This window comes from Nocardiopsis sediminis (genome assembly GCF_042650565.1).
Lineage (GTDB): Bacteria > Actinomycetota > Actinomycetes > Streptosporangiales > Streptosporangiaceae > Nocardiopsis_B > Nocardiopsis_B sediminis.
Genome location: NZ_JBHSBH010000004.1, coordinates 563,074 through 619,307 on the forward strand (window position 1 = coordinate 563,074; position 56,234 = coordinate 619,307).

Consider the following 56,234-nt stretch of genomic DNA (forward strand, 5'->3'; position numbering starts at 1 on the left):
ATCGCGCCGGGCCCCCTCCCGGAGGTCATGCGGCCTCCGCGCGCAGGTAGCGGAGCACGGCGATGTCGCCGATGGCGCGCGTCTCCACCAGGCGGAGCGGGGCGCCGGGGCCGTTGGCGAACGCGCCGGGGCCGGTGAACCGGGGGGCGCCGGGCTCGCCGACGAAGAACGGGGCGATGGCCAGGCGCAGCTCGTCGGCCAGTCCCGCGGTCAGGAAGAGCGTGTGCACGTGCGTGCCGCCCTCGACCAGGAGGCGCCGGACCCCGCGCAGCGCGAGGTCGGCCAGGATGCGCTCGGGGCGGGGCGGGTCGCCCGCGTCGGCCACCTCGGCGTCGGCCCGGGCCGCCAGGCGGGCGCGGGCCTTCTCCAGCGCGGCGCCGCCGGTGTAGACGACCTTCCCGGCGTCGCCGGTGGTGAAGAACCGGGCATCGGGGTCGAGGTCGCCGCTCGCGCTGAGCACCACCTTGAGCAGGTCGCCGGTGCGTCCCTGGGCGATGCGCCGGCGGCGGCGCTCCTCGGGGTGCACGAGCAGCCGCGGATCGTCGCTGCGCAGGGTGCCCGCCCCGATGAGGATGGCGTCGCAGTCGGCGCGCAGCGCGTGGACCTCGTCGAAGTCGGCGTCGTTCGACAGCCGCAGGCGGTCGGGCCCGGTGTCGTCGATACAGCCGTCGAGCGACATCGCACAGCTCAGAATGGTGTAGGGCCGGTCCATGCCCGCCACCCTAGCGCTGCGGCCCGCCACGCGGACCGTCGCTCGCGGGCGTGCGGGCCCAGGCGGGGCGACACGCGCGATTGGTATGTCACGCACCCGACTAGCCCAGTGCGATCGCGCATGTACTGACCCGGCTATCCGGCCCCGCGTCCACCATCGTGCCACATGTGCGGCGTTGCGCCCGGTTTCGGACCCATACGCCGGATCGGCGTCGGCGGGCGTGCCTTGATCCGGCCGGTGCCGGCGTGTGATCCTGGCGGGACCCCGCGTGCAGGGGCGTCGGCACGTCCCGCGATCCCGTGAGGAGTGGCACCGTGCGCCTGGTCTACGTGCTCGACACCGGCGACCTGCAACGGGCGGGGGAGTTCTGGTCGGCGGCGCTCGGCTTCGAGCCCGTCGAGGTGCCGGGCCGGCCCTACCTGGAGCTGAAGGACCCGCAGGGGCGCTGGCCGGACCTGCTCCTCCAAGAGGTGCCCGAGCCGAAGAGCGGCAAGAACCGGATGCACCTCGACATGGTGGTCCCTGACCTGCACGCCGAGCTCCCCCGCCTCCTGGAGCTGGGAGCGACCCGGCGCGAGGGACCCGTCGAGGAGGACCACCACCGCCTGGTCATCATGGCCGACCCGGAGGGCAACGAGTTCTGCCTCATCGACCACCTCGTCTCCGGCTGAAGCCCTCACCGCCGCAGAAGCGGGGCGCTGCGGGGGCCGGCCGGCTCGGGAGCCGGCTTTTCCACAGCCGCGGAATCCGCCCTGCCGCCCGGCCGCCCCGGCTCCTACCGTGGGTCACATGTTCCTCACCGCAGCCGCGACCGGCCACCCCTTACAGCCGATCGACCGCAACCACGTGCACCACCGCGTGGCCCGCCTCGTCGGAGGCGGCCAGGTCGATCTCGGCGCTGATGCCCCAGTCGTGGTCGTCGTCGGGGTCGTCGAAGGCCTGGCGGACCTCCCATACGCCCTGCCGCTCCTCGATGTGCAGCATCTTGGGTCCGCGCGCGTCGGGGCCGATCCCCAGCTCGTCGTGCTCGGCGAAGTACTCCGCCATCGCCTCCGACCACGCCTCGGCGTCCCAGCCGTCCTCGGCGTCGAGCGCGCCCAGGTCCGCGTAGCGGCCCAGCGCGGCCAGCTCCACGCGGCGGAACATCTCGTTGCGCACCAGCACCCGGAACGCACGCTGGTTGGCGGTGACCGGCTTGGGGCGGTCCTCGATCTGCTCGGCGCTCGCGGTGTCCTGCGTCGGGTTGGTCAGCTCCTCCCACTCGTCGAGCAGGCTGGAGTCCACCTGGCGCACAAGCTCGCCCAGCCATTCGGCCAGGTCGCGCAGTTCCTCGGTCTTGGCGTCCTCGGGCACGGTCTGGCTCAGCGCCTTGTAGGCGCCCGCCAGGTAGCGCAGCACCAGGCCCTCCGACCGTGCCAGCTCGTAGAAGCCCACATAGTCGGTGAACGTCATCGCCCGCTCGAACAGGTCCCGGGCCACCGACTTCGGGCGCAGCGGATGGTCGCCCACCCACGGGTGGCCGCGCCGGTAGACCTCGTATGCGTGGTCGAGCAGGTCCACCATCGGCTTGGGGTAGTCGATCTCCTCCAGCCGCTCCATCCGCTCCTCGTACTCGATGCCGTCGGCCTTCATCTCGGCCACGGCCTCGCCCCGCGCCTTGTTCAGCTGCGCACCGAGGATCTGCCGGGGGTCGTCGAGCGTCGACTCCACCACGGTCAGCACGTCCAGCGGGTAGGTGGGCGAGTTCCGGTCGAGCAGTTCGAGGGCGGCCAGCGCGAACGTCGACAGCGGCTGGTTCAGCGCGAAGTCGGGCTGGAGGTCGACCGTCAGGCGCGCGGTGCGGCCGTTGGCGTCGGGCTCGGGCAGCCGCTCCACGATCCCGCCGTCGATCAGGGAACGGTAGATCGCGATCGCCTCGCGGATGTGCCGCCGCTGGGTGGGCCGGTCGTCGTGGTTGTCGGTGAGCAGGTGGCGCATCGCCGCGAAACAGTCTCCGGGGCGGGCGATCACGCTGAGCAGCATCGCGTTGCTCACCCGGAACCGCGACGTCAGCGGCTCGGGTTCGGCGGCGATCAGCTTCTCGAAGGTCGCCTGGTCCCAGCCCACGAAACCCTCGGGGGCCTTCTTGCGCACCACCTTGCGGCGCTTCTTGGGGTCGTCGCCCGCCTTGGCCAACGCCTTCTCGTTCTCCACGACGTGCTCGGGCGCCTGCACCACCACGTTGCCCACCGTGTCGAACCCGGCGCGGCCGGCCCGCCCCGCGATCTGGTGGAACTCCCGCGCCTTCAATCGCCGCACGCGCACGCCGTCGTACTTGCTCAGCGCCGTGAACAGCACCGTGCGGATCGGCACGTTCACGCCCACCCCCAGGGTGTCGGTGCCGCAGATGACCTTCAGCAGGCCCGCCTGCGCCAGCCGCTCCACCAGGCGCCGGTACTTGGGCAGCATGCCCGCGTGGTGCACACCGATCCCGTGCCGCACATAGCGCGAGAGGTTGCGGCCGAACTTGGTCGTGAACCGGAAATTCCCGATCTCGGCGGCGATCGCGTCCTTCTCCGCGCGCGTGCACATGTTGATGCTGGTGAGCGACTGCGCCCGCTCCACCGCCTGCGCCTGGGTGAAGTGGACGATGTACACGGGCGACTCGTGCGTGGTGAGCAGCTCCTCCAGCGTCTCGTGCAGCGGGGTCTTCCGGTAGGAGTAGAACAGCGGCACCGGTCGCTCGGCGGAGCTGACCACCGCGGTCTGGCGCCCGGTGCGCCGGGTGAGGTCGTCCTCGAACCGGGTGACATCGCCCAGCGTGGCCGACATCAGCAGGAACTGCACCCGCGGCAGCTCCAGCAGCGGCACCTGCCACGCCCAGCCGCGGTCGGCCTCGCCGTAGAAATGGAACTCGTCCATGACCACCGTGCCGATATCGGCGTCGGCGCCGTCGCGCAAGGCGATGTTGGCCAGCACCTCGGCCGTGCAGCAGACGATGGGGGCGTCGGCGTTGACACTGGCGTCGCCGGTCATCATGCCGACGTTGTCGGTGCCGAACATCGCGCACAGGTCGAAGAACTTCTCCGACACCAGCGCCTTGATCGGGGCGGTGTAGAACGCGCACTCGTCCCGGGCCAGCGCCGCGAACAGCGCGCCCGCCGCCACGAGGCTCTTGCCCGAACCGGTGGGGGTGCTCAGGATGACGTTGGACCCCGACACCACCTCGATCAGGGCCTCCTCCTGGTGCGGATAGAGGGTGAGGCCCCGCTCCTCGGCCCACGAAGCGAACGCCTCGAAGAGGGAATCGGGTTCGGGTCGGGCCGGAAGCTGATCGATGAGACTCACACAACCCATAGTGCCCGGTCCGCGGCAGTGACCCGAACACGGAAGGGGACGCACCCCCGTGCGGAGTGCGTCCCCGATGCCCGTTGCGAAGGGCTCCCGCCGTGCCCGGGCGGGCGGCGGGACCGCTGCGGACCGCCGCCTAGATCAGGCCGAGCTTGCGGACCGTGTCGCGCTCCTCCGACAGCTCCTGCACGGAGGCGTCGATGCGCTTGCGGGAGAACGCGTCGATCTCCAGCCCCTGCACGATCTCCCAGGAGCCGTTGCGCGAGACCACCGGGAAGGACGAGATCAGGCCCTCGGGCACCCCGTAGGAGCCGTCGGAGGGGATGGCCGCCGAGGTCCAGTCGCCCTCGGGGGTGCCGTTGACCCAGTCGTAGACGTGGTCGATCGCGGCGTTGGCGGCCGACGCGGCCGACGACGCGCCCCGCGCCTCGATGATCGCCGCGCCGCGCTTGGCCACGGTCGGGATGAAGTCGTCGCGCAGCCACGCGTCGTCGTTCACGGCCGCGGCGCCGGAGGTCCCGTTGACCTCGGCGTGGAAGATGTCGGGGTACTGGGTGGCCGAGTGGTTGCCCCAGATCGTCAGCTTCTTGATGTCGGTGATCGACACGCCGAGCTTCTGCGCGAGCTGCGTGAGCGCGCGGTTGTGGTCCAGGCGGGTCATGGCGGTGAAGCGCTCCGCCGGGACATCGGGGGCGTGCGCCTGCGCGATGAGCGCGTTGGTGTTGGCGGGGTTGCCCACCACGAGCACGCGGATGTCGTCGGCGGCGCCGGCGTTGATCGCCTCGCCCTGGGGCTTGAAGATGCCGCCGTTGGCCTCCAGCAGGTCGCCGCGCTCCATCCCCTTGCTGCGCGGGCGGGCGCCGACCAGCAGCGCGACGTTGGTGCCGTCGAACGCCTGACGGGCGTCATCGAAGATGTCGATGCCCTGCAACAGCGGGAACGCGCAGTCGTCGAGCTCCATGGCGGTGCCCTCGGCGGCCTTCACTGCCGGCGGGATTTCGAGCAGCCGCAGCTTGACGGGCGTGTCGGCACCCAGCAGCTGGCCGGAGGCGATCCGGAACAGCAGCGCGTAGCCGATCTGACCGGCCGCGCCGGTTACGGTGACGTTGACGGGTGCTTGGGCCATGACCTTCTTCTCCTGATGACGTGTGTGCGACCGGCGATGCCCTCCCCGGCCTGCGGATCCACCGCCCCCGCCCGTGGCGGTCCCGACCACCCAGGGACGACGCGCCCACAGAAACAGGCGGCGATGCCGCGAACACCCACCCTAGTCGGGCCCTTCCCGGCCCCCACGAGCGGCACCCGTCCACGCTGCGACGGAACGCCCGTTCAGCGCCATTGCGGTCCCGACGTGCCCACCGCCCCCGGTTTTCCGGCCCATGTCAGAAGGCCCCGCCCTGTTAGGATGTCCCATCCCGGCGCCACACCTAGGCCGGGAAACCGCTAGCGCACCCCCCGGGTGTCACGCAGCGGGCCGGTAGCTCAGCTGGTCAGAGCAGGGGACTCATAATCCCTGGGTCGCGGGTTCGAGCCCCGCCCGGCCTACCCACCTTGAACACGAAAAAAGCGCCGCCGACCTGTAAGATAGGCCGACGGCGCTTCGTCGTGTCATGGGGCTGGCTGCGGCTGCGACCGGCCTTCCACGGGTGGCCGTGTCGAATACGTGCTGCAATTCCGACGTACCCCTCGGCCCGAGAGGGGGTCGTGGGCCGTCACGACGATGTGAAGGAGAAGGTGCCGTACGTTCCCGTCTCCATCGCGAAGGTCTCGACACCGCCGGACCCCTGCGCCTGGCAGGTCACATCGGTGTCGCCGTCCGGGGCGACTAGCAGGTACTCCTCCATGTCGCACAGCACCGCCTCGGTGTCGGCGTACCACCGCAGCGCGTCCTCCGCGATGTCGCGGGAGATCGGCTGCTGCTCGGCCCGGGGTTCGAAGGAGAAGACGAACTCGCTCCCGCTGATGTCGACGCTCCAGGGGACCTCAAGGCCCTGGTAGGTCACCGTGCAGGTGATGGTCTCCTGTGCGGCGGCGTCGGTCTCGGGGCACTCCGCTGTCGCGGCGGGGTCGGCGGCCTGCGCGAAGGTGGTCGTCTCGGCCAGCAGCTCGTATTCGATCTGCTCGGTCGGCGACGCGCCGGCGGCCGGCTCCGGCGGGAGTTCGCTCTCGTCGAACCTGGGCGCCGACGAGGGGATCGGGCCGGTGCGGAAGTCCCCGGTGTCCGCGGCGGCCTCGGCCGGTGCCTCCTCCGCAGTGGTCGGTGCCGGTGCCTCGTCGGGCACCTCGGCGGATGGGGCACCGCCACAGCCGGCCAGGGCGCCGACGGCAAGCAGGCCGGCGATCGTGCCCGTGAGGTTCTGCTGGACGCGGGTCGGTCTCATCGATCTCTCTTCTTCTTCGGTGCGTGTGCCGAAGCCGGGTATCCGCACGTCCCGGGTCCGGGGCGCGCGTCGGCGGATCGGTCTCCGGCCTGGGGCGGAAGGACTCCGGGCTCCCCTGGACGGGATCAAGGGAATCCGCCCGTCCGCTTCCGGACGGCCCCAGAGCGGGCATGCCGAGGTGCGGCGCGGCATGACGGGGAGGGCGGGTTCTTCACCCGCAATGAGCATGGCAAAGCGCGCAGCCGATGTCGTTATCCGGGAGCGCACAGGTCTTAACATGACGTGCACATTCGTCCTTGCCGCGTCCGTACCCCCGTCGCCCCGGGGCGCCCGGCGGGCTCGAACGGGACCGGAATGCCCGTAGGCACTTGCTACGACCTCCGGCAACGCGGACAATCGCAATCCGGCTCCTGCCCCAGGGGACACCCCCGCCCCGGCAGGCGCAGTGCGGCCAGTGGTCAGCCGTGGATCCCGCGAACGGGTGGCGAGCGGTCAGGGCGGTCGGGGCGCCGCCGCTCGTGCGGAAACGCGAGCATGCCGGAGGAGCAGAGGAAAGTGGTCGTTTCAACGTTCGACTGCGAGGATTTCCCGCGGGAGGAGCGGTTCGACCGGTGGCGGAATTGGACGGCCGACACGTATGCGGCGATGAGCATACGCAGCGACCATTCCGCGGACTTCGAATTCCATCAGAGTCACCTGGCGCTCGGACCGGTGGTGGTATGGCCGACAGAGGTGCCCACCATGGAGCTGAACTGGACATCGGCGCAGGCGCGCGCCTTGGATTCCGACGTCTACCACATAGGGCTGGTCAGGCGGGGCACGTGCACCACTGACTGGGGAGACCGGCAGACCATTCACCTTCCCGGCCAATTGCAGTTCAATGGAAGTTCCCGTCCATTCGCGACGCGATACGCCCACGACGGTGGCTTGTACAAGAGCATCGGGATCAAAGTGCCGCACAGCGCGATCTCGCTGCCGCAGACACTCGTCGCCAGGGCCATGGCGGCGGAGATCTCCTACCGGGAGGGTGTGGGCGCCGTGCTGGACGGCTTCGTCACCCACCTCGCCGCCACCGCCGGCTCACTCACCCCGGCCGACGCCGCGCGTCTCGGCGGCGTCCTGGCCGACCTCGTCTCGGCCGTGCTCGCCCACGCCCTGGAAGCGGATACCGCGCTGCTCCCCGAGGCCCGCCGGCGCAGCCTCCTCCTGCGTGCCCAGCGGTTCCTCCTGGACAACCTCCACGACCCCGATCTGGGGCCCCACGATGCCGCCGCGCACCTGCACATCTCAGTGCGCCACCTGCACCAGCTGTTCCAGCCCACCGGCACCACCGCCGCCGCCTGGATCCGCGCCCGGCGGCTCGAACGTGCCCACCGCGACCTCGCCGATCCCGCCCTTGCCGGCCTGCCCATCGGCGCGATCGCGCGCCGCTGGGGCTACGCCCACCACACCGCCTTCAGCCGCGCGTTCCGCGCCGCCCACGGAATCTCGCCTACCGACCACCGCCACGAGAGCCGGCCCCGGTCCTCCTGACGGCCCGGCGCCCGGGATGCGCTTCGTCGTGTCATCCGGCCGGCCACGGCTGCGACCGGCCTTCCACGGCGGGTTCTGAGGGGGTTCGTCCGGGCTGCGGCGACGCAGGAGAGGGGCGATCACGGAATGCTCCCGTCTTGTCGCAGGTCACGGCGGTATTGCTCTTATGAGCAAAAATCCCCCCATCTGTTGCGCCTTTGTGAAATCCAGATCTACGGTGCGTAACACGCATCACATCTGGAGGCCAACATGCGTCGTTCACGCATCCTGGGCATCATGGCGGTGGCGACCGCCACGGTCACCCTCTCCGCTTGTTCGCTGTCCATGACCCCGGGTGGGGCTTCCGGCGGTGGCGGCGATTCCGATGGGCCCGTCGTCATCGGGTTCAGCCAGGCCACGCAGCAGTCCCCCTTCTACGTCCAGCTCCGTGAGGGCGCCGAGCGGGCGGCCGCGGACGAGGGCGCCGAGCTGTACTTCGCCGACGCCGGCGGTGACGTCACCAAGCAGAACGATGACGTCCAGGACCTGATCACCCGCCAGGTCGACATCCTGCTCATCAACCCCGTCGACCCCGAGGGCGTCGAGGCCGCCATCGCCTCCGCCGAGTCCGCCGGGATCCCGGTCGTCACCGTCGACCGGCCGGTGCCCGAGGGCGCCGACGCCCACGTCGGCCGCGACAACGAGGCCATGGGCGCCCTGGTCGGCGAGCGGCTGGCCGAGGAGCTCGGCGACGAGGGCGGCACCGTCATCGAGATCAAGGGCGACGCGGGCGGCGCCGTGGCGCGCGATCGCAGCGCCGGGTTCCACGAGGCTGTGGCCGCCAACGACGCCGTCGAGATCGTCGAGGGCCCCTACAGCGACTACATCCGCTCCAACGCGGTCACCGCCATGCAGGACCTCATCCAGACCAACCCCGACGTCCGCGCCGTCTACGCGCACAACGACGACATGGCCCTGGGCGCCCTCCAGGTCCTGCGCGAGAACGGCCGTGACGACGTCCTCGTCACCGGCGTCGACGGCCTGATGGAGGCGGTGCAGGAGATCGCCGACGGCGGACCGTACCTGGCCACTGCCCTCAACGACCCCATCGAGCTGGGCCGCGTCGCGGTCGGCACCTCCCTGGGGGTGCTGGACGGCGAGGTCCCCGGCGAGCCGGTCGACGCCGGGACCACCCTCGTGGACCCCGATAACGCGGCCGACTACGTCGGCGACACCACCTTCGCGCTCGACGGCGACGCGTAAGACGGCCGCCGGCAACGAGCGGCACCGACTGCGATCGCGGCCCCGGGCCTCCCGGGGCCGCCACCGAGAGGAAGAACCACCGCCATGTCAGAGACCATGCAGGCCGCCGTTCTCCACGGCCCCGGGGACATCAGGGTCGAGCAGGTCCCCGTCCCCCGCCCGGGCCCGAACGAGGCGCTGGTCCGCGTCGCCGCCTGCGGCGTCTGCGGCTCCGACATCCCCCGCATGCTCCGCCCCGGTGGCGCCTACCACCTGCCCCTCATCTGCGGCCACGAGTTCGCCGGGCACGTCGTCGCCTTGGGAGAGGATCTCGCGGCATCGGGCGCGGTCGCCGAGGGCGACCTGGTCACGGTGCCGCCGCTGCTGCCCTGCCGGGCCTGCGGCCCCTGCGCCCAGGGCAACTTCAGCCTCTGCGAGGACTACGACTACTTCGGCAGCCGCCGCGCCGGAGCCTACGCCCAGTACGCCACGGTCCCCGCCGGGAACCTCCTGGTCGTACCCCGGGACCTGGACCCCCGCGCCGCCGCGATGCTCGACCCGGCCGCCATCGCCCTGCACGCCGTGTGGCGCACCAAGCTGCGCGCGGGCCACCGGGTCGCCGTCGTCGGGGCCGGGCCCATCGGGCTCTTCGCCATCCAGTGGGCGGCGCTCTCCGGGGCGTCGGAGATCCTGTCCATCGACGTCAGCGAGGAGAAGGCGGCCATGGCCCGCCAGGCCGGGGCCACCCACACCGCGACCTCCCCCGAGGAGGCGCGCGAACACGCGGGGGACGGCTACGACGTCGTCGTCGAGTCGGCCGGGGCCCCTGCGACCGTCGAGCAGGCCGTTTCTCTGGCGGCCCGCCTCGGGCACGCGGTGTTCATCGGCATCCCGCACGACCCCGTGGTGCTGCCCAAGGCGACCTTCAGCTCCTTCCTGCGGCGCGAGGTCACCCTGCACGGGGCGTGGAACTCCTTCTCCGCCCCCTTCCCCGGCGACGAGTGGCGCCACGCCGCCCGCGCCATGGCGGAGGGCCGCCTGGAGTGGAAGTTCATGATCACCCACGAACTCGGCCTGGACGAGCTTCCCGGCACCATGCACCGGCTGGGAGACCGGTCGGTCTTCAGCTCCAAGGTGCTCTTCCTGCCGAACGGGGACTGACATGACGGCACTGCTGGCGATCGACCTGGGGACGGAGAGCGCGCGGGTCGCCGTCTACGCGGACGACGGCACCGCCCTCGGGCACGGCGAGAGCGGCTACCCCACGCACTACCCCCGGCCGGGCTGGGCCGAGCAGGACCCGCGCGACTGGTGGCGGTCGGTGGTGAGCGCGGTCGGCCAGGCGCTGGAGGAGGCGGGCCGCCCGCAGGTGGCGGGCGTCGCCGTCGCCACCACCGCCTCAACGGTCGCCGTGCTCGACGACGAGGGCGCGCCGCTGCGCCCTGCCCTGCTGTGGATGGACACCCGGGCCAGCGAGGAGTCGGCGCGCACAGCGGAGGTCGACCACCCGGTGCTGCGCTACTCCGGCGGCTCCGACGCGGTCGAGTGGCTCGTCCCCAAGGCCATGTGGCTGGCCGCCAACGAACCGGAGACCTACCGCCGCGCCGCGCGGATCGTCGAGGCGGTCGACTACCTCGTGTGGCGGCTGACCGGCCGGTGGGCGGGCTCGCAGATGAACGCCGTCTGCAAGTGGAACCACGACCCCCGTGGCGCGGGGTTCCCCGCCGACCTCTACGCCCGGTTCGGGGTCCCGGACCTGCGGGGGAAGCTGCCCGACACGGTCGTCCCCGTCGGCGACCCGATCGGGGAGATGACCGCGGCCGCACGCGGGGAACTCGGGGTGCAGGGCCCCGCCCTCGTGTGCTCCGGCGGCATCGACGCCCACCTGTCGCTCCTAGCGGTCGGCGGTGCCCGCAACGGACGCGTGTCCGTGGTGTCCGGCACCTCCACCGCCTTCATCACCGAGGTGGACGAACCCGTCTTCCCACCGACCATCTGGGGCCCCTACCCGGACGCCCTGGACCGCGGCGCCTGGCTCATCGAGGGCGGCCAGGTCGCCTCCGGATCCGTCCTGACCTGGACCGGAGAGCACCTGCTCGGCCTGCGCCGCGCCGACCTCCCGGCCCTCTTCGACGAGGCGGCGGCACTGCCGCCCGCCGACCACGGACTCCTCGTCCTCGACTACTTCATGGGCAATCGCACGCCGTTGCGCGACCCGCGGCTGCGCGGCGCCGTCCTGGGGCTGACGCTGGGCACCACGCCCGCGCAGGTCTACCGGGCGGCAGTGGAAGGGGTGGCCTACGGGACCCGCCGGGTCCTGGAGTCCTTCGTCGAGGGCGGGGTGCCCGTGGACGAGGTCTTCGTCTCCGGGGGGATCCGCCACAACCCGCTGTGGCTCCGGACCACCGCGGATGTCCTGGGCCGCCCGCTGCACCTGGTCTCCGGGGACAACCTCACCCTGCGGGCGTGCTCCGTCATCGCGGCGGTGGGCACCGGGGCGGCGGGGGACCTGCGCGAGGCCGCGCGGGCCTTCGCACCCCGGTACCGGGTGGTCGAACCCGACACCGCGCACGCCGAAGCCCTGGAGCGCGGATACGGGGACTACGTCGCCGCCACCGATCAGACGCGCGCCATCGCCCACCGGCTCAGCGACCCCGCTCGGAGGCGGCCATGAGCGAACCGACCGACGGGAACCTGCTCTACCAGGTCGCCTCGCTCTACTACGAGCAGGACCAGACCCAGGAGCAGATCGGCACGCGACTCCACTTCACCCGCTGGAAGGTCGGGCGGATGCTCGTCGAGGCCCGCGAGGCCGGGATCGTGCGCATCGAGGTCGTCCACCCCCGGTCGCGCGTCCACGCGGTGGAGCAGGCCCTGCGCGACCGATTCGGGCTGCGCGACGCCGTTGTGGTGTCCGCAGGACGGACCCAGGACGAGGAGGAGCTGCGGTCCCGCGTGGCCAAGGCCGCCGCGGACTACCTGGCCGCGCTGCGCCCCGCTCCGGTCCTGCTCGGCGTCTCCTGGGGGCGCACGCTGGACCTCGTCGCGCGCGACATCCCCGCCGGGTGGGCACGCGGCGTGGACGTGATCCAGATCAACGGCGGCCTGAGCCGGTCCCACCGGCCCACCTCCGCCCAGGACATGGCGAGCCGCATCGCCCACCAGGGATCTGGCACTGTCACGCTCCTGCCGGTCCCCGCCATCGTCGAGCACGAGGACACGCGCCGCGTCCTGGAGCGCGACCGCGCGGTCGCCGACATCCTCGACCACGCCCGGGGCGCGGACGTCATGCTCTTCAGCCCCGGCGGCATGGGCACGGACTCGGTCCTGGTCGAGTCCGGGCACATCGATCCGGCCGACGTCGAGCGCCTCGCCTCCCTTGGGGCGGTGGGCGACGTGGTGGGCCGCTTCCTCGACCGGAGCGGGGCCGTGGTCGACCCCGGGCTGGACGCCCGGACCCTGGGCGTGTCCTTCGACGCCCTGCGGTCGGCCCCGGTCTCCATCGCGGTCGCCTCCGGAGCCGCCAAGCACGCGGTGTGCGCAGCGGTCGTCACCGGACGGCTGTGCAACACCCTCGTCACCGACGACCAGACCGCCCGCCGGCTGCTCGACCGGGAAACCCGGGAGGTGTGATGTCCATCGATACCGGACCCGACCGCCTGACGATGCGCGGCATCGTCAAACGGTTCCCCGGCACCGTTGCCAACGACGGGGCCGAACTGTCCGTGCGGGCCGGGGAGGTGCACTGCCTGCTCGGTGAGAACGGGGCGGGCAAGAGCACCCTTGTGAAGATCCTCGCCGGGTCCCAGCAGCCTGATGAGGGCGAGATCCTGATCGACGGCGTGCCGGTGGCGCTGCCCAGCCCGCAGGCCGGGCTGGCAGCGGGGATCGCCGTCATCTACCAGGAGCTGGACCTGGTCCCCGACCTGACGGTGGCGCAGAACCTGCTGCTGGGCCGCGCGCCGGCGTTCGGCCCCTTCGTCCGCCCCGCGGAGCGCGAGCGCCGGGCGCGGGCGGCTCTGGACCGTGTGGGCGCCGACTTCCCGGTCACCGCCACGGTCCGCGACCTGCCCATCGCCGCGCAGCAGCTCACCGCCATCGCCCGCGCCCTGACCTCCGACGCCCGCGTCATCGTCATGGACGAGCCGTCGGCGACCCTGGGCGAGAACGACCTGCGCAAGGTCTTCGACGTGGTCCGCTCCCTCGCCGCCGAGGGTCGCTCGATCATCTACATCTCCCACCGCATGGACGAGATCATGGAGATCGGGGACCGGGCCACCGTCCTGCGCGACGGGCGTACCGCCGGGGTGTTCGACGTGGCCTCGACCGGGCCGGACACCCTGGTGTCGGCGATGATCGGCGAGGCGCGCGAACCGGCCGGGTCCGGCCGGCGGCCGCCGGCCATGGGCGACCCCCTGCTGTGCGTCGACCGCGTCCGCGTTCCCGGGCTCCTCGACGTCTCCGGGATCGAGGTGCGGCCGGGCGAGGTCGTCGGGCTCGCGGGGCTGGGCGGCGCGGGCCGCACCACCCTGCTCAGGGCGCTCTTCGGCGACGTCAAGGCCACCGTGGAGGTTCGCCTCGACGGTCGGCCGCTGCGCGTCATGAGCCCCGCGTCGGCGGTGCGCGCCGGCCTGGCCCTGGTGCCCGAGAGCCGCAAGGAACAGGGCCTCATGCTCGGGCTGTCGGTGGTGCGCAACGCCGCGGTCACCGCCCTGGGAGGTCCCCCCTGGCTCCTCCCGCACCGCCGCGGGGCGCGTCGCGCCGATCCGGTCCTCGCCGACCTGGGCGTGCGCTTCTCCTCGCCGCACCAGCCCGTCGGCAAGCTCTCCGGCGGCAACCAGCAGAAGGTCGTCCTGGCCAAGTGGATCGCCCGGGGCGGCGTGCGGGTCCTGCTCCTCGACGAGCCGACCCGCGGACTGGACGTCGGCGCCAAGGCCGACCTCTACCGCCAGGTCCGCGCCCTGGCCGGAACGGGGGTCGCCGTCCTCCTCGCCAGCAGCGAGCTCAGCGAGCTGACCGCGAACGCGGACGGCGTCTGGGTGCTGTACGAGGGCCGCAACGTCGGCTTCTTCGACCCCCGCACCACCTCCGAGACCACCATCGCGCACACCGTCGTCACAGGAGCGATGCCATGAGCACCCTCACACAGGAACCCCGGGCGTCCGCCGCCCCCGCGGCGCGGGGGCGCCGCGGCTCCGACATGTTCGTCAAGTTCAACCTGCTCATCGTGTTCTTCGCGCTGTGCGTGGCGGCGACCCTGCTCGCCCCCGAGTTCCTCACCACGCGCAACCTGGCGAACCTGCTCCAGCAGTCGTCGCTCACGGGCATCGTGGCGGTCGGGATGACCCTGGTCATCCTCACCTCGGGCATCGACCTGTCGGTCGGCAGCACCGCCGCCTTCGGCGGGATGGCGGTCGCCCTGCTCATCGACAACGACCTGAACTTCCTGGGGGCGATCGCGATCAGCCTCGCGGTCGGCGCGCTCTTCGGCGCCGTCATGGGCGGGCTGTCCGCCTACCTGGCGCTGCCCGCGTTCATGACGACGCTGGCCGGGCTCACCGCGATCCGCGGCCTCACCTACCTGCTCACCGACGGCAAGCCCGCCGGCGGCGACGTCCCGCAGGTGTTCCAGCTGCTGGGCGGCGGTTTCCTGGGCTACGTGCCCGTGGTGGGCCTGATCTTCATCGCGGTCACGGTGGCCGCCGCCCTGGTGCTGCGGTACACCACCTTCGGCGAGTACGTCTACGCCGTGGGCAGCAACCGCGAGGCCGCCCGCCTGTCGGGGCTGCCCGTGCGCGGGGTGGTGACCGCGGTCTTCGCGATCTCCGGGGCACTGTCGGCGCTGGCCGGGGTGCTGCTCACCGCGCGCCTGACGATCGGCCAGCCCACCGCGTTCAACGGCCTGGAACTGGACGCGATCGCGGCGGTGGTCCTGGGCGGCACCAACCTCTTCGGCGGCCGGGGCGGGGTGTTCGGCACGTTCGTGGCCGTCCTGCTGCTCTCGGTCCTGCGCAACCTGTGCAACCTGATGGGGCTGGGATCGTTCTTCCAGATGGTCGTGACCGGCGTCATCCTCGTCGTCGCCCTCATCCTCAACATGGTCATCGAGAAGAGAGGTTCCCGTGCCTGATACGGCAACGGCGCCACCGGCGGCGCCGAACTCCTCCCTGCGGGCGTTCCTGCACGGCCTTCCGGGGGTCGACGAGGTCGGCGCCCGGGCCCGAGCCCAGGACCTGTCCACCCGGTCCATCAAGACCACCGCCAAAGCGCACGCCATCGACCTGGCCATCTCCATGGTGGACCTGACGACGCTCGAGGGCGCCGACACACCCGGCAAGGTCCGGTCCCTGTGCGCCAAGGCCGCCCTGCCCGACCCGGCCGACCGGACCGTGCCCCGCGTGGGCGCCGTGTGCGTCTACCCCGATATGGTCGCCATCGCCGTCGCGGCGCTGCGCGGTACCGGGATCGGCGTGGCCTCGGTCGCCACCGCCTTCCCGTCGGGGCGCGCGCCCATGGAGGCCAAGCTGGCCGACACCCGGCACGCGGTCGCCGACGGCGCCACCGAGATCGACATGGTCATCGACCGCGGCGCCTTCCTGTCCGGGGACTACGGCAAGGTCTTCGACGAGATCGCCGCGGTCAAGGAGGCCTGCGGCGGAGCGCACCTGAAGGTCATCCTGGAGACCGGCGAGCTGGTCACCTACGACAACGTGCGCCGCGCCTCTCACCTGGCGATCCGCGCGGGCGCGGACTTCATCAAGACCTCCACCGGCAAGGTGTCCCCGGCCGCGACGCTGCCGGTCACCCTGATCATGCTGGAGGCCGTGCGCGACCACCACGCCGCCACCGGCCGCCGCGTCGGGGTCAAGCCGGCCGGGGGCATCCGCACCACCAAGGACGCCATCCGCAACCTGGTCCTGGTCAACGAGACCGCCGGACCCGGGTGGCTGACGCCGGACCTGTTCCGCATCGGCGCCTCCAGCCTCCTCAACGACCTGCTCATGCAGCGCACCAGGCTGTCCACCGGCAGCTATCCGGGCCCCGACTACTACACGCAGGACTGAGCCGTGATCTTCGAATACGCGCCCGCACCGGAGTCCCGCTCCGTCGTCAGCCTGCGCGAGACCTACGACCTGTTCGTCGACGGCGAGTTCACCCCGGCACAGAGCGGTGAGTACCTCACCACCCTCAACCCGGCCGACGAGGGGGAGCTCGCCCGGGTGGCCGTGGCCGGGGCGGCCGACGTCGACCGTGCCGTCGCCGCCGCACGCCGCGCCCACGACACCGTGTGGAGCCGCATGAGCGGCGCCGAACGCGGCAAGTACCTGTTCCGCATCGCCCGGATCATCCAGGAGCGCTCGCGTGAACTGGCCGTCCTGGAGTCGATGGACAACGGCAAACCCATCAAGGAGACCCGCGACGTCGACCTGCCGCTGGTCGCCGCGCACTTCTTCTACTACGCGGGCTGGGCGGACAAGCTCGCCCACGCCGGGCTGGGCCCCGACCCCAAACCGCTCGGCGTGGCCGCCCAGGTCATCCCGTGGAACTTCCCGCTGCTCATGCTCGCGTGGAAGATCGCCCCGGCCCTGGCCACCGGCAACACCGTCGTGCTCAAGCCCGCCGAGACCACCCCGCTGACCGCGCTGGCCTTCGCAGGGATCTGCCAGGAGGCGGACCTGCCCCCGGGCGTGGTCAACATCCTCACCGGCGCGGGGGAGACGGGCCGGGCCCTGGTCGAGCACCCGGGCACCGACAAGGTCGCCTTCACCGGCTCCACCGAGGTCGGCCGGCAGATCGCCCGCACCGTGGCCGGGACCGGCAAGCGCGTCACCCTGGAGCTGGGCGGCAAGGGCGCCAACATCGTCTACGACGACGCCGCCCTTGACCAGGCCGTGGAGGGCGTGGTCTCGGGCATCTTCTTCAACCAGGGCCACGTCTGCTGCGCCGGGTCCCGCCTGCTCGTCCAGGAGTCGATCGCGGCGGAGTTCCTGCCCCGGCTCAAGGAGCGCATCTCCAAGCTGCGCCTGGGCGACCCGCTGGACAAGAACACCGACATCGGCGCCATCAACTCCGCCGCCCAGCTGGAGCGGGTCCGCGAACTCACCGCCACCGCCGACGAAGAGAACGTCGAGCGCTGGTCGCCCGCCTGCGACCTGCCCGAGCGCGGCTACTGGTTCGCGCCCACCGTGCTCACCGGTGTCACCCAGGCGCACCGGGTGGCCCGCGAGGAGATCTTCGGCCCCGTGCTGTCGGTCCTGACCTTCCGCACCCCCGACGAGGCCGTCGCCAAGGCCAACAACACCCCCTACGGGCTGTCCGCGGGGGTGTGGACCGAGAAGGGGTCGCGGATGCTGTGGACCGCCGAGCGCCTGCGCGCCGGCGTGATCTGGTCCAACACGTTCAACAAGTTCGACCCGACGAGCCCCTTCGGCGGCTACAAGGAATCGGGATACGGCCGCGAGGGCGGCCGCCACGGTTTGGAGGCCTACCTTGGCTGAGCGGCGCGGCAGCAAGAAGAGCACGAAGAACACCCAGGGCGCCGAGAAGCCCCCGGAGGCCGGGGGCGGCCGTGCGGCCACCCCGGTCCCCGCCCGGCTGGCGGTCCGCAAGACCTACAAGCTCTACCTCGGCGGGGCCTTCCCGCGTTCGGAGTCCGGCAGGAGCTACCCCGTGACCTCAGCGGACGGCGCCCACCTGGCCAACGCCGCACTGGCCTCCCGCAAGGACGCGCGCGACGCCGTCGCCGCCGCCCGCAAGGCCTTCGGCGGCTGGGCCGGGCGCACCGCCTACAACCGCGGCCAGATCCTCTACCGGGTCGCCGAGGTCATGGAGGGGCGCCGCGAGCAGTTCGCCGCCCAGCTCGCCGACGCCCGGGGCCTGAGCCGTTCCGAAGCCGGCCGGATCGTGTCCGCCGCGGTGGACCGCTGGGTGTACTACGCGGGCTGGACCGACAAGTTCGCCCAGGTCCTGGGCGGTGCCAACCCCGTCTCCGGGCCCTTCTACAACCACTCGGCGCCCGAACCCACCGGTGTGGTCGCGGTGTTCGCACCCCGGGACGCCCCGCTGCTCGGGCTCACCTCGGTGGTCGCCCCGGTCATCGCCACCGGCAACACCGCAGTGGTGGTCGCCTCCGAGCGGGCGCCCCTGGCAGCGGTCGACCTCGCCGAGGTGCTGGCCACCTCCGATGTGCCCGGCGGAGTGGTCAACCTGCTCACCGGGCGGGTGGGCGAGCTGGGACCGCACCTGGCCGCGCACGCCGACGTCAACGCCCTGGACCTGACCGGGGCGGGCACACTGGCGGTGGAGTTCGAGAAGGCCGCGGCGGACACCCTCACCCGGGTGCTGCGCCCCGGTCCCGGGGCCGACGGAGGGGAGGACGCCTGGCTCGGCGCCGACCCCGGCACCTCCCGGATGACGCCCTTCCTGGAGACCAAGACCGTCTGGCACCCCGTGGGTGTCTGACCGGGCGTGAAAAGGGCGCCGCCGGCCTGCGAGAGCAGGTCGGCGGCGCCTTCTTCGTGCCTACGGCCGGCCACGGCTCCGGCCGGTCCCGGACGGCCGGCCGTGCTGAACACGTGCTGAAGCCGCGAGCCGTGGGAGCCCGCCGGACCCGTCCCCAGACCGGCGGAGCCGCCGCTCAGCCCGCGCGGTCCTCGCTCATGTACTGCTGGTAGATGCCCTCCTGGAGGGCCTTGGCGACCGCCAGGGTGCGGGTCGCGCAGTCCAGTTTGGCGAGGATGTTGGCCACGAGGCGCTTGGCCCCGTGGACCGAGATGCCCAGGCGCCGCGCGATCTGCTTATTGCTCAGCCCGTCGACCAGCAGCACCATGACCTGCCGTTCCCGCGGTGTCAGCCGGATGGCCGGCGACGGGCCCACCGCGCGGGCGGGGGTCTCGCGGGCCTTGGCCATCAGGCCGCGGGCCAGCCGCGGGGACATCGGGACCTCGCCGACGCGCACGCGCAGGAGCGCATCGCGCAGGGCGTGGGTGTCGAGGTCGCCGATCGACAGGAAGCCGCTGCCCGGGATGTCGGCCAGCCGGCCGAGGTCGCCGAGATCGTCGTCGTCCACCAGGACGAGGATCTCGGCCCCGCGCTCGGCCGCCTGCCGCAGGGCCGCGGCCCCCGCGGCGTCGATCTCGCGCAGGGCGACGATGAGGTCGGTGTGCGGGCCGATAGCGGCGGCGGCCTCCACCGGGCCGCTGCACACCCGCAGGTCACCGAGGTCGGTCAGGGATTGGAGCATCCGCTCGATCCCGAAACGCTGAAGTTCGTTGCCCACCGCCAATACGACATTCCGTAAGGTCGTCAAAGTCATGCCCGGAGCGTTCATTGCAAGCCGTCCCCCTCAACCGACGCGCCTGCCCGCGGCCGCCCTGCGGACGGCCGGCGTCCGGCGCGCGAATCAGCGATCCCACATCCGTCATGTCGGACCTGGGCCAGAAAAGCACCCGGGCATTGGCGGAGGGTTGAGGATGCGTTGAGGCGGCGGGCACGGGAACGCCGTCGGCCGGGCGGGGCCACAGTCGGCCACGCGCCCGGCCGGCGGACGGCACGTCTGCGGGGCGGTCCTACGGCGCCACGGCGTCGGCGCCCTCGCGGGCGTGCCGCGCCAGTTCGGCGCTGACGGCGGCGCGCGCGGCCATGGCCTCCTGCCGTGCGCTGATCCGTTCGTCGATCACCCGGTACTCCGCGTCGATCTCCGCCGCCACCGCGTCGTTCTGCCGTACCGCGACCCGGCAGCAGAACACCTGCTCCATCGCGTTCTGCGTGCGGTCCAGCAGCGTGTACTCGACGGTCGCGGGCAAGGGGAAGACGTAGCGGTGAAAGGTGGAGGAGAACGAACCGAGGACGAAGCGGACCTTCGGCGATGTCTCGCCGAGGAAGAACCGTTCGGTGACGGCCGTCCATGTCTGCCGCGCCGCCTCGGTGAGCGCGATCCCCGGTATGTGGTGGCCGGTGAGGTGGTCCTCCAGCGTGTCGGCGTGCGCGTCGACCAGCAGCGCCGCGACGAACCGGTTTTCACCGGCCCGCTCCGGGGCGGTGATCATCTCGTTCTTCTCGACGTGCTTGTGGGTGAGCCACCGCCCGGCGGTCGGCGCCCCGCTGCCGGCGAAGCGCACGTCCGCCCCGGCCGGGCCGGCCAGCAGGTCCAGCTCTTCGCGCTGCGCCGCCGGTATGCCCTGCCCGGCGACGATGACGGTCCCGGGCGCCACCTCCCCTGCCCGTAGGCGCTCGGACAGTTCCGAGGCGGAGATCGTGCCGCGGGTGGAGAGGAACTCCGTGAAGCGGTCGCCGACGACGACCGTCGTGTCCTGGGTCATCGGTCTCCTCCGATCAGCCGGCCTGCGCCGTGGTGAGGGCCTTCTCGTACACCGCGACCAGCTCGTCGACGGTCGCGACGTCGGACAGGAGCACGTCGCCGTCGGCGAACGGGTCGACCCCGAGGGCGCTCTCGCTCTCGATGAGCAGCCGCGCCAGCATGAGCGAGTTCATGCCCGTCTCGTGCAGCGCCAGGCCGCCGGTGATCTCCGGAACCGGGTCGACGGCCTCGGCGAGGATGTCGCGGATCCGCGTGGTGATCGCGGCCCGGACATCGGTGGCTCCGTTCAGCATGTGATCCCTCCGTCTACGACGATTGACTGTCCGGTGATGAACGAGGACCCCGGCGACGCCAGGTAGAGCACGGTGTCGGCGACCTCCTCGGCGCTGCCCAGCCGCCCGAGCGGCGTCCGGCGCCGGATCCGTTCGCGGTCGGATCCGGTGACCTGCGTGGTCATCTCGCTGTCGAAGAACCCGGGGACGACCGAGTTGACCCGGATGTTCAATGCGCCCAGCTCCCGCGCCAGGCTGCGGGTGAGCGCGTCGACGCCGGCCTTCGCGGCCGAGTAGACGGCGACCCCGCGGTGGCCGCGGATGGCGTTGATCGAGGAGACGTTGACCACCGCCCCGCCGCCGGTGCGCGTCATCGCCCGCGCGCACGCCTGGGTCAGGACGATCGGCGACGTCAGGTTGGTCGTCACCAGGGAGTCGATCCGCTTGGCCGGGGTGGTCAGGAACAGCTCCTGGTGCAGCGCCCCGGCGTTGTTGACCAGCAGGTCGATCCGGCCGAACCGCTGCACCACGGCCCTGACCGCCTCCGGCATGGCCTGCGGCTCGCCGAGGTCGGCCGCCTGCCAGAGGAAGGCGTCCCCCCACCTCTCGGCGGTGTCCTCGGTGAACGCGCTGCTCGACCGGCTGAACGTGGCCACCCGCCACCCCTGGCCGAGCAGCCGCTCGACGACGGTCCGGCCCAGCCCGCGGCTGCCGCCGGTGACGACCGCGACCTTCGCCGGGCCGTCCGCGGCCGCGGTCACGCCGGGTTCCTGATCTTCTTGAAGCGGTCGGAGTGCTGGTCGCGGTCCGACACCTCGATGACGGCCGGCACCTTGAACGGCTCCAGCCGGCGCCGGCAGTGCTCGCGCACCCGGCGGGTCACGACCCAGGGGTCCTCGTAGGTGTGCAGCCGGACGACCGCCGCCACCACCATGCCGGTGATCGGGCTGGGCCGGCCGGACACCGTGGCGTCGGCGACGTTGTCGACCTCCAGCACGATGCTCTCGACCTCGTTGGGGTAGACCTTCTCGCCGCCCACGTTGATGATCTCGGAGGTGCGGCCGAGGATGCGGACGTACTCGCCGTCGACCTCGACCTGGTCCTGGGTGTTGAAGAAGCCGTCCGCGTCGAAGGGCGCGGGGGCGTTGAGGTAGCCCAGCATCGCCATCTCCGACCGGATCCACAGGACGCCGTCGACGATCTTGTGCTCGAAGCCCGCGGTGCCGAGCTTGACCCACAGTGAGTCGTTGCCCTTGGACCTGGTGGGCAGGATGCCCAGCTCGGACAGCCCGTAGGTCTGCTTCAGCCGGACCTGCGGGAGGGCGGCCGCCAGGCGCCGGAGGGTCCGTTCCGGCATCGGCTCGGTGCCGTAGGTGATCAGCTCCAGGGAGTCGGTCCGGTGCCGTTCGTGGGCCCGGGAGATCAGCACCATGTTCAGGAACGTGGGCGTGGTCGGCAGGACCTGGACCCGGTGCTCGGCGATCGCGGCGAACACGGTGTCGGGGGAGCGCTCCGGGACCGTGACCACGGTTCCGCCCGTGCTGAGCGTGTGCAGCAGGGTGTTGATCCCCCCGATGTGGTCGAGGTTGAGGAACGACAGGATCCGCTGGGGCTTTCCGGTGTCGCGGTAGCGCGCGAGCATCGCGTCGAAGTCGAGCACGGACGCCTTGCTCCGGCCGGAGGTGCCCGAACTGAACAGCACGAGGCCGGGCCGGCCCGAGGCGCGGAGGCGTTCGTAGAGTTCGTGTGAGGCGGTGCGTCCGGTCCGCTCGGCCTGCCGGTCGCCGTCGTCGCCGATGCGGATGACGACCTCGACCGATGCGACGTCGAGGAACTCCGCCCGCTTGGCCTCCGGCAGCGGGGTCAGGGGGACGACGATGGCGCCCCGCGCGGCCAGGGCGATCAGGCCGGCGCAGGCGAGCGGCGACGACACGCCCTCGATCGTCGCCACGTCGCCGCGGCGCACGCCCTGCGCGTCCAGGAACGCGTCCCATTCGGTGACCAGGCGCCTCAGCTCGTCATATCCGTGAACGGTTCCGTTGTAAACGATCGCGTCAGCGCCGGTATAGGCGCTCATTTTTTCGATGAGAGTAAGGCTCACATTCCCCTCCCTGAGGAAAACAGCCGGGAATCGCCGGACGGCGATTCTTGGCATTGCGCCGACCTTACGCGGGGAACGGAAATGCGGAAGTCCCCGAGGAAACACCCCAAGAAAGCACCCCGGGAAAGCACGCCGAAGACGCACCCCAGGCAAGCACTCAGCGGTGCCAGGCCGGACGGCCCCGCCGATCAGGTATCCCGGTCGGCGATCGCGCCCTAGCCGCACGGCTACCTCTCCTCACCCTTGCCGTGTGCGCGGCGCCCGGCCACAGTTGTACGGGGCGGCGCGCGGCACCGGGGACGCGGCCCGCCCGCAGCCGACACCGCACGGCCACCGCGGCCACGGGAGGGTGAGGTGGGAAAATGCAAACCCGACGGCGGGCTGCATTCTTCGACGTCGACGAGACCGTCATCAGCGCGAAGAGCATGTTCGATTTCCTGCGCTACTGGATGGAGCGCAACGGCGCCCGCGGCGAAGACGGCGCGGAATACGAACGGACGGCCGGGCGGCTGCGCGACCTCGCGCACAATGGCGGGCTCCCGCGGACCGAGGTCAACCGGGCGTACTACCGGCTCTATGCCGGGGTGCCGCTGGCGGAGCTGATGGAGGCCGGACGCGCCTGGTACGCGCGCTACCGCGAGCGCCCCGACGCCTTCGTGCCGGCGAGCCTGGCCGCGCTCGCCGCCCACCGCCGCTCGGGCGACACGGTCGTGCTGGTGTCGGGGTCGTTCCCGGGGTGCCTCGAACCGATCGCCGCCGACCTCGGCGCCGACCTCGTCCTGTGCACCGAGCCGCTGGCCGGCGATGACGGCATCCTCACCGGAGAGGTGCGGCGTCCGATGATCGGCGAGGCCAAGGCCGATGCGGTGCAGCAGACGATCGCCGATCTCGGCCTCGACCCCGCTGACTGCTCCGCCTACGGCGACCACGCCACCGACCTCGACATGCTCGGCCGGGTGGGCCACCCGTCGGTCGTCGGCGAGGACCCGGTCCTGCTCGCCCACGCCCGGGAGAACGGGTGGCCGGTGCTGTCCGCCGCGCAGGCGGGGAGCCCGGTATGACCGGCGGCACCGGCGCGGGGCGGCACACCCGCCGACGGGACGCGACGACGATGCGGAGTGAGTGGACATGACGGAGCGCCCGACAACGGGCCAGGGCGACGCGGCACCCGCCGCCGCCCGCGCAGGGGCGCCGGCCGCGCCGCCGCCCGCCGGACGGGCGGTCGTCGCCCTCATGGCGTTCGCGACCGGCGCGGTCATCGCCAACCTCTACTACGCCCAGCCGCTGGTGGACCGGCTGGCCGACGTGTTCGAGTCCGGATCCGGCGCGGTCGGGCTGGTGATCACGGTGACCCAGATCGGCTACGCGATCGGGCTGGCAACCCTCGTCCCCCTCGGCGACCTGGTCGAGCGGCGCCGCCTGCTCGCGGCGCTGCTCGGCGCGGCGACACTGGGCATGGCCGGGATGGCGGCTGCCCCCTCCCTGGCGGTCCTCGGGGCCGCCGCGGCGATCGTCGGGCTGACCTCGGTGGCCGTGCAGGTCATCGTGCCCTTCGCGCACGTCCTCGCCGCCGAGGGCCGCCAGGGCCAGGTGGTCAGCACCGTCATGAGCGGCCTGCTGCTGGGCATCCTGCTGTCGCGCACGGTCGCCGGGGTGGTGGCCGAGCTCTTCGGCTGGCGCTCCGTGTTTCTCCTCGGCGCCCTGCTCACCGCGGCCATCGGGGTGGTGCTGGGGCGGCGCTGCCGACGGTCACGCCCACGGCGCGGCTGGGCTATCCGGCGCTGCTGATGTCGGTGGTGCGGCTGGTGCGCGACGAGCCGGTGCTGCGGCTGCGCATCGCCTACGGCGCGCTGACGTTCTCGACGTTCAGTGTCTTCTGGACCAGTGCCGGGTTCCTGCTGGCGGACCGGCCCTACGGCTGGAACAACGCCGAGATCGGCGCGTTCGCGCTGTTCGGGGTCATGGGCGCGCTCGCCGCCAAGTTCGCCGGGCGGCTGGCCGACCGCGGCTGGGCGAAGTGGACCACCGGGTTCTTCGTGCTGATCACCGCCCTGTCCTACGTGGCGATCGGGGCGGGGGAGACCTCGCTGGTGGCGCTGGTCGTCGGCGTGGTGCTGATGGACATGGGCGTCCAGGGCACGCACATCAACAACCAGAACCTCATCTTCGCCCTCCGGCCCGAGGCGCGCAGCCGGCTCAACACCGCCTACATGGTGGCCTACTTCCTCTCCGCGTCGGTCGGCAGCGCCCTGTCGGCCTACGCCTATGCGGCCTACGGGTGGCCGGGCGTGTCGGTCCTGGGAGCGGCCTTCCCGGCGGCGGCCTGCGCGGTGTGGCTCGCGGAGGTCGCCGCCGGCCACCGCCGCGCCGCCTGAGCGGGACCGGGCGGCGGGCGCACGGTCAGTCGAGCGCGAGCGGCACCGGCGCGTTCGCCGACGCCGAGAACGCGTGGATGCGCACCTGTGCCCACACCCCTTCGGCCATGAACGGGTCCTCGGCGACGTAGGCCTCGACCCGGGCGCGGTCCTCGGCGGCGACCACGAGGAGGCTGCCGACCGCGGTGGTGCCGTCGTCGGCCATCAGCCGCCCGTAGACGAGGGGCGTCACGTCACCGGGCGCGCGCAGCCGGGCGGAGTGCGCGGCCCGCGCCCTTTCACGGGGCTCCGCGGAATCGGGGGCGTCCAGGCAGTGCACGGCCCACAGCATCGCTTCTCCTTCCGCCGCGCCGCGCCGGGCGGTCCGGGCGGCGGTCACGCGGGCAGAGCCTAGGCCGGGCGGTGCCGGCCGTTCAATTGCCCGGTCGGCGGCACCGGCGGGACACCCCTGCAAGGCGCCCGAACGGGTACCCCAACCGGCCATTTCGCACGCAGGCGTTCTCCGTCAGGCTCGCATCAGGTCAGCAGCGGTCGAGCCCAGAGAGGACACCGTCCCATGGCGCGCAATCTCCCGCCCGGCATCACCGAGCCGCACTTCACGGCCGCGGTCGAGGCGTTCCGGCGAGCGGTCGGTGACAAGTGGGTGCTGACCGGCGAGGACGAGGTCGCGGGCTACCGCGACCCGTTCCCCATCCTGGACCCCGGCCACTTCGCGCCGTCGGCGGTCGTCCTGCCCGCCACGGTCGAAGAGGTGCAGGCCGTCGTCGAGGCGGCCGACCGCCACCGGGTCCCCCTGGCGCCGATCTCGCGCGGCAAGAACCTCGGGTTCGGCGGGCCGGCGCCGCGCCTGCCCGGCGCGGCCGTGCTCGACCTCAAGCGGATGAACCGCATCCTCGACGTCGACGACCGGCTCGGCTACGCCGTGGTGGAGCCGGGCGTGACGTTCATCGACCTCGCCGCCTACCTGCACGAGCACGGCAGCCGGTTCCGGGTGGACGTGCCGGACCTGGGCTGGGGCAGCGTCCTCGGCAACACCCTGGAACGGGGGATGGGCTACACGCCCTACAGCGACCACTTCGCCACCCAGTGCGGGATGGAGGTCGTGCTGCCCGACGGCGATGTCGTGCGGACGGGGATGGGGGCGCTGCCCGGCAGCCGGACCGCGCAGGTCTACCCCTACGGCTACGGGCCCTCCTACGACGGGATGTTCACCCAGTCCAACTTCGGCGTCGTGACGAAGATGGGCCTGTGGCTGCTGCCCGAACCCGCCGGGTTCCGGGCGTACATGATCACCCTGCCCCGCGAGGAGGACCTCGCACCGTTCACCGAGATCCTGCGGCCGCTGCGGCTCGACCGCACGATCTCCCACGTCCCCTCGATGCGCAGCCTGCTGCTCGACGCCGCGGCCCAGGGGCCGCGGTCGGCCTACTTCTCCGGCGACGGACCCGTCCCCGGCAGCGTGCAGCGGCGCATCATGGCCGACCAGCGCATCGGGATGTGGAACTTCTACGGGGCCCTGTACGGGACCGAGGCGGCCATGGACGCCCAGTGGTCCGTCATCCGCGACGCGTTCTCCGCCATCCCCGGGGCGGGGTTCCACTTCGCCGGCGAACACGACAGCCCGGTGCTCGCCGCCCGCGCCAAGATCATGGCCGGCCGGCCCAACCTGGAGACGGCCGGGATCTTCCAGTGGCTGGACAACGCCGGGCACATCGACGTCGCACCCATGGCCCCCGCCACCGGAGAGGACGCGCTCAGGCTCTACGAGCTGGCGCGCGACCTCTACCTGGAGTTCGGCAAGGACTACATGGGCAACTTCATCTTCGGCGAGCGCGAGATGCACCAGATCCACCTCATGATGTTCGACACCGAAGACGCCGGCGACCGCGCGCGCACCCTCAGGCTGTGCGAGGCGCTTATCGGCCGCGCCGCCGAGCACGGCTACGGCGCCTACCGCGCCCACCCCGCGATCATGGACCGCGTGGCGGCCACCTACGGCTTCAACGACAACGCGCTGCTGCGGCTGAGCGAGCGGATCAAGGACGCGCTCGACCCCAACGGCGTCCTCGCACCGGGCAAGCAGGGGATCTGGCCGCGGGCACTGCGCGCGACCGGCCACTGACCACCGCCGCGCCTGTCACCGCCGTGCCGCGTGGGACGGCGGACGGCGGACCCGCGGCCGCAACGCAGACGGCGACCGGCACGCCTGCCCCGACACGGAGCGCAGGCGCCCCCTCGCATTCCGTCCCCCCATGTCCTCCCACAGGAGGAGAGACGAAGAGACGACACGAAAGGAAGTCCATGCAGCACAACGTGAACAGCCCCCGATCCCCGGGCCTGCCCGATGCCTCCGGAGGCGGCCCGGCGGTCGGCGTTGCGGAGGCCGGGACGGCGGAGCCCGCCCCCACCAACGGGGCCGAAGGCCGCGTGCCGGTCCCCTCGCTGGACGGCAGGGGCTTCGCCCGGCGCGCACGCGGGTACCGGATCCGCATCGAGGCCGCCCACCGCGCCTACGCCGAGCCCTTTCCCCGGCACCGCAACAACGGCGAGCACGAGGAGCCCTACCTGGCGTCGTACTCGAAGGGGCTGCCGCACGACGAGTACGGCGAGGTGGACCTGGACGCCTACGCCCTGTGGAACAGGGCGCTGGCCGAACCGAGCGTCGACGCCTTCGAGCGGGTCCCGCGCGGTCTCGATGACGGCCGGCCCCAGCTCAACCCGCTGAGCGCGTTCGGCCTGGACGTCGAGGGCCCCGATACCCACGGGCTCCTGTGCCCGCCGGCCCCCCGCATGGACAGCCCGGAGTTCGCCGCCGAACTCGGCGAGGTCTACTGGATGGCGCTGCTGCGCGACGTCCACTTCGTCGACTTCGACGACGCCCCGGCCCTGGTGCAGGCCGCCGCGGACGGGCTGTCGGCGTTCTCGGGCTACGCCGGCCCGACCCAGGGCGGCCGGGTCACGCCCCGCGCCCTGTTCCGCGGCACCTCCCGGGGCGACCTGGCCGGGCCCTTCATCTCGCAGTTCCTGCTGCGCGACGTCCACTTCGGCACGCACACCATCCGCCAGCGCCAGGACACCATCGAGCCGGTCGACTACGTGACCGACTTCGGCGAGTGGCTGGCCGTCCAGCGCGGCGCCGAGCGGGACACCGAACGCGACTACGCCCACACGCGCTACATCCAGACGCCCCGCGACCTCGCCCACTACGTGCACTACGACCAGGCCTACCAGGCCTACCTCAACGCCGCGCTGATCCTGCTGACCAGCGGGATCCCCAACGCCGAGCTCCTGGACGCCGGCAACCCCTACCGGACCACCAGGGGCCAGATGGGGTTCGCGACCTTCGGCGCGCCGCACATCCTCACCCTGCTGGCCGAGGTCGACGCGCGGGCGCTGAAGGCCAACCTGTACCAGCAGTACGTCGTCCACCGGCGGGCCCGGCCCGAGGCGATCGGCGGCCGGATCGAGGTCCAGATGCGCCGGGACCCGGGGCGCTACGACGGCCTGATCCACCCCGAGCTGCTGGAGTCCGACGCCCTGGAGCGCACCCGTGCGAAGCACGGGACCTACCTGCTGCCGCAGGCGCTGGGCATGGGGTCGCCGATGAGCCCGGAGTACCCGGCCGGCCACCTGGTCGTCGCGGGGGCGTGCACGACCATGCTCAAGGCGTTCTTCAACGAGGACTGCCCGCTGCCGGACCCCGTCGTCCCCGACAGGGCGGGCACCGGCCTGGTGCCCTACACCGGGTCCGACGCCGGCCGGCTCACCGTCGGCGGCGAACTCAACAAACTGGCCGCCAACATCGCGGCCGGCCGGTGCATGAGCGGCGTCCACGCGCGGCCCGGCACCTACCAGCACGGCATCCGGGTCGGGGAGCAGGTCGCCATCGGGATCCTGCGCGACCAGAAGCCCACCACCCACGAGAAGGGGACGTTCGGCCTGACGACGTTCGACGGTGAGCGCATCACCATCTGACGCGCAGGCGCTCGGCTCGCTGTCCGCGCCGCCGGGGTTTCAGCAGCTCGTGAGCTTCTCGTGCAGCCGCTGGATCTCCGGCGCGGGAGCGATCCCCAGGTCGCGGTCGAGGTTGGAGTGGAGCCGCTGGTAGGCCTGCAACGCCTCGGCGCGGCGGCCGGACCGGTAGAGGGACTCGATCAGCTGGGCGTGGAACACCTCGTTGTAGGGGTGGGTGACGGCGAGCGACCGCAGCTCGGGGATGAGCTCCTGATCGCGGCCCAGGGCCTTCTCGGCCGTGATGCGCAGGTTGATGGCCTGGATCCGCATCTCCTCCAGGTGGATGGCGTGCGCCCCGAGAACGCCGCCGAAGCCGACGTTGGCGATCGCGGGCCCGCGCCACAGGGCCACCGCCGCCCGCAGGTCCGCCGACCCCGCCTCCAGCTCGGCGCGCTCCAGCCGCATCCGCCCCCGTGCGATGAGCTGTTCGAACACTTTCGCGTCGACCTGGTCGTCGTCGACGTGCAGCACGTATCCGGCCTGCCGGGTCGCCAGGAGGTCGCGCCCCTCCGGCTGCTCCTCCTCGGCCAGGAGGCGGCGGATGTTGTGGATGTAGGTGCGCAGCGTGGCCAGGGCGCTGCGCGGCGGATCGTCACCCCATAGCTCTTCGATCAGGGTGTCGACACCGACGACCGTGTGGTTCCTGATCAGCAGGAGCGCGAGCACCTGCCTGGTCTTCGACGCGTTCACCTGAAGGGGCCGATTGTCGCAGGTGAAAATTTCAAGCGACCCGAGAATATTGAATCTCATGACCGTGTTCCCCGTGATAATCGATCATCGCCGCAGTGTCCCTGTTCGCTGTGTGGAGGCCGCGGCCGGCTGGTCTTCCACCCTGGAGTCCGGAGCATGGACGGTGTGCCGGTCGAACGGGTTGCAATTTTCGATGAAGTGTACCCGGTCGGGGTGGCTTTCTCACGGCTCGAGGCGAGGCGTGGCCGGTTCCGGCACGGCGTTCTTTCGAACGGAATACGGGGGGTGTACGCGATCTTCGCCGGGGTGACGGTGGCGGCACCCGGACCCTCGGCGGAATGGTGCATTGTCCGTGACGGGCGTGGGGTCGGAATCGCCGACCGGGATCACCCGGGATATTCTTTGGAAATCGAAGAATGAAGTATAAGATTTCCATTTCGCCATCGGAATGATTCTCGGGGATCGCATGGGGTGTAAGGGGGGCGGCCGGCCGAGCGGACGGCGGGAACCCGGGAGCGGCGCGTGCGTGGCGCGACCCTCTCACCTGGGGCGGCGCGTGCCGGGTGGGCCCGGTTCGGGGCTATCGTCGCGTCCAGGAAAAAAGTTCGGATGCGATGTCGATCGTGGCGGGTGCCGTTCGACGTCTGGGTGAGAGGCGCCGGACGGGCGCCGTTCCACGGAGGAGAGCGACCATGCCCAAGTACATGCTCATCATGCGCAACACCGACGAGGCGATCGCCGAGTCGAAGAAGGTGCCGTTCGAGGAGATCATCAACGACATGGGCGCCTTCAACGAGCAGCTGATCAACGCCGGCGTCCTGCTGGCGGGCGACGGACTGAGTGACGCCGAGGAGGGGGCCGTCGTCGACTTCACCGGTGAGGAGCCCATCGTCACCGATGGCCCCTACGGGGAGACGCACGAGCTGTTCAACGGCTTCTGGATCATCCAGACCGCGGGTAAGGACGAGGCCATCGAGTGGGCCAAGCGCGTCCCGCACTGCGCGAGCGCCAAGATCGAGGTGCGCCGCGTCACCGACGAGAGCGACTTCCAGGACTTCGCCGGCAACGAGTACATCCAGAAGGAGCAGGGCTGGCGCGAGCAGCTCGGGCAGAAGTGACGGACGACGCGCGCCGTACCGTCGAAGCGGTCTGGCGCATCGAGGGCGCGCGGGTCGTCGCGACCGTCGCGCGCATGGTGGGCGATGTCGGCCTCGCCGAAGACCTCGCCCAGGACGCGCTCGCCGATGCGCTCGTGCAGTGGCCGGAGTCGGGCGTCCCGCGCAACGCGGGCGCCTGGCTCACGGCCGTGGCCAAGCGCCGGGCGATCGACGGCTGGCGCCGCCGGGAACGCCTCGACGAGCGGTACCGCGCCATCGCGCGCGATCTGGAGGAGGCGGCGGAGGACGAGTGGGAGCCGATCGGCGACGACGTGCTCAAGCTCGTCTTCGCCGCCTGCCACCCCGTGCTGTCGCGGGAGGCGCAGGTGGCGCTGACGCTGCGCGTGGTCGGCGGCCTGACCGCCGAGGAGATCGCGCGGATGTTCCTTGTGCCGGTGCCGACGATGCAGCAGCGCATCGTGCGCGCGAAGAAGACGCTCACCGCGGCCCGGGTGCCGTTCGAGGTGCCCGAGCCGCACGAATGGGGCGGACGCCTGGCCGGGGTGCTCGCGGTCGTCTACCTCGTTTTCACCGAGGGCTACGCCGCGACATCGGGCGACCGGTGGATCCGCCACGATCTCGCCGACGAGGCGCTGCGGCTCGGCCGGATGGTGGCGGCGCTGACCCCGCGGGAGCCGGAGGCGCACGGCCTGGTCGCGCTCATGGAGCTCCAGGCGTCGCGCTTCGCGGCCCGGACCGCTCCCGACGGCACCCCCATTCTCCTCGCCGACCAGGACCGCGGGCGGTGGGACCGCGGGCAGATCACGCGGGGGCGCGCGGCGCTGGCCAGGTCCGATGCGCTGGGGCGCGGCCGGGGACCCTACGCCTTGCAGGCGGCGATCGCGGCCTGCCACGCACGGGCGGCGAGCGTCGAGGAGACCGACTGGGCGGAGATCGTCACGCTCTACGAAGCGCTCGAACAGCTCACGAAGAACCCCGTCGTGACGCTGAACCGCGCCGTTGCGGTGGCCCAGGCGGTGGGCCCGGAGGCGGCGCTGCGCATCGTCGACACCGAGATCGGACCCGACGGGCTCCGCGGGGGCCACCTCCTGCCGAGCGTCCGCGGCGAACTCCTCGCCCGGCTCGGCCGCACCGACGAGGCCCGTGCGGAGCTGCTGCGCGCCGCCGGCCTCACGGGCAACGAGCGTCAGCGGGCGGTCCTGCTGGAGAAGGCCGCCGCACTCTGACACCCGGCGTGCCGGACCGGCCGCCCCCGAGGGGTTTCCTCGTGCACTCAATGCATTTACCATCCCATCATTGGTCCGGAGATGTGAACCACGTCTCCCGGTCGTGACCGGTCGCCGCACTGCCCCGCGGAGGAGACGCCATGACCACCGCAACGCCCCAGGGCCCCGGCCCCGCGTCCGGGACGCGCCTGACCGACCTGTTCGAACGAGGACTCGCCGCCCCGATCTGCCTGACCTGGGAGCTCACCTACGCCTGCAACCTCTCCTGCGCACACTGCCTGTCCAGCTCGGGCCGGCGCGACCCGCGGGAGCTGACCACCGGCGAGGCCAAGGCCGTCATCGACGAGCTCCAGGCCATGCAGGTCTTCTACGTCAACATCGGCGGCGGCGAGCCCACCGTCCGCCCCGACTTCTGGGAGCTGGTGGACTACGCCACCGCCCACCGCGTGGGCGTCAAGTTCTCCACCAACGGCGTCCGGATCACCCCGCAGGTGGCGCGGCGGCTGGCCGCCGACGACTACGTCGACGTCCAGGTCTCGCTCGACGGCGCGACCCCCGAGGTCAACGACGCGCTGCGCGGACCCGGCTCCTACGACACCGCCGTGCGCGCCCTGCGCAACCTCGCCGACGCCGGGATGGCGAACGCCAAGCTGTCGGTCGTGTGCACCCGCCACAACATCCCCCAGATGGACGCCTTCAAGGCGCTCGCCGACACCTACGGCGCCCAGCTGCGCCTGACCCGGCTGCGCCCCTCCGGGCGCGGCGCCGACGTCTGGGACGACCTGCACCCCACCGCCGGCCAGCAGCGCGAGCTCTACGACTGGCTGGTCGCGCACGGCGAGACCGTGCTGACCGGGGACTCCTTCTTCCACCTCTCCGCCTACGGCCAGGCCCTGCCGGGGCTCAACCTGTGCGGCGCCGGCCGGGTGGTGTGCCTCATCGACCCGGTCGGCGACGTCTACGCCTGCCCGTTCGCCATCCACGACGACTTCCTCGCGGGCAACGTGCGCGCCCCGGGCGGCTTCGCGCGGGTCTGGCGCGAGTCCGAGCTGTTCCGCGACCTGCGCGCGCCCCAGACCGGCGGCGCCTGCGCATCGTGCTCCTTCTACGACACGTGCAAGGGCGGCTGCATGGCCGCCAAGTTCTTCACCGGCCTGCCGCTGGACGGCCCCGACCCCGAGTGCGTCCGCGGCCACGGCGAAGCGCTGCTGGCCGGGCGGCCCGCCGACCGGGCGGGGATCCCCGCCCCCTCGGCCGACCATTCCCACCGCACCGCCCCCGCCCGGCCCGGCCCCGTCCCCGTGACGCTGACCCGCCGGCGCCCGCCCGAACGGCCGCCGGTGAGCGCGTGCGCCGAAGACCCCCTGGCGGGCCTGCGGGCCCCCTGACACCCGCCCGCCCCCGCCCGCCCCTGTCCGCTCTCCGGGCGCCGGCCGACAGCCGAGGAGACCCCGCATGCGCAGGAACCCCTGGTTCGAGACCGTCGCCGAGGCCCGGCGCCGGGCCGAGAAACGGCTGCCGGCCATGGTCTACGGGGCGCTGGTCGCCGGTTCCGAGCGCGGCCGGACGGTCGACGACAACATCAAGGGGTTCGCCGACCTCGGGTTCGCCCCCCGCGTCGCCGGCCACCACGCCCGGCGCGACCTGTCCACCACGGTGATGGGGGTCGAGACGTCGCTGCCCGTTCTCATCTCGCCCACCGGGGTCCAGGCGGTGCACCCCGACGGCGAGGTCGCCGTCGCGCGCGCCGCGGCCCAACGGGGGGTCATCATGGGCCTGAGCTCCTATGCGAGCAAGCCCGTGGAGGAGGTCGTCGCGGCCGGCCCCGACGTGTTCTTCCAGATGTACTGGAGCGGCGACCGCGACACCATGGCCCAGCGCATGGAGCGCGCCCGGAACGCCGGGGCCAAGGCGCTCATCGCGACGCTGGACTGGTCGTTCTCCAACGGCCGCGACTGGGGCAGCCCGGCCATCCCCGAGCGGGTCGACCTGCGCACATTGGTGCGGCTGGCGCCCGGCGTCCTGCCGCGCCCCGCCTGGCTGTGGCGGTTCGCGCGGTCCGGCCGCATCCCCGACCTCACCGTTCCCAACCTCCACCCCCCGGGCGGCACGGCCCCCACGTTCTTCGGCGCCTACGGCGAGTGGATGCAGACCCCGCCGCCCACCTGGCAGGACGTCGCGTGGCTGCGCAAGGAGTGGGGCGACGGCCCCTTCATGCTCAAGGGGGTCAGCCGCGTGGACGACGCCAAGCGCGCCGTCGATGCGGGGGTGACGGCCCTGTCGGTCTCCAACCACGGCGGCAACAACCTCGACACCACGCCCGCCACGATCCGTGTGCTCCCCTCCATCGTGGAGGCGGTGGGCGGCCAGGCCGAGGTCCTGCTCGACGGCGGGGTGCGGCGCGGCGGGGACGTCGCCAAGGCGCTCGCCCTGGGGGCGCGGGCCGTCATGATCGGGCGCGCCTACCTGTGGGGGCTGGCCGCCAACGGGCAGGCGGGGGTGGAGAACGTCCTGGACATCCTGCGCGGCGGCCTCGACTCCGCCGTCCTGGGCCTGGGCCGCTCCTCCGTCCACGAGCTGTCCCCCGGCGACCTCGTCATCCCGCCCGGGTTCCGCCTCACCCTCGGCGGCGACGACGCCGGCCCGCCGGAGAGCTGACATGCCCGAGGGAGGCCCCGCGGAAGCCGGGGAGTCCGCAGACCCCGGACGGCCCGGAGACCTCGGGGAGCCCGGAGAGTCAGGCGAGCCCAGTGAACCCGGCGGGCTTGCGGGGGCCGCCTGGCCGTCGGTCCCGGAGGGCGGCCTCGTGCTGGTGCCCGTCGGGTCGACCGAGCAGCACGGCCCGCACCTGCCCCTGTCGACCGACAGCGTGATCGCCCGGGCCGTCGCCGAACGCGCCGCCCGGGCCTTGGCGAGCAGGCCGGGCGGCCCGCCGCCGGTGGCGCCGGTGATCGCCTACGGGGCGAGCGGCGAGCACGCGGGCTTCCCCGGCACCGTCTCGATCGGCCATGAGGTACTGGGTGCGGTGCTCGTGGAGACCGTGCGCTCCCTCATGCTGTGGGCCGGGCGCGTCGTCTTCGTCAACGGCCACGGCGGCAACGTCGCGGCGCTCGATGCCGCTGTGGGCCGGATGCGCGCCGAGGGGCACGACGCCGCGTGGACGGGCTGCGGCGTCCCGGACGGCGACGCGCACGCCGGCCGCAGCGAGACCTCCGCCATGCTGTACCTGGCCCCACACCTGGTGCGGGCGTCCGCCGCGGTGGCCGGTGACACGCGCCCGCTCGCGGAGCTGATGCCCGACCTGGTCGCCCGCGGTGTCCGCGCGGTCTCGCCGTCCGGCGTCCTCGGCGACCCGGCCGGGGCATCGGCGGAGGAGGGGCGCGCCATCGTCGCGGCCATGGTGGCGTCGGTGGTCCGCGGGATCACGGCGGGACGCCCCGACCCCCGGGGCCGCCTCCTCACCCCCGGCGATCCCGCCGGCCCGTTCGCGTCCGCGTGACCGGCGGGGACAGGGCCGGCCGGGCGTCCGCGGTCACATCGGCGGCAGCAGGCCGATCGGCAGGTCGACCGGGAGCAGCGCCGGGAGGATGCCCACCAGGGCCGCCGCCACCAGGGTGTAGGCCACCACGGTCCGGACCCGGGCCCGCGCCACGTAGAGCAGGAACGCCGGGACGAACAGCAGCAGCGCGGCGATGTACCCGCCGAGGGCGACCAGGACGAGGAAGGCGGCCATCCACGCGAAGGTGCGTCCGGCGACCGCGACCTCATTGCGCGCCCCCGCGGCCTCTCCGCGCGTCGCGGCGGCCGTTGCCTCGGGCCCTGCCGCGATGGCCGTGGCCTCGGCCGTCGCCGCGCCGACGAGGACCCCCTCCCTCTCCTCCGCGGGGACGGGCGCTGGCGCCGTTCCGGATCCGGACGCGAGACCGGACCCGGCCTCGGCTTCCGCCGATGCCCCGGTCCCCGAGGCCGGTCCGCCGCCGGCGCCCGGTGCGCCGCCGGAGTCCTTCCGGCGGCGGATACCCGTCCATTCCCGCCACAGCAGCCAGGCCGAAACGACGGCGCCCGCCGCGCAGATGAGCTGCGGCACCAGCCGGGCCTCCTCGGAGTACCCGCCCGCCACCACGAAACCGGCGGCGAAGAGCGCCAGAGCGCCCGCGGCGGTGAGCAGCGACCACGGGGAGTCCGCGAGCACGGCCTCGTCCTGGGGCTCCACGGGTCCGGAATCGGTCGCCCGGACCCCGGCCCGCCGGGCGCGCACCCCGCGCACCAGCGCGAGGACGCAGGGTGCCACCAGGATCGCGAGGAAGACGAGCACCCACGGCCGCGCCAGCCAGCCGAACCCGTCGTAGACCCGGTCGGTGAGGAAGTAGTACCGCTCCAGCGGGATCGCCAGGACGAAGCCGATGAGGAACGGTGCGCGGGGGAACCCGGTGGCCTTGAGCAGCCACCCGACGACGCCGAGGGCGACCATGACCCACAGGTCGCCGATCTGCCCGCTCTCCTGGAACGCGCCCAGCAGCATGATCACGACCAGCCCTGGCCCGAGCACCGCGAACGGCACCTCGGTGAGGCGCGCGAGCCAGCGCGTGCCCAGGAAGCAGAGCAGCGCGCCCAGCACACTGGCGATGGCGAAGGACCACACGATGAGGTACATCAGGTCCAGGTGGTCGGTGACGATGGCCGGGCCGGGCTGGACGCCGTAGGTCAGCAGCATCCCGAGCAGCATCGCCGCGGGCACCCCGCCGGGGATCCCGAACAGCAGAGTGGGGATGAGGTCGCCGGCCTCGACGGAGTTGTTGGCGCTCTCGGGCCCCACGATGCCGCGCGGGTCGCCCTTGCCGAACTTGCGCTTGTCCTTGGCGGTCGCGACCGCCTGGCCGTAGGCCAGCCAGGTGCCGGCGGTGGCGCCGATGCCGGGGAGGACCCCGGCCCAGATCCCGATGAGCGACCCGCGCAGGACGTGCGCCCAGTGGCCCGCCCATTCGCGGACCCCGGCGAGCCAGCCGCCGCCGAGGCGGACCTCGCCGCGCGTCGTGCCGCGCTGGCCCACTCGCGAGGCGATCTCGGCGAGCCCGAAGACGCCCAGCGCCACCGCGACCAGCGAGAAGCCGTCACCGAGGAAGAGGCTGCCGAAGGTGAATCGGTACTCCGCGGTGGTGGGCGAGGTGCCCACCATGCCCAGGAGCAGGCCCAGGGAGCCGGCCACCAGCCCCTTGGCGACGTTGCCGCGCGAGAGCACGGCGGCGAGCGCGACCCCGAGCACGGTCAGCATGAACAGCTCGGGGCTGCCGAAGGACGTCACCAGTGGCCCCGCCAGGGGGATGGCCAGGGTCAGGCCGACGGCGCCGATCAGGCCGCCCGCCATGGAGGACAGGAACGCCAGGCTCAGCGCCCGCGCGGCCTGCCCCTTGCGGGCCATGGCGTAGCCGTCGAGCATCGTGACGCTCGCCGACGCCGACCCCGGCGCGCCGAGCAGGACGGCGGCGACGGTGTCGGAGGTGTGCACCACGGCCAGCGCCCCGATCAGCAGCGCGAGCGCCTGCGGCGCCTCCATGCCGAAGGTGACCGGCATCAGGACGGCCACGGCCCCGGTGCCGCCGAGACCCGGGATGAGCCCGATGACGAGGCCGGCGACGACGCCGGCCAGGAGCATCACCAGCAGTGACGGGTCGGCCAGCGAGGTGAGTGCTGCGAGAGCCGCTTCGCCCATGGTCACACCCCCTCGTTCAGGTCGACGCCGTAGTCGTTCGCCAGCAGCGCCAAGAGGTAGTCGCGGATGGAGTCGTTCACGGTGTAGGCGTCGCGGGTGCGCTCGACGATGTCCGGGCGGGCCTCCAGCGGGTAGCCGCCCAGGACCTCGGCGGCCTCCTCTTCGAACTCGCCGTCCTGGCTCAGCTCGTGGGCCGATGTGCGCAGCGCCTCGACGGCCGCCGCCGGGGTGTCCTGCGGCACCCACATGGCCTTCTGGTAGGTGTAGGTCAGCCCGAGCATGGTGCGGTAGGCGTCGTAGGCCTCGCCTTCGGGCTCGGCGCCGTGCAGGCGCTCGTAGACCTCGGGCACGGTCTCCAGGTCGGGGAAGTTGGGGTCGCGGACCACCTCGCCGTTCTCGTCGAGCTGCCCCAGCGACATCAGCGGGACCGCCGTCCCGTCCTCGATCAGCGGCTCCACCGAGGGGGCCCACGCCGACGTGGTCTGGTAGTCGAGGTCGATCTCGCCCCGCTGGAGGGCGAGGTTGACGGGGCCGCGCCCCTCGAAGCCGAAGACTGCCGTGGCGTCGACGTCGAGCAGGTCGAAGGCGACCATGGTCGTCAGGTCGAGGCCGGTGGGGCTGATCCCGCCGAACCTCAGCGGCCCGTCGAGGCCGACGAGGTCGTCGACCCCGTCGATGCCGGCGCCCGTGCGGCCGTAGATCGCGCCGCCGGTGCCGTTGACGACGATGGGGGTCATCCCGTTGAAGTCGTAGCCGACCTCGGGGCGGCCCAGGACCCAGGGGACGACGGTGGTGGCGGTGCTCACCAGCACCTCGGTGCCGTCGGCCGGGGCCGAGCGGGCGAAGTCGTTGGTGGCGATGATGCCCTCGCCGCCGCCGTCGTTGACCGGCGCGAAGCCCGGCTGCCCGGGGACGGTGCGCATGAGCTCCTGGCCCACGAAGCGCGCCCAGGTGTCGGTGCCGCCGCCCTCGGCGAGGGGGATGACCACCTCGACGGTGGCCCCGGTGAAGTCGCCGTCGGCGGTGGCGGCGTGGCGGGTGAACAGCTCGCCGCCGGCCAGGGCGGCGGCAACGGCGAGCGCCGAGAAGCAGGCCATGACGGCCATGGCCGTGCGCGGCTTCGGCGGGTCCGGCTCCGCGGGCACCTGGACGGGCGCCCTCTCCAGGACATCGCTCATCGGACCGCCACCTCCTCCGGGGCTGAGTGATCATCGTGCCGCGGTTCGCCCGATGTGACCAGGGTCTCCTGCGGGGACTCTGCTTCGGGGAGCACCAGGGTGGCCTCCGCGAGCCGCCTCGTCGTGCGGGTCACGGCGACGGCCAGCCGCCCCTCGTGCTCGCCCGTCCGCGTCGTCACCGTGCCCGCGGGGGTGGCCAGCCGCAGTTCCGCGCCGGAGGCGGTGCCGGCCAGCCGGTCGATCACCGTCCCCGGGGTCCGTGCCGCGAGCGTGAGGCCGACGCTGCCGGTGATGGCCAGCGCCGGGTGCGCCCGGCCCATCGACAGCATCCGCACCGCCAGGTCGGAGCGGTCATCGTGCGGCTCGGCCACCAGGGCGAGCTTGGGGACGGCGCGCTCAGCGGAGCCGGGGGAGTCGGCCAGGCCGATCGCGACGGCGGCGTGGCGGCGCAGCGCGTCGAGGCGGTCGGCCAGGCCGGGCCACGCGTCGATCTCGGCCGGCGACTCGTCGCCGGCCAGGCCGACCGATCGCGCGGCGACGACGACCAGGGGCGCGCCCGCGTCGACGATCGTCACCGGCAGAGTGCCGCCGCCGTCGGGCACCTCGTCGATGTGGGCGCCGGTGGGGAACAGCTTGCCGGTCGTGCGGCCGGCCGGGTCCACGAACCACATCCGGACCGGGACGCCGGGGAAGGGGACGCCGGGGATCCACGCGGTGCCGCGCTCGTCGGGGACCCCGCCGGGGGTGGGCACCTCCAGCACGATGAGCTGGCCGGTGTTGGTGTTGCGCACCCGCACCGTCGTGGTGCCGTCGCGCGGCTCCACCCAGCCGCGGCGCACCGCGTAGAGGCCGGCCACCGAGGAGCAGTTGCCGCAGTTGCTGCCCCAGTCGACCACCGCCTGGTCGGTGCCGACCTGCGCGAACGTGTAGGAGACGTCGGCGTCGCCGTCATCGGCCGGGGAGAGGATGACCGCCTTGCTCGTGGTCGAGGTGCCGCCGCCCACGCCGTCGACCTGGCGCGGGTCCGGGCTCCCGAAGAGGCGGGGCAGGACGTCGTCGAGCGGGCGTCCCACGGCGGCGAGATCCGCGCGGTCGAAGACCCAGCACTTGCTCGTTCCGCCCCGCATCCAGGTGGACGCGATTTCGGGCATGGGTTTCCTCCCAGGTCGTGGCCGGTGCAACACCGGCGTGTGGCGTGCACCACGATCATGGGGGCGGGGAGATGTGTAGCACCATCACTAATGTCTTCATGGTCATGTAGCGATACTTAATCGAGGCCCGGAAAGGGGGTGGTGCGGCGTGCTGGACGTGCGTCGGCTCGCGCTGCTGGCGAAGGTGATCGAGACCGGGTCGGTCACGGCGGCGGCGGGGGAGCTGAACTACACGCCATCGGCGGTGTCGCAGCAGCTGAGACGGCTGGAGGCCGAGGTCGGCCAGCCGCTCCTGCAACGGCTGGCGCGCGGGGTGGTGCCGACCGAGGCGGGCGAGGTGCTGGCGGCCCACGCCCGCCGGGTCCAGGCGCAGCTGGCCGCCGCGGAGGCCGACCTCGCGGAGGTGGCGGGGCTGCGCCGGGGCAGCGTGGCGATCGGGACCTTCCCCACGGTGGGCAGCTCGCTGCTGCCGCTGGTGGTGCGCCAGTTCAAGGCCGAGCACCCGCGCATCAGGATCAGCGTCCAGAGCGCGCGGCTGGACCTGCTGATGGACATGCTCGCCAGGGGCGAGGTGGGGCTGTCCCTGCTCTGGGACTATGAATGGAACCGGCTGCCCGGCGGCGAATTCGAGCTGACCGACCTGCTGGAGGACCCGACCGTCCTCGTGGTCTCGGCAGACCACCGCGTCGCCCGGCGGCGCACGGTCACGATGGCCGAGCTCGCCGGCGAGGAGTGGATCGTGCGCGAACAGGACCACCCGGTGGCCGAGGTGCTCGAACGCAGCTGCCGGTCGGCGGGGTTCAAGCCGCGGATCGCGTTCCACGCCAACGACTACCAGGAGGCGCAGGCGATGGTCAGCGTGGGCCTCGGCATCGCGCTGGCGCCCCGGACGGCGGTCGCCAACCGCAACCCCGATGTGCGCATCGTGTCGGTGGGCAGCACCGCGCCGTCGCGGCGGGTGGTCGTGGCGCGCCGGCGCGACCGCGTGAGCGCGCCGAGCGAGAAGGAGATGCTGCGGGTCATGCGCGAGGTCGCGGCGGACTACCGGGCGTCCTTCGGCCGGGGCGCGTGACGCGGGTTCCGGCGGGGGCCCGTGCGACGGGGCGCCCGCCCCCCGGCAGGGGGCGGGCACCCGGTGGGGGCGTGAGGGGGATCAGCCCAGGTCGTAGACCCGGACGTAGTCGACCCGCATCTCCTGCGGGAAGACGGTGGTGTCGTTCGGCGGGCCCGGCCAGTTGCCGCCGACGGCGACGTTGAGGATCAGGAAGAACGGGTGGTCGAACACCCACTGGTTGCCGCGGAGGTCGGCGGGGGTGAACGTCTGGTAGGCGACGTCGTCGACGAACCAGGTGATGGAGTCCGGCCGCCACTCGACCGCGAAGGTGTGGAAGGTGTCGGTGAAGCCCCAGCCGTTGGGGTGCTGGTAGTAGCCGGTGACCGGGTTGGCGCCGGAGTAGCCGGGGCCGTGCAGGGTGCCGTGGACCCGGTGCGGCTCGTGGCCGACGTTCTCCATGATGTCGATCTCGCCGCTGTTGGGCCAGCCGACCTCGCCGAGGTTGTCGCCGAGCATCCAGAACGCCGGCCAGATGCCCTGGCCGGTGGGGATCTTGATCCGCGCCTCGAACCGGCCGTATTCCTGGGTGAACTTCCCGTTGGTGTTGATGCGGCCGGAGGTGTACTGGCAGGTGCCGTAGTGGCACTGGTGGCCGGCGGGGTTGCCCTGGCGGGCGGTGATCACCAGACTGCCGTTGCCGTCGTGGGCGATGTTCTCGCGGCTGTCGGAGTAGTACTGGAGTTCGTTGTTGCCGCCGCCGTCGCCGTTGACCTCGATCTGCCATTTCGCCGGGTCGGGGCCGCTGCCGGCCGCGCCGTTGAACTCATCGGACCAGATCAGGGCCGCTTCCGACGGCGCCGTGTCCGCGGACACCGGGGCGGCGTTCGCGGTCTCGCCCGCGCGTGCCTCGTGCACGCCGTAGGCCGCGAGCCCGGTGGCCGCCAGGGCCGAGGCGAGCAGGGCCGCGAGGAGGCGGCGCGGTTTTCGCGCCGCGTGGGAGGGGGTCGTGTGCATCGTTGTGCCGATCCGGGCGATGGGGCCGGTCCGCATGCGATCGGGCTCGCAGCGGGGGTGACGGGCCGGCCGGTCGCCCTTCGAGTCAGGCGGGCCGCGGCCTGCTCCCTTCGCCGTGCTTGTGGGGTGGGCTCAGGGGGGTCGGCCCGGCACGCGGTGATGACGGAATATCACGTTTCGTCACCCTTTGAATTGGTAAGAGACTTTACTGTTCTGTTCCGTGTCGCGCAAGAGCCCCGGCCATCGGAGCGCGCGGACCCGCCGGGCCGGCGCCGACACGGGGCCCGGTGCCCCGCCCTCAGCCCAGTTCCGGGATCCGGCCGGCGTAGCGGAGCAGCAGCGCCGCGTTGGCCGTGTCGCCGTCGGCGGTGTTGGACGAGCGCCACAGCGGCAGCTCCAGCCCGGCGGCGGTGGCCCGCTGGTGGAGGCGGGCCAGCAGCAGGTTCCACAGGAACCCGTTGGCCAGCGTGGACATCGCGGCGGTCACCGGCGCCCCGGGCGGGTAGGCGGCGTCGCCGGGCCGGACCAGGGTGTCGAGGACGTGGTCGGCCTCTGCGCCGAGCGTGCCGCCCGCCCGCTGCGGCGCGGCAGCGTTGCAGGCGCGCGAGGTCACCGCGACCACCGGCAGGCCGCGCCCGCGGGCCGCCCGCGCCAGTTCCACCGGGTAGGGGTTCACCCCGGACGTGGAGAACACGGCCACGACGTCGTCGGGCCCGGGCGCGGCATCGTCGAGGACGCGGCCGGCCAGCCCGCTCGTCCGCTCGGCGGCGGTGCTGGCCTGCGCGCCGTTCAGCGGGAGCAGCTCCGGACGGAACAGCGGCCGCACCGGAGCCAGCCCGCCGGCGCGGTAGAACGCCTCGCCGACACCGATCAGCGAGTGCCCGGCTCCCGCCGCCAGCAGCAGGCCCGGGCGCCGGACCACGCGCTCCAGCAGCAGGTCGGCCACGCCGCACAACGCGGCCTCGTTGGCTTCTTCGACGGCCGCCAGATGGCGGAGCATGTCCTGGCCGAACTCCGGCATGGCGCTCGCTTTCGGTCGGTGGGCGCGCATCGTGGTCAGAGCCAGCCGCGTTCGGGCAGCCGCGCCCGCAGGGCGCGCACCAGGGAGTCCCGGTCGAGGAAGTCGTGCACGGTCAGGACCAACGGGGCCAGGCTCCCGAGCTCGGCGGTGTGCATGCCCTGGCCGATGACGATATCGGGGGACATGCCGCGGGCGGAGGCGATGTCGGTGCTCTCCACCCGGGCGCTCACCCCGAGCTCGCGCAGCGCCTCCTCGACGGTCATCCGCAGGATCAGGCTGGTGCCCATGCCCGCGCCGCAGACGGCGAGGACGTGCAGGGGGGCGGTTCGGGTCACGGCGGCGGCTCCTCTGGTGCAGGGGTAGGTGAGGGGTCGGGGCTGTGGGGCTGCCGGGGGCGCTCCCCGGCCGGTCGCCGGGGTCCGGCGGCCGTGCGCCGGCGCGCCCGGCGCGCCCGGCGCGCCCGGAGGGCCGGCCAGGCCAGGACGGCGACGGTGACGGCGGCGGCCAGGGCGGGCGCGGCCCACACGCTCGGCAGGACGCGGCCCACCCCCAGCAGCAGCCAGGCGATGACGTACCAGTCGGCGTCGGCCAGCGTCGCCAGCTCCGGCGCGGTGGAGCCGAGCATGCCCCAGGTGAGCGCCTGCCCGGCCGCGAGTAGCACGCCGTTGAGCGCCCCGCCGATGACCGCGCCGCGCCACCCGGCGACCGCGTTGCCGAACACGCCCCCGGCGCCGCCGCCGAAGAACAGCATGATCATGGGCGGGACCAGGGTGAACCACCCCGTTGCGGCGAAGACCACCAGCAGCGCGAGGAAGGACGCCGTGCTCGCCGCGAAGCCGATCATGACGGCGGTCGGCGCGAAGGGGAACACCGTGGGGACGTCCAGTGCGGGCCGGGTCCCCGGCGCCGCCGTGTCGCCGATGCCCTTGAACGCCGGGACGATCTCGGCTAGGAACATCCGCACACCGAAGAGCAGGACGGCGATGCCCGCCGCGAAGCGCAGCGCGGCCAGCACGCCCCAGGACCACACGCCCACGTTCGCCCCCTCCGCGGCGTTGTACTCGGCCACGATGCCGGCGAGCACGCGCGGGTCGGCGAAGGCCATGGCGGCCAGCAGGACGGCGCCGATGACCAGCGCGGTGCCGACGTTGACGTCGGTCAGGAAGGCGAGCCGGCGCGGCGGCGCCAGGCGCTCGGTCCCGTGCCGGCCGGGGTCGCCGAACGGGCGCGCGACCACGGCGGTGAGCAAGGCCAGCGTCGACGTGGTGTGGCCCAGCCCGAAGTCGTCCTTGCCGGTGAGCCGCCGCATGAGCGGGCGCGTCCACAGCGGTTGCAGCGTCCAGTAGCAGGCGGCCACAACGGAGCCGGCGAGGACCAGCGTGAGCTGCGGCAGTCCCTCACCGTAGGCCTCGACCAGGCACGCCGTGACCAGGGCGCTCACCCAGAACATCAGGTGCCCGGTGAGGTAGACGTAGCGCGCCGCCCTGAAGGCGCGCACCAGCGCGACGTGCAGCAGGAAGCCGACGGTGGTGGTCAGGGCGACCGTGCCGCCGTGGGCGGCGAGGAAGTCGTCCAGGGAGCTCTGCGCAGCGGGCGGCGCCACCCCCACGGCGCTGGAGACGACGTGCTGGACGGCCGACAGCCCGCCGGTGAACAGGTCGACGCCGACGAACAGGATGACGACCCCCAGCGCGGCGCGCAGGGTCCCGCCGACGACCTCCTCAAGGGGCTTGCGCTGGAGGGCCAGCCCCAGGAGGGTGATCAGGCCGATGAGGATGGCGACCTGGCCGAACACGTTGTCGGCGACCCAGATCAGGGCCTGTTCCGTCGACGGCATGGCCACCTCGGCGGTTCGGGGGCGCGGACGCGGGGGCGCCCAGCGGGGACACCGGTGGGGGTCGGTGCCCTCCCCCGATCAGAAGCCAGCGCCCGCGCCGCGTCAAGACCTCCGTCCGCGGTTGCGCGCCGTCGCGTCCGGCCGGGCACGGCGCGCGGCCCGCACGGCCCCTCCGGGAGGGAGAGGGCCGGCGGGCCGCCTGGAGCACGGGTCGTGGGGGCGCCTTAGCCCGTGAGGCCCCAGGACAGGGCGGTGTAGTGGGTGGAGCAGATGGTGTCCGGGAAGTGGGCGCCGGCCGTGCCGCACTGGTCCTCGGCGGGGCCGGGGTCGACCGGCGTCCCGTGCCCCATCCCGGCGATGAGGTAGGTCGTGACGGCCGCGGCGCCGGACGCGTCGGCGTACTCCTCCACCGTGGTCCCGCCGGGCAGCTCCCGGGTCGAGGTCGGGTCCGGGGGCAGCCCCCAGACGTCCGTCCACTGGTCGCGGGACTCGCGGGCGTTGGAGGGGACCACGGTCGTGTCGGCGCTTCCGTGCCAGACGGAGACGCGCGGCCACGGCCCGGTGTAGCCGGGGTTCTTGTCGCGGACCGCGTCGCCCCATTGGGCGGGCGTCCGGTCGCGACCGGGGCTCTGGCAGGTGAGGGCGGTCAGGAGATCGGTGGCGCACCCGGTGGGCAGCCCGGCGACGATGGAGCCGCCCGAGAACGTGCCGGGGTAGGCCGACAGCAGCTCCGAGGTCATCGCTCCGCCCGCCGACAGGCCGGAGATGTAGGTCCGGGCCGGGTCGGCGCCGTAGGCGGCCTGCGCGTGGCCGATCATCTGCCGGATGGACAGCGCCTCGCCCGCGCCGGGGGCGGTGTCGCCCGGCTGGAACCAGTTGAAGCAGCGGTTGGCGTTGTTCGCGGTGCTCTGCTGGGCGTAGACGAGGACGATCCCCGCGGCGTCGGCGTACTTCTGCCAGCCGGAGTTGGCGTGGTAGAGCGCGGCGTCCTGGGTGCAGCCGTGCAGCAGGGCGACGAGGGGCGCCCCGCTGGGGGCGCCGTCGGGGACGTAGGCGAACATCCGCAGCGCGCCGGGGTTGGATCCGAAGCCGGTCACCTCGGTGAGCGCGGCGGCCTTCGCCGGCGGCGCGAGCAGGGTCGCGGCCCCTAGCAGCGCGATGAGCAGGGTGAGCAGGGTGCGGGGGCGGGTCGGTCGCGGAAGGCGAACGGAGGGCGGGGACGGCATGGGGGCCTCCGGAGCATGGGGGGACGTGCAGCGGTCCGCTGAACGGCCACTCCGCTGGCGACGGCCGCCTCCCCCGGACGGCGTCCGGTGGGGTGCCCGCGCGCCTTTGCGGGGGAGGCGGCGGCCGGAGTGGGCACAAGGAACATACGAAAAACGTGCCGCGAATCACGCGTGTCCGGCCGCCACAGTCGGCGCCGCCCGTGTGTGGCCGCCGCCCATGGGCGGCGGCCCGTGCAGGACCGATCCCCGATCCCGGCGGCGGCCCGGCGGCCGCGCTACCGCCGGGCTTCGCCGTCCCCGCCGCCGCGGGTCAGTCGCCGCTCTGCCAATTCTCCAGGTAGGAGCGGATGAACGCGATGATGCCGGTGATACCGGCGGTCGCGTAGACGGCCGGGCCGATGGTCTCGGCGGCGGAGACCACCGCCGTCCCGGAGCCGGCGGCCAGCGCCGCGGCCTGCGCGAGGACGAGGACGAACCCGCCGATGAGGAACAGGCCGAGGCCGATCCGGAATGCGATGTCGAGTGCTCTGGTCATGGTCGACTCCCTGGGGTCGTCGTGTAGGCGGACGGGCCGGTGCTCAGCCGGGGATCGGCAGGAAGCCGACCGCCACCAGCGCGCCGATCAGCAGGGTCGGGAGCACGTACCACAGCAGCAGTGGGACGAAGGTGCGGGCCGGGTCGACCCCGGCGATCCCGCTCGCGATGTAGATCGGGGCCGCGCCGGGGGGCGAGGCGCCCTCGGTCGAGGCGAACATCAGGACGACCACCGCGGCGACCGTCGGGGAGACCCCCGCGGCGACGAGCGCGGTGAAGGCGACCGAGCCCACCGCCACCATGGTCGCGGTGGCGGTCAGCGGGGCCGCGGCGGCGAGCACGATGACGCCGACGATCAGCGCGAGCACGAACACGGGCGCCTCGAGCCGGGCGAGCAGTGCGCTCAGCTCGTCGCCCATGCCCAGCTCGCCGAGCACGGTGGAGGCGGCGAAGGCGAAGAACAGGACGGCGCCGATGACCCCGAACTTGGGCCCGGCCTCCCCCAGCAGCGTCCACCAGCCCCGGCCGGTGCGCGGCAGGCTCTTGCGGCCCACCATGAGGGTGACCAGGATGATCAGCATCGGGATCCAGGTGATGATGCTGACGGCCTCGGTCGTCCCGGTCCCCGCGTAGGCGTCCAGCCCCGTTGCGACGGCGCCCGTGGTCAGCACGACGGGGACGATGATGCCGAGGAAGATGAGCAGCGAGTGCCAGCCCGACGCGAAGGTCCGCCGCAGCGGCAGGACGTGCTCGGCGCCGACCGCGCCGATCTTGTACCGGCGCACGAGCACCCAGGTCAGGCCGAGCCGGTAGAGCAGCAGCCACGCGCCGCCGGCGAAGAGGGACAGGAACAGCTCCTCGGCCGACACCAGCGCGCTCACCGCCCCCAGCCCGGTGAGGATGAACAGCGACGAGCTGGGCGGGATGGCGATCCCCAGCCCGGCGTTGCCCGCGACCATGGTGGCCGCCAGGCGCGGGTCGATGTTGGCCCGCATCATCCAGGGGATGGTGATGGTGCCGACCGCGGCGGCGTTGCCCGAGCCCGACCCGGAGACCGCGCCGAAGAGCCCGGCGGCGAGGGTCGAGACGTAGGCGGGCCCGCCGCGCAGGCGCCCGAGCATCGAGTTGAGCATGTCGACCAGCCGGTCGACCAGCCCCGTCCGGCTGAGCAGGAAGCCCATGAACACGAACGCGGACGCGGCGAAGACGACCTCCTCGGTCGCCGCCGCGGAGACGCCCGCCCAGATGAGGCGGGGGGCGTCGGCGCCGCCGAAGAGGGCGACCACGAGGAAGCCGAGGATCATCGCCTCGCCGATGCCGCGCCGGACGACGACGTTCCAGAGGATGATGACGCTGATATAGGCGACGAACGCCCAGAGGCCGATCATTTGGGGTGCTCCTTATCCCGTTGACCGGGGGAGGGGATCGGGGCGGGGTGCCCCTGGAGGGCCCGGCGCGCGCGGGACGCGCACCGGGCGAGGGGCCGGGACCTAACGCGCGTCCCGGCCGAGCTGGTCGGCGAGCGCGAGGGTGCGCAGGGCCGACGCGACAATGGGGGCGTCGATGAAGCGGCCGTCGGGCAGGGCGATCGCGCCGGCCCCGTCGGCCGCCCGCCCGTGGACGGCGGCGACGATCTCGCGGGCGCGCGCGACGTCGCCGCCCGAGGGGGTGAACGCGCGCCGGATCACCGGGATCTGGCGCGGGTGGATGGCGGTGCGGCCGAACATGCCGAGGTCGCGCCCTGCCCGGCACGAGGCGAGCAGGCCCTCGCCGTCGGCGACGTCGACGTAGGCCGCCATCGCCGGGGCGGGCAGCCCTGCTGCCGCGGCGGCCAGCACGACCCGGGAGCGCAGCCAGCCGTAGGCGCCGTCGCCGCGCAGCCCGAGGGCCGCGCCGAGGTCGGCCTCGCCTAGCGCCAGCGCGCCGACCCGGGGGTGGGCGGCGATCGCCGCGGCGTTCTCGACCCCCACTGCGCTCTCCAGCAGGCAGTGCACGGGGGTGCCGGCGCCCACGTGGGCGGTGACGGCGTCGACGTCGTCGGGGGAGTCGACCTTGGGCACGCGGACCGCGTCGGGTGCGGGGACCGCGGACAGGATTTCGAGGTCGCGCGCCCCGTGCCGGCCGCGCGGGGCGTTGATGCGGACGTGCACCTGCGGGGCGGGCCGCCCGGTGTCCTCGGCCGCGCGGTCCGCGCGCTCGGCGAGGAACCGTGCGACGTTGGCGCGCGCATCGGGCTTGGCCCCGGCGAGAACGGCGTCCTCCAGGTCGAGGATGACGGCGTCGGCGCCGGCGGCCATCGCCTTGGGGAAGCGGTCGGGGCGGTCGCCGGGGACGTAGAGCCAGGTGACGACGGGTGCTGCGGCGGCGCTCACGCGACCACCCCCGCGGCGCGCAGCCGGGCGATGTCGTCGGCGCCGTAGCCGAGGCCGCCGAGGATCTCGTCGCTGTGGGCGCCCAGGGGCGGCCCGGCCCAGCGGATCTCGCCCGGGGTCTCCGACAGCCGGAACGGCACGTTCTGCATGGCGACGGTGCCGAGCTCGTCGTCGGGGACGTGCACGATGGAGCCGAGGGCGGCGTACTGCGGGTCGGCGGCGATGTCGCGGACGTCGTAGATGGGGGCGATGGCCGCCTGGGCCTGCTCGAAGGCGCCGATCACCTCCTCGGCGTCGCGCTCGGCGATCCAGCCGCCCACCGCGTCGTCGAGTTCGTCGGCGTGCTCGGCGCGGCTGCGGCCCGATGCGAACCAGGGCTGTTCGACCAGGTCGGGCCGGCCCACCAGGCGCACCACGCGCTCGGCGACGGACTGGGCGCTGGTGGAGATGGCGAGCCAGCGGCCGTCGCGGGTGCGGTAGATGTTGCGCGGGGCGTTGCTGGAGGACCGGTTGCCCGTTCTCTCGGGGACGGTGCCCAGGGCGTGGAACGCGGTGATCTGCGGGCCGAGGACCGTGAGGATGGGCTCGATGATCGCGAGGTCCACCACCTGGCCGCGCCCGGTCTGCTCCCGGGCCTGAAGGGCGACCATCACCGCGTAGGCGACGGCGAGGGCGGCGATCCCGTCGGCGAGGGCGAGCGGGGGCAGGGTGGGCGGGCCGTCGGGCTCACCGGTGACGGCGGCGAACCCGCTCATGGCCTCGGCGAGGGTGCCGAAGCCCGGGCGGGCCGACATGGGGCCCTGCTGGCCGAAGCCGGTGACGCGGGCGATCACCAGCCGGGGGTTGGCCTCCCACAGGCGTTCGGGGGAGAGGTTCCACCGCTCCAGGGTGCCGGGGCGGAAGTTCTCGATCAGGACGTCGGCCTCGGCGAGCATCCGCAGCGCGACCTCCTGGCCTTCGGGGGCCGAGAAGTCCACCGCGGTGACGCGCTTGTTGCGCGCCAGGATCTTCCACCACAGGCCGACGCCGTCCTTGGCCTGGCCGTGGCCGCGGGCGGGGTCGCCGCGGCGCGGATGCTCGACCTTGACCACGTCGGCGCCGAAGTCGCCCAGGTAGGTGGCTGCCATGGGGCCGGCGAACAGGGTCGCCGCGTCGACGACCCGAATGTTTCCGAGCGGTTTCATAGGCTGCATCTTATAAAGTATGCAATCTTCGTCAACCCCCAGATGTGACCCAGGACGCAGGGGCCGCTCCCCTAGACTGGCGGCACCACACCGCGCGACAACCGCTAGGAGACCGGCCGTTGGCTGCCCGCAGGACCAGCAGTCCGGGAGCTCAGGGGGGTACCCACCTGCCTCCGGCCAGCAAGGCGGACTACGTCCACGCGACCCTGCGCCAGGAGATCCTCAACGGGGCGCTCCCACCGGGCAGCCCCATCGGCCAGGAGGACATCGCCACCCGGCTCGGCGTCTCCATCACCCCGGTGCGCGAGGCCCTGCGCCGCCTGGAGAGCGACGGCCTGATCTCCTACCGGGCCCACCACGGCGCGACCGTCTCCGAGCTCGGCGCCGACGCCGCCGAGGAGCTGTACCTGCTGCGCGCCGCCGTCGAGGGGCTCACCGCGCGGCTGGCGGCCTCGCGGATCACCGAACAGCAGCTCGACGGCCTGCGCGTGATCCACGAACGCATGCTCGCCGCCGACCCGCACACCGACGGCCGCGCGCTCGCCGAGGACAGCCGGCTCTTCCACCAGACCGTCGCCGAGATCGGCGGCCCCGCGTTCCTCGCGGCGCACGTGGCGTCGATCCGGCAGAACAACCCGGTGCCGCTGTCGGTCTCGCTGTGGAACGACCCGGGCAACGCCCAAGGCTTCCTCGACGCGCACGACCGGCTGCTGCGGGCCCTGGCCGAACGCGACGCCGCCGCCGCGGAGCGGATCATGGCCGACCACATCAGCACCGGCGCCGCCACCCGCGCCGCCACGGGCCAGGCCCCGCCGTCGGCCGCCCCCGCAGCGGGGGCATGAGCCCCGCCGCCCGGCCGCGATTCCGGGGCGGGCCCGGTCTCAGCCGGCGAGGCCGATGAGCGCCCCGAGGCAGCGGGTGTTGTGGTCGAAGGCCGCCGTGCGGTCGGCGAGCACGTTCTCGAACTGGCCGAACAGCTCGAAGCCGACCCACCCGTAGAGGCCGGTCCAGGCGGTGAGGGCGCGGGCGACGACGTGGTCGGGGGCCTCTGGGATGAACCCCCGCACGCGCTCGGCGTCGGCGCCGAACGACAGCGGCGGGGCGGGGATCTCCGGGGGCGGGGCGAGGGCTCCCGCGCGGTGGGCGTCGGCGACGATGGCCCCGAACACGGCGGTGTCGCGGACGGCCGCGGGGACGGTGTCGCGCGGGGCGCTGTAGCCGGGCACGGGGGACCCGTACAGCAGTGCGTATTCGTGCGGGTGGGCCAGGGCCCAGTCGCGGACCGCGTGGCACACCGCCCGCCAGCGGGCCGCGTAGGCGCCGCGTTCGCAGGCGGCGTCCGCCTGCTCCACCGCATCGCCGACCGCGTTGTAGCCGTCGATGATCAGGGCGGTGAGCAGGTCGTCGCGCGAGGGGAAGTAGCGGTAGATCGCCGAGGAGGCCATCCCCAGCTCCCGGGCGACCGCGCGCAGCGATAGGCCCGATGCCCCCTCGGTGGCCAGGTGGCGGCGTGCGGTGTCGGTGATCTCGCGGGTCAGCTCCTCGCGGACGCGTTCCCGTGCGGTTCGGCCGGCGCTCATACCGATGACCTTATCAGAGCACCCGAACGAATCGAGAGCACTGCTCTTGCTTTTTCCGGATGTGTGCGCGAGCATTGCTCTCGGTTCGGATCGCCGATCCGAACCGAGATCGACCGTTGTGATCCGCCTGCGGCGCGGAGCGGCGACGGTCGGCACCGGGCGACACACACGAGGAGACACGGCCATGGGCAAGCACATCGTCGTCGGAGCAGGCCAGGTCGGCGCGCACCTGGCCCGGACACTGCTGGAGCAGGGGCACGAGGTCGTCCTCGTCAGCCGGTCGGGCTCCGGCCCGGACGGCGTCGAGAGGGTCGCCGCCGACGCCGCCGACACCGAACGGCTCACCGCCCTCACCCGCGGGGCGGACACCCTCTACAACTGCGTGAACCCCCGCTACCACCGCTGGCTGGAGGACTGGCCCCCCATGGCCGAATCCCTGCTCGCCACCGCCCAGGACACCGGCGCCGGATACGTCATCCTCGGCAACCTCTACGGCTACGGCGTACCGGAGGGGCCGATGCGCGAGGACCACCCCTACGCCCCCACCACCGCCAAGTTCGAGCTCCGCGTGCGGATGTGGCGCGACGCGCTGGCCGCCCACGAGGCCGGGCGCATCCGGGCGACCGAGGTCCGCGGCAGCGACTACTTCGGCCCCGGCTGCCTGGACCAGTCCCACCTGGGCGAGCGCTTCGTCCCCAAGCTCCTGGCGGGCAAGCGCATCCAGTACGCCGGCGACCCCGGCCAGCCCCACAGCTGGACCTACGCACCCGACGTCGCCCGCGCCCTGGCCGCAGCGGGCACCGGCGACCAGGCGTGGGGCCGGGCCTGGCACGTCCCGACCGCGCCCGCGCTCACGGCCCGCGAGGTCGCCGAGCGCATGAGCGCCGTCGCCGGTGTGCGCAACCCCGGGGTCACCGCCCTGCCGCACTGGCTGATCCGCGCGCTGGGCACGGTCTCGCCCATGCTCGGCGAGCTGGAGGCGGTCCGCTACCAGTTCGTCCGCCCGTTCATCATCGACTCCACCGCCACCGAAGCCGCGTTCGGCCTGGCCCCGACCCCCATGGACGAGGCCCTGGCCGCCACCGTCGCCTGGTGGCGCGACCGCCTGGGCGCCGCCGCCTGAGGCGGTGCGGCTACCCGCCGCCGTCGCCGGCCCCGAAGAGGACGCCCAGGTGGGCGTCGAGGGCCGCGAGGGCGTCGTCGGCGGAGAGCTGGCCGCTCAGGGCGTGGACGCCCAGCCCGTCGACCAGTGCGAGCAGGGTCGCCGCCGCGAGCTCCGGGTCGGCGGCCGGAGCGGTGTCGGTGTCGCCGGGGGAGGCGCGGATCAGGTCGGCGAGATGGGCCCGCATGCGGGCGGCCGAGGCGCTCAGCCCTTCGGCGAGCGCCGGCTTGGTGGCCGCGTAGGCGAGGAAGGCGAGGGCCACGTGGCCCTCGCGTGAGCGCTGCTCGTCCAGCGGGAGCAGCTGGACCAGCAGCGCGCGGACGTCGTCGCGTGGCGACGGCGTGCCGCGCCGGGCCCCGGCGTCGGCGGTCAGGCGGCCCTGGATGTTGTCCATGACGACGTCCAGGGCGAAGGCCATCATCTCGTCCTTGGTGCGGAAGTAGTGCTGCACCATGCCCGTCGACACCCGCGCCTCCGCGGCGACGTGGCGCAGGCTGACGGCCTCCAGGCCTTCGGCCGCGGCGAGACGCATGAGGGCGTCGGCGATCTGGGTCCGGCGGGCACGGTGGTCGACTCTCTTGGGCACGGGGGCATTTTACATTGCAGTCGTATTGACACGGAATCGGAGAGCTTTTACATTGCGATCGTATTGCTAACGACCGCGGCGAGCCCAAGGGCCGTCCCGCGGGCGAGGCCAAGGGGGCCGCGATGAACGTGATCCCGCTGTCGGAGATCACCGACGGCATGGCGGAGCTGGTCGGCGGGAAGGCGGCCGGGCTCGCGGCGATGATCGCCGCCGGGGAGAGGGTGCCGGACGGCTTCTGCCTCACCACCGCCGCCCACCGTGCGGGGGTGGTGCCGGAGGAGGAGGTCGCCGCGGCCTACGAACGGCTCGGCCGCGGACCGGTCGCCGTCCGCTCCAGCGCCACGACCGAGGACCTGCCGGATGCGAGCTTCGCCGGTCAGCAGGACACGATCCTCGACGTCACGGGGGCGGCCGGCGTGGTCGCGGCCGTGCGCCGCGTGTGGGACTCCCTGCACAGCGAGCGGGCCGCCGCCTACCGCGAGGCGAACGGGATCGATCCCGGGACCGCCGCCATGGCGGTCGTGGTCCAGCGCATGGTCGACGCCTCGACCGCCGGGGTGATGTTCACCGCCGACCCGATCACGGGCCGCCGCACCACGACGGTCGTCGACGCGGTACGGGGCCCGGGCGCCGCGGTGGCCGACGGCACCGCGGTGCCCGACCACTACGTGCTGGACGCCGCCACCGGCGGGGGAACGTCCGAGGAACGGGGCTGCCTGAGCCGGCGCGATCTCGACGCGCTCCACCGGGCGGGAGCACGCCTCCAGGCCCTCTTCGGCGCCCCGCAGGACGTCGAATGGGCGATCGACCGCGACGGGGAGGCGTGGCTGCTGCAATCGCGGCCGATCACCACGCTGTTCCCCCTCCCGCCGGACCGCGGCGGTCCGGAACCGCGCGTGTACCTGGAGTTCGGCCACGTCCAGGGGATGCTCCAGCCCTTCACACCCATGGGGCTGTCCGCGGTGCAGGTCGTGACGGCGGGTATCGCCCGCTCCTTCGGCATCCCGGCCGACCCCCTCGAAGGCCCCGCCGGGATCGTGGGGATCGGCGGCCGCCTCTACGGCGACCTGACCGGCTTCGTGCGCAGCGCGTGGACCCGTGCGCGGCTGCCCGAGGCCATGGGCGTGGACTTCGGGCCGCGGGCGCAGGCGGCCGTCGAGCGGGTGATGGAGGATCCGCGGTTCGCCGTGCGGCCGGGGCGGCCGGTGCGCGCACGCACCGCGATCTCGGTGGCGCTGCGGACCGTCCCCCGCGCCCTGGTGGGCATCGGGCGGACGCTGGCGCGCCCGGAGGCCGCCCGCGACCGCGTAATGCGCGCGATCGAGGAGGCCAAGGATCGCCCGGCCGCGGAGCCCCGCCCGCTCACAGCGGCCCAACGGCTGGAATCCGTGGCCGCCACCGCCGACGGGCGGTCCATCCCCGGCGACACGGTGATCTGGCCGGTCGCGACCGCCCTTCTGGTGACGGCGCTGCCCGCGGCCCTGCTCAAGGGCGTCGCCGACGACGCCGAGATGAACACCGTCCTCGGCGGGCTGTCGCACAACGTCACCACCGAGATGGATCTGGCGCTCTGGCGCGTGGCCGAGGGCGCCGCCGGGCACCGGGCGCTGCTGTCGGAGACCCCGCCCGAGCGGCTCGCCGCGATGTACGCCGCGGGCACGCTCCCCGACATCGGCCTGCGGGCCTTCTTGGACGTCTACGGCCACCGCGCCGCCGGCGAAGTCGACGTCGGCGTGCCCCGCTGGGCCGAGGACCCCGCCCCGCTCTTCGCCGCGATCGCCAACTACCTGCGCCTCACCGACCCCGACCAGACCCCCGACCGGCGGTTCGCGCGCGCCGCGGCCGCGGCCGAAGCGACGATCGACCGGGTGCTGGCCCGGGCGCGCCGCGCCCGGCCCGTCCGGGGCCGGCTGGCCGGCTTCCTCATGCGCCGCGCGCGGACCCTGGCCGGCCTGCGCGAGGCGGGGAAGTTCGCCGGCCTGTACCGGCTTCGCGAGATGCGCCGTCAGCTTCTGCTCGCCGGCGGCGAGCTGGCCGATCGCGGGCTGCTGGAGGAGGCCGGGGACATCATGTTCCTGTCCCTCGCCGAGGCGCACGCGGTGGTCGACGGGGAGGCCGACCACCGCGCGCTGGTGGCCGCCCGGAAGGCCCTCCACCGCCGGGAGCTGCGCCGCCGCCACGTCCCCGTCGCCCTGCTGTCGGACGGCACGGACCTGGAGGCGCTCACGCCGCCCGGGCCCCCTGAAGCGGGCACCCTGACCGGGACGGCGGCGGCCGCGGGCCGGGCCACCGGGCCGGCCCGGGTCGTCCACGACCCGGCGGGTGCCCGCGT

51 protein-coding genes and 1 tRNA gene (2 of these 52 only partly in view) are annotated in these 56,234 nt (G+C 73.2%); 26 read left to right on the top strand and 26 right to left on the bottom strand.

The features are described 5' to 3' along the window. Together ACFOVU_RS06590 and ACFOVU_RS06595 are read right to left on the bottom strand one after the other, a co-directional pair. Positions 1-29, bottom strand: the 5' portion of a protein-coding gene (locus ACFOVU_RS06590) for a dCMP deaminase (protein WP_378530792.1). It extends 466 nt beyond the left edge of the window; only the first 29 of its 495 coding nucleotides appear in the window; it begins with the start codon at positions 27-29; the stop codon falls past the left edge of the window. Then, the gene (locus ACFOVU_RS06595; RefSeq protein ID WP_378530794.1) at positions 26-712 is read right to left on the bottom strand and encodes a RibD family protein; all 687 of its coding nucleotides are present in this window, start codon (positions 710-712) and stop codon (positions 26-28) included. The genes ACFOVU_RS06590 and ACFOVU_RS06595 overlap by 4 nt, the downstream gene beginning before the upstream one ends. 314 nt (positions 713-1,026) lie before the next feature. Here ACFOVU_RS06595 and ACFOVU_RS06600 point away from each other — a divergent pair, with 314 nt between their 5' ends. Further along, positions 1,027-1,383, top strand: a complete 357-nt coding sequence (locus tag ACFOVU_RS06600; protein WP_378530796.1) for a VOC family protein — start codon at positions 1,027-1,029, stop codon at positions 1,381-1,383. A gap of 151 nt (positions 1,384-1,534) precedes the next feature. On the opposite strand, the gene ACFOVU_RS06605 is transcribed toward ACFOVU_RS06600, so the two are convergent. Beyond that, the gene (locus ACFOVU_RS06605; protein ID WP_378530798.1) at positions 1,535-4,048 is read right to left on the bottom strand and encodes a DEAD/DEAH box helicase; all 2,514 of its coding nucleotides are present in this window, start codon (positions 4,046-4,048) and stop codon (positions 1,535-1,537) included. A 130-nt stretch (positions 4,049-4,178) separates the two neighbouring features. Then, positions 4,179-5,168 carry a malate dehydrogenase gene (locus tag ACFOVU_RS06610; RefSeq protein WP_378530800.1) on the bottom strand — a complete coding sequence of 330 codons (990 nt, stop codon included), beginning with the start codon at positions 5,166-5,168 and terminating at the stop codon, positions 4,179-4,181. A 345-nt stretch (positions 5,169-5,513) separates the two neighbouring features. On the opposite strand from ACFOVU_RS06610, the gene ACFOVU_RS06615 reads away from it, so the two are divergent. Next, positions 5,514-5,587 (top strand) — tRNA-Ile (locus ACFOVU_RS06615). Between the two features lie 167 nt (positions 5,588-5,754). On the opposite strand, the gene ACFOVU_RS06620 is transcribed toward ACFOVU_RS06615, so the two are convergent. Next, the gene (locus tag ACFOVU_RS06620; RefSeq protein ID WP_378530802.1) at positions 5,755-6,423 is read right to left on the bottom strand and encodes a hypothetical protein; all 669 of its coding nucleotides are present in this window, start codon (positions 6,421-6,423) and stop codon (positions 5,755-5,757) included. A 534-nt stretch (positions 6,424-6,957) separates the two neighbouring features. On the opposite strand from ACFOVU_RS06620, the gene ACFOVU_RS06625 reads away from it, so the two are divergent. From ACFOVU_RS06625 to ACFOVU_RS06670, 10 genes are all read left to right on the top strand, one after another. Further along, a complete protein-coding gene (locus ACFOVU_RS06625; RefSeq protein WP_378530804.1) occupies positions 6,958-7,956 on the top strand; it encodes an AraC family transcriptional regulator in 999 nt (332 codons plus the stop codon). A gap of 249 nt (positions 7,957-8,205) precedes the next feature. Beyond that, on the top strand, positions 8,206-9,198 hold the full coding sequence (locus ACFOVU_RS06630) for a substrate-binding domain-containing protein (protein WP_378530806.1): 993 nt from the start codon (positions 8,206-8,208) through the stop codon (positions 9,196-9,198). An 84-nt stretch (positions 9,199-9,282) separates the two neighbouring features. Continuing rightward, positions 9,283-10,338 carry a galactitol-1-phosphate 5-dehydrogenase gene (locus ACFOVU_RS06635; protein WP_378530808.1) on the top strand — a complete coding sequence of 352 codons (1,056 nt, stop codon included), beginning with the start codon at positions 9,283-9,285 and terminating at the stop codon, positions 10,336-10,338. A 1-nt stretch (position 10,339) separates the two neighbouring features. Beyond that, complete coding sequence (locus ACFOVU_RS06640) at positions 10,340-11,851, top strand: FGGY-family carbohydrate kinase (protein WP_378530810.1); 1,512 nt, start codon at positions 10,340-10,342, stop codon at positions 11,849-11,851. After that, positions 11,848-12,810: a sugar-binding transcriptional regulator gene (locus ACFOVU_RS06645; protein ID WP_378530812.1), complete on the top strand. Its 963-nt coding sequence runs from the start codon at positions 11,848-11,850 to the stop codon at positions 12,808-12,810. Before ACFOVU_RS06640 ends, ACFOVU_RS06645 begins: the two co-directional genes overlap by 4 nt. Next, positions 12,810-14,312 carry a sugar ABC transporter ATP-binding protein gene (locus ACFOVU_RS06650; protein ID WP_378530814.1) on the top strand — a complete coding sequence of 501 codons (1,503 nt, stop codon included), beginning with the start codon at positions 12,810-12,812 and terminating at the stop codon, positions 14,310-14,312. The genes ACFOVU_RS06645 and ACFOVU_RS06650 overlap by 1 nt, the downstream gene beginning before the upstream one ends. After that, positions 14,309-15,307, top strand: a complete 999-nt coding sequence (locus tag ACFOVU_RS06655) for an ABC transporter permease (RefSeq protein ID WP_378530815.1) — start codon at positions 14,309-14,311, stop codon at positions 15,305-15,307. The genes ACFOVU_RS06650 and ACFOVU_RS06655 overlap by 4 nt, the downstream gene beginning before the upstream one ends. Next, positions 15,300-16,241: a deoxyribose-phosphate aldolase gene (deoC, locus tag ACFOVU_RS06660; RefSeq protein WP_378530817.1), complete on the top strand. Its 942-nt coding sequence runs from the start codon at positions 15,300-15,302 to the stop codon at positions 16,239-16,241. The genes ACFOVU_RS06655 and deoC overlap by 8 nt, the downstream gene beginning before the upstream one ends. A gap of 3 nt (positions 16,242-16,244) precedes the next feature. Then, positions 16,245-17,675 (top strand): aldehyde dehydrogenase family protein, encoded by a 1,431-nt coding sequence (locus ACFOVU_RS06665; RefSeq protein WP_378530818.1) that lies wholly within the window; start codon positions 16,245-16,247, stop codon positions 17,673-17,675. Further along, positions 17,668-18,639 (top strand): aldehyde dehydrogenase family protein, encoded by a 972-nt coding sequence (locus ACFOVU_RS06670; protein WP_378530820.1) that lies wholly within the window; start codon positions 17,668-17,670, stop codon positions 18,637-18,639. The genes ACFOVU_RS06665 and ACFOVU_RS06670 overlap by 8 nt, the downstream gene beginning before the upstream one ends. 175 nt (positions 18,640-18,814) lie before the next feature. On the opposite strand, the gene ACFOVU_RS06675 is transcribed toward ACFOVU_RS06670, so the two are convergent. From ACFOVU_RS06675 to ACFOVU_RS06695, 5 genes are all read right to left on the bottom strand, one after another. Continuing rightward, entirely contained in the window at positions 18,815-19,456 is a 642-nt protein-coding gene (locus ACFOVU_RS06675) for a helix-turn-helix transcriptional regulator (RefSeq protein WP_378530822.1), read from the bottom strand. 289 nt (positions 19,457-19,745) lie between these two features. Continuing rightward, the gene (locus tag ACFOVU_RS06680) at positions 19,746-20,498 is read right to left on the bottom strand and encodes an AfsA-related hotdog domain-containing protein (RefSeq protein ID WP_378530824.1); all 753 of its coding nucleotides are present in this window, start codon (positions 20,496-20,498) and stop codon (positions 19,746-19,748) included. A 13-nt stretch (positions 20,499-20,511) separates the two neighbouring features. Further along, positions 20,512-20,790 (bottom strand): hypothetical protein, encoded by a 279-nt coding sequence (locus ACFOVU_RS06685; RefSeq protein WP_378530826.1) that lies wholly within the window; start codon positions 20,788-20,790, stop codon positions 20,512-20,514. Continuing rightward, entirely contained in the window at positions 20,784-21,530 is a 747-nt protein-coding gene (locus ACFOVU_RS06690) for an SDR family NAD(P)-dependent oxidoreductase (RefSeq protein WP_378530828.1), read from the bottom strand. The genes ACFOVU_RS06685 and ACFOVU_RS06690 overlap by 7 nt, the downstream gene beginning before the upstream one ends. Next, positions 21,527-22,846 (bottom strand): class I adenylate-forming enzyme family protein, encoded by a 1,320-nt coding sequence (locus ACFOVU_RS06695; RefSeq protein WP_378530830.1) that lies wholly within the window; start codon positions 22,844-22,846, stop codon positions 21,527-21,529. The genes ACFOVU_RS06690 and ACFOVU_RS06695 overlap by 4 nt, the downstream gene beginning before the upstream one ends. A gap of 386 nt (positions 22,847-23,232) precedes the next feature. Between ACFOVU_RS06695 and ACFOVU_RS06700 the strand changes: the two genes are divergently transcribed. The 3 genes from ACFOVU_RS06700 (at position 23,233) to ACFOVU_RS06710 (ending at position 25,245) form a co-directional block, all read left to right on the top strand. Continuing rightward, entirely contained in the window at positions 23,233-23,931 is a 699-nt protein-coding gene (locus ACFOVU_RS06700) for an HAD family hydrolase (protein WP_378530832.1), read from the top strand. A 67-nt stretch (positions 23,932-23,998) separates the two neighbouring features. Then, on the top strand, positions 23,999-24,658 hold the full coding sequence (locus tag ACFOVU_RS06705) for an MFS transporter (RefSeq protein ID WP_378530834.1): 660 nt from the start codon (positions 23,999-24,001) through the stop codon (positions 24,656-24,658). Then, positions 24,658-25,245, top strand: coding sequence for an MFS transporter (locus ACFOVU_RS06710; RefSeq protein WP_378530836.1), 588 nt, complete (start codon positions 24,658-24,660; stop codon positions 25,243-25,245). The genes ACFOVU_RS06705 and ACFOVU_RS06710 overlap by 1 nt, the downstream gene beginning before the upstream one ends. 25 nt (positions 25,246-25,270) lie before the next feature. On the opposite strand, the gene ACFOVU_RS06715 is transcribed toward ACFOVU_RS06710, so the two are convergent. Continuing rightward, a complete protein-coding gene (locus tag ACFOVU_RS06715; RefSeq protein WP_378530838.1) occupies positions 25,271-25,624 on the bottom strand; it encodes a YciI family protein in 354 nt (117 codons plus the stop codon). 177 nt (positions 25,625-25,801) lie between these two features. Between ACFOVU_RS06715 and ACFOVU_RS06720 the strand changes: the two genes are divergently transcribed. Further along, positions 25,802-27,367 (top strand): FAD-binding oxidoreductase, encoded by a 1,566-nt coding sequence (locus tag ACFOVU_RS06720; protein ID WP_378530840.1) that lies wholly within the window; start codon positions 25,802-25,804, stop codon positions 27,365-27,367. Between the two features lie 179 nt (positions 27,368-27,546). Then, the gene (locus ACFOVU_RS06725) at positions 27,547-29,220 is read left to right on the top strand and encodes a vanadium-dependent haloperoxidase (RefSeq protein WP_378530842.1); all 1,674 of its coding nucleotides are present in this window, start codon (positions 27,547-27,549) and stop codon (positions 29,218-29,220) included. A gap of 39 nt (positions 29,221-29,259) precedes the next feature. On the opposite strand, the gene ACFOVU_RS06730 is transcribed toward ACFOVU_RS06725, so the two are convergent. Next, positions 29,260-30,009 (bottom strand): AfsR/SARP family transcriptional regulator, encoded by a 750-nt coding sequence (locus ACFOVU_RS06730; RefSeq protein ID WP_378530844.1) that lies wholly within the window; start codon positions 30,007-30,009, stop codon positions 29,260-29,262. 632 nt (positions 30,010-30,641) lie between these two features. Here ACFOVU_RS06730 and ACFOVU_RS06735 point away from each other — a divergent pair. From ACFOVU_RS06735 to mftE, 5 genes are all read left to right on the top strand, one after another. After that, positions 30,642-31,067, top strand: coding sequence for a YciI family protein (locus tag ACFOVU_RS06735; protein WP_378530846.1), 426 nt, complete (start codon positions 30,642-30,644; stop codon positions 31,065-31,067). Then, complete coding sequence (locus ACFOVU_RS06740) at positions 31,064-32,293, top strand: RNA polymerase sigma factor (protein ID WP_378530848.1); 1,230 nt, start codon at positions 31,064-31,066, stop codon at positions 32,291-32,293. The genes ACFOVU_RS06735 and ACFOVU_RS06740 overlap by 4 nt, the downstream gene beginning before the upstream one ends. Positions 32,294-32,433: 140 nt before the next feature. Beyond that, the gene (mftC, locus tag ACFOVU_RS06745; RefSeq protein WP_378530850.1) at positions 32,434-33,681 is read left to right on the top strand and encodes a mycofactocin radical SAM maturase; all 1,248 of its coding nucleotides are present in this window, start codon (positions 32,434-32,436) and stop codon (positions 33,679-33,681) included. A gap of 67 nt (positions 33,682-33,748) precedes the next feature. After that, the gene (gene mftD, locus ACFOVU_RS06750) at positions 33,749-34,951 is read left to right on the top strand and encodes a pre-mycofactocin synthase MftD (RefSeq protein ID WP_378530852.1); all 1,203 of its coding nucleotides are present in this window, start codon (positions 33,749-33,751) and stop codon (positions 34,949-34,951) included. A gap of 1 nt (position 34,952) precedes the next feature. Beyond that, positions 34,953-35,792, top strand: a complete 840-nt coding sequence (mftE, locus tag ACFOVU_RS06755) for a mycofactocin biosynthesis peptidyl-dipeptidase MftE (protein WP_378530854.1) — start codon at positions 34,953-34,955, stop codon at positions 35,790-35,792. Between the two features lie 33 nt (positions 35,793-35,825). Here mftE and ACFOVU_RS06760 read toward each other — a convergent pair whose 3' ends face one another. Genes ACFOVU_RS06760 through ACFOVU_RS06770 form a run of 3 tightly spaced genes read right to left on the bottom strand, consistent with a single transcriptional unit; the run spans position 35,826 to position 40,332 of the window. Then, positions 35,826-38,003 (bottom strand): tripartite tricarboxylate transporter permease, encoded by a 2,178-nt coding sequence (locus ACFOVU_RS06760; protein ID WP_378530856.1) that lies wholly within the window; start codon positions 38,001-38,003, stop codon positions 35,826-35,828. 2 nt (positions 38,004-38,005) lie between these two features. Beyond that, a complete protein-coding gene (locus ACFOVU_RS06765) occupies positions 38,006-39,181 on the bottom strand; it encodes a hypothetical protein (protein ID WP_378530858.1) in 1,176 nt (391 codons plus the stop codon). Then, a complete protein-coding gene (locus ACFOVU_RS06770; RefSeq protein ID WP_378530860.1) occupies positions 39,178-40,332 on the bottom strand; it encodes a PrpF domain-containing protein in 1,155 nt (384 codons plus the stop codon). Before ACFOVU_RS06770 ends, ACFOVU_RS06765 begins: the two co-directional genes overlap by 4 nt. A gap of 148 nt (positions 40,333-40,480) precedes the next feature. Between ACFOVU_RS06770 and ACFOVU_RS06775 the strand changes: the two genes are divergently transcribed. After that, positions 40,481-41,404, top strand: a complete 924-nt coding sequence (locus ACFOVU_RS06775; protein WP_378530862.1) for a LysR family transcriptional regulator — start codon at positions 40,481-40,483, stop codon at positions 41,402-41,404. Positions 41,405-41,485: 81 nt separating this feature from the next. Here the strand turns inward: ACFOVU_RS06775 and ACFOVU_RS06780 are convergent, their stop codons facing one another. From ACFOVU_RS06780 to ACFOVU_RS06820, 9 genes are all read right to left on the bottom strand, one after another. Then, complete coding sequence (locus ACFOVU_RS06780; RefSeq protein ID WP_378530864.1) at positions 41,486-42,400, bottom strand: glycoside hydrolase family 16 protein; 915 nt, start codon at positions 42,398-42,400, stop codon at positions 41,486-41,488. 298 nt (positions 42,401-42,698) lie between these two features. Then, entirely contained in the window at positions 42,699-43,421 is a 723-nt protein-coding gene (locus ACFOVU_RS06785) for a sugar isomerase domain-containing protein (RefSeq protein ID WP_378530866.1), read from the bottom strand. Between the two features lie 35 nt (positions 43,422-43,456). Then, the gene (locus ACFOVU_RS06790) at positions 43,457-43,756 is read right to left on the bottom strand and encodes a PTS sugar transporter subunit IIB (protein WP_378530868.1); all 300 of its coding nucleotides are present in this window, start codon (positions 43,754-43,756) and stop codon (positions 43,457-43,459) included. After that, the gene (locus tag ACFOVU_RS06795) at positions 43,753-45,258 is read right to left on the bottom strand and encodes a PTS transporter subunit IIC (RefSeq protein ID WP_378530870.1); all 1,506 of its coding nucleotides are present in this window, start codon (positions 45,256-45,258) and stop codon (positions 43,753-43,755) included. Before ACFOVU_RS06795 ends, ACFOVU_RS06790 begins: the two co-directional genes overlap by 4 nt. Before the next feature lie 224 nt (positions 45,259-45,482). Then, positions 45,483-46,484: an extracellular catalytic domain type 1 short-chain-length polyhydroxyalkanoate depolymerase gene (locus tag ACFOVU_RS06800; protein WP_378530872.1), complete on the bottom strand. Its 1,002-nt coding sequence runs from the start codon at positions 46,482-46,484 to the stop codon at positions 45,483-45,485. 310 nt (positions 46,485-46,794) lie between these two features. Continuing rightward, positions 46,795-47,019, bottom strand: a complete 225-nt coding sequence (locus ACFOVU_RS06805; RefSeq protein ID WP_378530874.1) for a hypothetical protein — start codon at positions 47,017-47,019, stop codon at positions 46,795-46,797. Positions 47,020-47,062: 43 nt separating this feature from the next. After that, on the bottom strand, positions 47,063-48,406 hold the full coding sequence (locus tag ACFOVU_RS06810; protein WP_378530876.1) for a TRAP transporter large permease subunit: 1,344 nt from the start codon (positions 48,404-48,406) through the stop codon (positions 47,063-47,065). Between the two features lie 102 nt (positions 48,407-48,508). Next, complete coding sequence (locus ACFOVU_RS06815; protein WP_378530877.1) at positions 48,509-49,390, bottom strand: HpcH/HpaI aldolase/citrate lyase family protein; 882 nt, start codon at positions 49,388-49,390, stop codon at positions 48,509-48,511. Next, complete coding sequence (locus ACFOVU_RS06820; protein ID WP_378530879.1) at positions 49,387-50,574, bottom strand: CaiB/BaiF CoA transferase family protein; 1,188 nt, start codon at positions 50,572-50,574, stop codon at positions 49,387-49,389. The genes ACFOVU_RS06815 and ACFOVU_RS06820 overlap by 4 nt, the downstream gene beginning before the upstream one ends. Positions 50,575-50,693: 119 nt before the next feature. Here ACFOVU_RS06820 and ACFOVU_RS06825 point away from each other — a divergent pair, with 119 nt between their 5' ends. Then, positions 50,694-51,416, top strand: coding sequence for a GntR family transcriptional regulator (locus tag ACFOVU_RS06825; protein WP_378530881.1), 723 nt, complete (start codon positions 50,694-50,696; stop codon positions 51,414-51,416). 39 nt (positions 51,417-51,455) lie between these two features. Here ACFOVU_RS06825 and ACFOVU_RS06830 read toward each other — a convergent pair whose 3' ends face one another. Next, a complete protein-coding gene (locus ACFOVU_RS06830; protein ID WP_378530883.1) occupies positions 51,456-52,154 on the bottom strand; it encodes a TetR/AcrR family transcriptional regulator in 699 nt (232 codons plus the stop codon). A 184-nt stretch (positions 52,155-52,338) separates the two neighbouring features. On the opposite strand from ACFOVU_RS06830, the gene ACFOVU_RS06835 reads away from it, so the two are divergent. After that, complete coding sequence (locus tag ACFOVU_RS06835) at positions 52,339-53,277, top strand: NAD-dependent epimerase/dehydratase family protein (protein ID WP_378530885.1); 939 nt, start codon at positions 52,339-52,341, stop codon at positions 53,275-53,277. A gap of 10 nt (positions 53,278-53,287) precedes the next feature. On the opposite strand, the gene ACFOVU_RS06840 is transcribed toward ACFOVU_RS06835, so the two are convergent. After that, a complete protein-coding gene (locus ACFOVU_RS06840) occupies positions 53,288-53,902 on the bottom strand; it encodes a TetR/AcrR family transcriptional regulator (RefSeq protein WP_378530887.1) in 615 nt (204 codons plus the stop codon). 122 nt (positions 53,903-54,024) lie between these two features. Here ACFOVU_RS06840 and ACFOVU_RS06845 point away from each other — a divergent pair, with 122 nt between their 5' ends. Beyond that, positions 54,025-56,234 carry the 5' portion of a PEP/pyruvate-binding domain-containing protein gene (locus ACFOVU_RS06845; RefSeq protein ID WP_378530889.1) on the top strand. 265 nt of this gene lie beyond the right edge of the window, so only the first 2,210 of its 2,475 coding nucleotides appear in the window; the start codon lies at positions 54,025-54,027; its stop codon lies beyond the right edge, outside the window.

Coding starts and splice junctions, on each gene's coding strand:
- ACFOVU_RS06785 (WP_378530866.1), bottom strand. CDS start 43,421: ATGCCGGAGTTCGGCCAGGACATGCTCCGCCATCTGGCGGCCGTCGAA.
- ACFOVU_RS06620 (WP_378530802.1), bottom strand. CDS start 6,423: ATGAGACCGACCCGCGTCCAGCAGAACCTCACGGGCACGATCGCCGGC.
- ACFOVU_RS06830 (WP_378530883.1), bottom strand. CDS start 52,154: ATGAGCGCCGGCCGAACCGCACGGGAACGCGTCCGCGAGGAGCTGACC.
- ACFOVU_RS06770 (WP_378530860.1), bottom strand. CDS start 40,332: ATGCCCGAAATCGCGTCCACCTGGATGCGGGGCGGAACGAGCAAGTGC.
- ACFOVU_RS06625 (WP_378530804.1), top strand. CDS start 6,958: ATGCCGGAGGAGCAGAGGAAAGTGGTCGTTTCAACGTTCGACTGCGAG.
- ACFOVU_RS06695 (WP_378530830.1), bottom strand. CDS start 22,846: ATGAGCGCCTATACCGGCGCTGACGCGATCGTTTACAACGGAACCGTT.
- ACFOVU_RS06805 (WP_378530874.1), bottom strand. CDS start 47,019: ATGACCAGAGCACTCGACATCGCATTCCGGATCGGCCTCGGCCTGTTC.
- ACFOVU_RS06760 (WP_378530856.1), bottom strand. CDS start 38,003: ATGGGCGAAGCGGCTCTCGCAGCACTCACCTCGCTGGCCGACCCGTCA.
- ACFOVU_RS06605 (WP_378530798.1), bottom strand. CDS start 4,048: ATGGGTTGTGTGAGTCTCATCGATCAGCTTCCGGCCCGACCCGAACCC.
- ACFOVU_RS06680 (WP_378530824.1), bottom strand. CDS start 20,498: ATGACCCAGGACACGACGGTCGTCGTCGGCGACCGCTTCACGGAGTTC.
- ACFOVU_RS06645 (WP_378530812.1), top strand. CDS start 11,848: ATGAGCGAACCGACCGACGGGAACCTGCTCTACCAGGTCGCCTCGCTC.
- ACFOVU_RS06650 (WP_378530814.1), top strand. CDS start 12,810: ATGTCCATCGATACCGGACCCGACCGCCTGACGATGCGCGGCATCGTC.
- mftE (WP_378530854.1), top strand. CDS start 34,953: ATGCCCGAGGGAGGCCCCGCGGAAGCCGGGGAGTCCGCAGACCCCGGA.
- ACFOVU_RS06725 (WP_378530842.1), top strand. CDS start 27,547: ATGCAGCACAACGTGAACAGCCCCCGATCCCCGGGCCTGCCCGATGCC.
- ACFOVU_RS06635 (WP_378530808.1), top strand. CDS start 9,283: ATGTCAGAGACCATGCAGGCCGCCGTTCTCCACGGCCCCGGGGACATC.
- ACFOVU_RS06735 (WP_378530846.1), top strand. CDS start 30,642: ATGCCCAAGTACATGCTCATCATGCGCAACACCGACGAGGCGATCGCC.
- ACFOVU_RS06630 (WP_378530806.1), top strand. CDS start 8,206: ATGCGTCGTTCACGCATCCTGGGCATCATGGCGGTGGCGACCGCCACG.
- ACFOVU_RS06835 (WP_378530885.1), top strand. CDS start 52,339: ATGGGCAAGCACATCGTCGTCGGAGCAGGCCAGGTCGGCGCGCACCTG.
- ACFOVU_RS06700 (WP_378530832.1), top strand. CDS start 23,233: ATGCAAACCCGACGGCGGGCTGCATTCTTCGACGTCGACGAGACCGTC.
- mftD (WP_378530852.1), top strand. CDS start 33,749: ATGCGCAGGAACCCCTGGTTCGAGACCGTCGCCGAGGCCCGGCGCCGG.
- ACFOVU_RS06705 (WP_378530834.1), top strand. CDS start 23,999: ATGACGGAGCGCCCGACAACGGGCCAGGGCGACGCGGCACCCGCCGCC.
- ACFOVU_RS06730 (WP_378530844.1), bottom strand. CDS start 30,009: ATGAGATTCAATATTCTCGGGTCGCTTGAAATTTTCACCTGCGACAAT.
- ACFOVU_RS06610 (WP_378530800.1), bottom strand. CDS start 5,168: ATGGCCCAAGCACCCGTCAACGTCACCGTAACCGGCGCGGCCGGTCAG.
- ACFOVU_RS06795 (WP_378530870.1), bottom strand. CDS start 45,258: ATGCCGTCGACGGAACAGGCCCTGATCTGGGTCGCCGACAACGTGTTC.
- mftC (WP_378530850.1), top strand. CDS start 32,434: ATGACCACCGCAACGCCCCAGGGCCCCGGCCCCGCGTCCGGGACGCGC.
- ACFOVU_RS06595 (WP_378530794.1), bottom strand. CDS start 712: ATGGACCGGCCCTACACCATTCTGAGCTGTGCGATGTCGCTCGACGGC.
- ACFOVU_RS06765 (WP_378530858.1), bottom strand. CDS start 39,181: ATGAGCGATGTCCTGGAGAGGGCGCCCGTCCAGGTGCCCGCGGAGCCG.
- ACFOVU_RS06810 (WP_378530876.1), bottom strand. CDS start 48,406: ATGATCGGCCTCTGGGCGTTCGTCGCCTATATCAGCGTCATCATCCTC.
- ACFOVU_RS06640 (WP_378530810.1), top strand. CDS start 10,340: ATGACGGCACTGCTGGCGATCGACCTGGGGACGGAGAGCGCGCGGGTC.
- ACFOVU_RS06780 (WP_378530864.1), bottom strand. CDS start 42,400: ATGCACACGACCCCCTCCCACGCGGCGCGAAAACCGCGCCGCCTCCTC.
- ACFOVU_RS06820 (WP_378530879.1), bottom strand. CDS start 50,574: ATGAAACCGCTCGGAAACATTCGGGTCGTCGACGCGGCGACCCTGTTC.
- ACFOVU_RS06685 (WP_378530826.1), bottom strand. CDS start 20,790: ATGCTGAACGGAGCCACCGATGTCCGGGCCGCGATCACCACGCGGATC.
- ACFOVU_RS06720 (WP_378530840.1), top strand. CDS start 25,802: ATGGCGCGCAATCTCCCGCCCGGCATCACCGAGCCGCACTTCACGGCC.
- ACFOVU_RS06800 (WP_378530872.1), bottom strand. CDS start 46,484: ATGCCGTCCCCGCCCTCCGTTCGCCTTCCGCGACCGACCCGCCCCCGC.
- ACFOVU_RS06710 (WP_378530836.1), top strand. CDS start 24,658: ATGTCGGTGGTGCGGCTGGTGCGCGACGAGCCGGTGCTGCGGCTGCGC.
- ACFOVU_RS06655 (WP_378530815.1), top strand. CDS start 14,309: ATGAGCACCCTCACACAGGAACCCCGGGCGTCCGCCGCCCCCGCGGCG.